Source organism: Actinomycetota bacterium, from assembly GCA_041658565.1.
GTDB lineage: Bacteria > Actinomycetota > AC-67 > AC-67 > AC-67 > JBAZZY01.
Map to the genome: position 1 here is coordinate 1 of JBAZZY010000018.1, position 51132 is coordinate 51132.

A 51132-nucleotide genomic window follows, 5' to 3' on the forward strand; every position below is an offset into this window, starting at 1 on the left:
GATGAACCTGCTCATCCGGAAGCAAGAACCGACCGAGGATTTCTTCCATCACGAGGATGTGTTGGAAGACGTACTCGTACCGCGTTGCACGGGGATGGCCTGGGGTCTTCACCGTGAGGTATCCGGCTTTGCGGTATGTGTGCCCGCCCTTCCAATTTCCGTTGAGTGCACCACGACGTGACGTGCAGCGATTGCATGCTCGGGACTTCACCATCTTGATGTTTCCGCAAGGGCAGCGGTCCTTCGATCGGCACGCGGGGCATCGGAGATGCCTGCTCGAAGGGGCGAAGGATCGCTGACATTGCCGGCGCGTACGCATGGTCGCATCAAAGCATGAGGGCATGACACTCACTACGGACAGTATTTGCCTCCACGACGGAATGCGCTCTTATCGCCGCACGCGAAGCCCTGGGGCAGTCCCAAATGGCTCGACGAAAGAACTCGCGGACCCGGGCGCCCATGAGCAGGCGATTGAAGTTCGAGCCTCCGAAGCATCGGAAGGCCTATCCCACGCACTGCCCCGTCTGCGGCGGGCTGATCGAGCCCCAGGACGTTGATCTAACCGAGCCTGCGCCGGACGGGAGCATTCGAATCATCAGGGGGGTGCCGGCCGGGGTCTGCTCCTCTTGCCACGAAATGTTCCTGCGGCCGGAAGTGAGCAGAAGACTCGAAGAAATCCTCGATGTCGCTCCGACCCAAAGTGTCGAAGTTCCCCTCTGGGACTGGCCTGAGGTCCATGAGCGAATCGGCTTCAAGGCGATCCGGTCGCCGGGATAGAAGCGCCGGGATAGAAGCGAATAGCGCTTCGATGCCGGCCCGGGTCGCGGGTGTTCATCGGCGCTGCGCCGGGAACGGGTGGAGTTTCACGCGGTCGACACCCGGGTCGGTGTGCGGGCCGGGTAGCTTCTCGTACCTCGATTTGTCGGCCATCGTGGAACTCGCGATCCGCGAACCGGAGTCTGCGGCTCTTCGACGGTACCTGCGTGGCCGACGCCCCCTCGTTTCAAGCGCATTGGCGCACGGAAGTCGCGCGCGCCCTCCTGCCGTTCGGTCGAGAGGCCATCGAGCGTGGTCGCGATGTCCTCGCTCGAATCGATCTTGTGCGGTTGAACGACCGCGTGCTGGTCGCTGCAGGCAAGCTCCTCCCCGCCGATCTCCGGTCGTTCGACGCCATCCATGTGGCTACCGCGCAGGAACTGGGAAGCGACTTGGCGCGAGTCGTGACTTACGACGACAGGATGGCGGCTGCGGCCCGGGCGCTGGGGTTCATCGTGTCTGCGCCGGACTGACTCAGCCACGCGGGTTCCCGGGTTCGGCAGGCGGCTCGACCCCCTCGGCGCGACAGCGCCTTGGTCGCCACCCTCAACGCGTTCTGCTAGATCGAAGCGAGGATGGTGCGATTCGTCGCGGAACCCGCGCCGCAGTATCTGAAGGGAATAGTGACAAAACGGAACCCTAGGGTTGACACCCTAGGGTCGTGGTGTGATCCTTTGCGTGAGCTAGGCATGTTCGTCGGCGGCGTCCAAGGAGTGAGAAGCCGAAAGACGCAGCGTGACGACGGTCTCGGCTCAATAGACCCTGACGCCTATGGGTGAAGCTGGGCAATTCGGAACATCCCGAATTGCTCGGCTTGATTTTGTCCGGTACCCGGAGTATCAATTCGGTCGAGTTTGTGAAATGTTTCACAGACTCGACTGAAGTGGGCGGAATACCGGACTTCGCTCTCTCGCCCGAGCGAGTTCCGGGGCGGACGCACAGCATGTGCGCCCGCGCGGCGGGGAAGTTCCCCGGCCTACCGGACGGGCGAGTAGGGGGTAGTTGAATGAAGCAAGTGAAGCGCACAGCGTTGATCGCTCTGGCCGCTCTGGTCGGAGCTATTGCGCTCGTGCCGACGTTCGCCGGAGCCACGGGGGAGCCGGCAACCGCACGCGAGCGCATGCGCGCGGAAGGCACGGAGCCTGGCGTCTTTGAGGGCGAAATCACGCATTCCATGAAGGTCAAGGATGCTAATGGCAACGTGATTGGGACGCGGGACATGGTTCAGGCGGATGCTCCTCCGGGGGCGGACTGCCAGGCGGCATGCCACTCTGGGAACATCGAGATCTGGAGAACCACGAACGCCAATTCCCCCGGATTCACCAACGCATTTGGGGTCACCCCGGTGTACACGGGCAGTATCTATCCCTTTAAGGCTCTCAGTGCTCTCGAGCCCGGTCTCCTTGGACCCAACAAGCACAAGGAGATCTTCGACACCAAGGGCTGCTTCGGGTGCCACAGCAAGCAGGCTGCGGTGGACCGCGGTCTCGAGGAGATCACGGGCTGCAAGGACTGTCACGAGTTCGCATTGACGGCCCCGGGTAACCTCCACACGACGCATGCGACGTTGATGAACGCTGAGATCCCGCTTGGGGACGCTGCGCAGGCTCCCGGCACGACGGCGTGTGTCTACTGCCACGGCGACCTCGAGGGATCTGCCGGCAACGCATCGTGCTGGAACTGCCACGAGTCAGGTCACTACAACAAGGCTGTCTACTGGGCGCCCACAGCGCTTCCTGCTCCGTAACTAGAGCCGACGAGAGAAGACATCCAAGACGAAGCGCCCTTCGGGGCGCTTCGTTCTTTTTGGGCGAGCCTGATCGATTCGTCGGCTGGGGGCCGCTGACGCCGGACATATCTCCCATTCGCGCTGACGGATTGCCTAGGCGAGGTGGCTTTTGCTAAGAGTGGGGTGTTTTCTGGTATTCGCCGGAGCGACTTCGTGAAGGAGATCACGAGGTCCGAAACGAACCAGTAACCAGGCAATGCAGCGCCGACGCGTGGAGCACCAGATGGTGAAGAGGAAGATGAGGACCAGGTTTGCGGCTCTGGCTGCCGTCGTTGCCGGTCTCGCCGGCCTCACCGTTCCCGTTTCCGGCAGCGCGGCCGACACGCCGACCTACGTTGGCTCCGGTTTCTGCGCGATGTGCCACCAGGACATCTACTACACGCAGAGCGCGACTCCTCACGCGCGGATGCTCACGTCGGCTCGGCTGGCCAAGCTCCGCGGACTGCCTCTTCCCGAGGGCTACACCTGGGATGACATCTACCTGGTCCTCGGGGGCCGCAATCGGATCCGGTACGTCGGACAGGACGGCAACTTCGTAACCAAGACCGGGCCTAACCGAGACCAACTTGCGAACAACGAGTACCTGGTGTCGAGCAAGACCTGGGTCACCGGGATGACGGACGAGGTCGTCCCTTACGACTGCGGCTCCTGTCACACCTCGGGATACTCGGAAACCGGGAACCAGGGGGGCAAGCCCGGAATCGTCGGATCGTGGGTCGAGAACGGGGTCGTGTGTGAGACGTGCCATGGGCCCGGGAGCGCCCACGCGACCACGAAGGACCCATCCAAGATCGTCAAGGACACGTCGGCGGCGGCCTGTGGAAGGTGTCACAGCGTGGCTCCGCTGGACCAGATCCCTGCTGAGGGCGGATTCGTTCGGACGGGTGCTCAACTCAATGAGATTTCGAAAAGCCCGCACGCCTGGGCAGAGTGCGTCCAGTGCCACAGCCCCCACGACAAGACTCCGGCCCCCGTTTGCGGGGACTGCCATGGGAAGGTCGCGGAGTCGTTCGAGGGGAGCCTGTTGGCCTCGACGGGCATGAACTGCGTCGGGTGTCACATGCCGAAGGTCGCCAAGAGCGCGCGCCAGTTCAACGCGAACTTCGCCGACTCGCGCGCGCACATCTTCCGCATCAACACCGATCCTGCCGCTCCGCAGCTCACGGTGGACGGCAAGTACGTCGAGCCATACTTGGGGTTGGCTTGGGCGTGCCTCGGGTGCCACGAAGACAAGAACGCATCGTGGGCCGCAGGTGTTGCTGTCGGCATCCACGGTGACTCGGACGCGGACGGACTGACCGGCGGTGATGAAGCCGTTCTGGGGACCGATCCGCAGGACCCCGATACAGACGGGGACTTGGCTTCCGACGGCGCTGAGTGGCAGGGAGGTAGTGACCCGCTCAATCCCTTCAGCGTGCCCACTCCGGCCGGCGTCGTCGTTGTGCCGACAAATCCGCCGTTCCACGAAGTCCCGGTGCTCGACGACCAGAAGCCGATCCAGTAGCTGCGGTTTCGCGTCGGTCGAAGCAGTCGCAGGCGAACTCGGGAATTGACTCGCCTCCACCCGCCGTGTATCAGTCACGGTAGGATTGTGAATGAATTCACGAATTCGACTTGGGTGGGCGGAATCGCTCTTAAGCGGCAGTTAGGAAGCAAGAACATTGGTGCGTTTTGTGTCAATGTCTGTCGGAGCGGAACTTGTCGCACTAGGGTCTTCTGACAATTGGATGACATCGCACTGGGCGAAGGAGCTCCGAAGTTGCACGTCTCGATGAGCGACGCCCCGGTACGACGTCGGAGATGAGGGTCCGACCGATGTCCGTCACGAAGGGGAGAACTCGCCGCAATCTGGCGGGCGCTGCGTTGCTGTGTTTCGTCGGCGCGAGCGCCTACCTGGCGGGCGCCGCGGGAACGTCGGGGAGCGATGGTGGCACCGGTGGCGGCGCACCGATCCAAGGTGAACACCCGGGACCTTCGTTCTTCGGGTGTCCGGAGTGTCACAGTGATCTTGATCGCGTCTTCGACCAGAACCGGGCAGACGGTCTGCGCTTCCGTCATGAAGTTCACTTCAGCAAGGGCGAGGCGGATTGCGGTATGTGCCATCCAGCGCAAACGCATGCTCCGGAGGCGATCCGCAAGCCGACCATGGTGCGGTGTTTCATGTGCCATGGTTCCTCGAAGCGGGCGAAGGCCCCGGGGTCGTGTGGCACATGTCATCCGACCGGATTCAATCTGTCTCCCGACTCGCATCTCGCATCTCGCTGGGCGGGTCGGGGGCACGGACGTGCCGGAGTCGAGCGGACGACATGCCTTGTCTGTCACGAGGCGCGGTCGTGTGATCGGTGCCACGGTGTGTCGATGCCCCATCCGGCAGGGTGGGCGAAGTTCCCGCACGTCGATTCCTTCTTCGACCGCGGCGCTGAGTTGTGCGCTCGCTGCCATCCACGGCGCGCGGCCTCTCCCGATTTCTGCGACAGATGTCACCACCCGGCCGCGTCACCCAAGGCGGCATGGATCGCGTCGCATCCCGTTGTCGTTAGGTCCAAGGGTGCTGCCGATTGCTTCGGGTGTCACGATCCGGAAACGTGTGCGGGGTGCCACGCGCGCGGAGAGGACCGCAACACTTTCGATGGCGATCGCGCGGCCGCCATTCGGCGCCAGAAGGGTGGATCCGCCTGATGCGGATCCGGAGTCTGTTGCGGGTAGGCGGTCATCGCCGTCGTCGCGTATTGATGCTGGCCTCAGGGTTGTTCGTCGTCGGCCTCTTCGCGTTGTCCGGCTGGACTCGGCTGGTCGGGGGGTCCTCGTTCTGCACGAAGTGCCACGAAATGGAGCCGGCTGCGCTAACGGCGGGGAGATCCACTCACGCCGATGTGCCCTGCATCGCGTGCCATGAGGGATCGGGGCTCTTGGGTGCGTTGGCCTACGCACCGAGTCTCGCGCGCGAGTCTCTCCACAAGCTCGTCGGGTTCGGCGCGGGAGGAGTACTGAAAGCTAAGCCGTGTTCCGGATGCCACCGGTCGACGACGTCGTCCGGTGTGCTCGCGGCGAAGGGTGGGCATCCCGGCTCGAAATCGGACTGCAAGTCCTGTCACGGTCAGGTGGCGCATCTTGTCGCTGCTCCTGCGACCGCGTCGACTCCGACCGCGAAGCCGCATCCGACCGGCTGGGTCGGGCGCCACGGGGCTGCGGCGACGCAGCGGGGCGTAGGCAAGTGCGCCACATGCCATCCGCCGGTGCTTTGCAAGAGCTGTCACGGCACTGAAATCCCGCACAAGTCCGACTGGCTCAAGAAGCACGTTCGCGATGAGCGTACGGGTCGAGCGTGTTTTACGTGCCACGTGTCCCAGGACTGCGAGTCCTGTCATGCCCGACACGGCATTCATCCAGAGCAGGGCCTGTACCGGTGAGGGTCTGAGGTGAATAAGCGACGAGGATTGATGGGGTTGATGCTCGGCATTGGGGCGCTGCTGGTCGCCGAGGGCGTGCTCGTGACTGCGGTTCTCGTGTCGCCGAGCGCGCGCGTCACCGTTTCCGCGAAGCTCGCCGGCGTGACGGAGGTGCTGGCCGGCTCGGACGATGCTCCCGGACTTACGAGCCGGGTTTCCGGAGGCGCGAGCAACTTCTACCGGACGTGGGCTCAGCCTCTGTGGTCGGCTCCTGCGCTGCCCAAGGCGGGGTCGGGATTTAGCAAGTGCGTTTCCTGTCACAAGGATTACGCTTCGCCGGAGCGCGCGCCGATGGTGCGCATGGACCATCCGCGTCACGCACAGGCCGGTGTCGACTGCGCGACGTGCCACACGTCAGTGGACCATCCTGATCCGGGGATTCCGGAGGAGAAGGTCTGTGCCGGCTGTCACGACGAAACGAAGTCGATCAAGAGCTGCGGCTTCTGCCATGCACCGGGCTCACTCCCGCATTTCTACTTGTTGGGCATCCCGCGCGACGGCGCCGTGGACTGCGCTACGTGCCACCGCCCGGGAGAGATTGCGAAGGGCTCGGGGCGCTCGCGATTGAACGCGCCGGCGTTTACCGGCAAGAACCGGGCACTGTGTTCCAAGTGTCACGAGAAGGCGGTTTGCGAGAAGTGCCACAGCGAGAAGCACCCTGCAAACTGGCTTGCGAATCACGGCGACGGCGATTCGGCGCCGTGCCTAAGATGTCACCGCTACGAGTGGTGCACGGAGCGTTGCCACAATCGCCCCGCCTTCCCGCGAAGCATTAGTTCGGCGAGGTTCTCTGGAGGATCTCAATGAAGCCGATTCGGGTTGCGGTCCTCCTCGTCGCAGTCGCCGGTGTGGTGTTGGCGCTTGGGTACGCCGGCCATGAGCGCAACGGGCGAGACTCGGATCGGGTCATTGCTCGCGTCGACGGCGTCGAGATCCGCCAATCTCAGGCGACCTCCCGATTCGAGGGGATTCGCCAGACGCACGGCGCGACTTTGGAGCTAAATGCGGAGTGGCGGGCAAAGGTCCTTCGCACGCTGATAGAGGACGTGGTCACCGAACGGGCGGCGGCAGAGATGGGGATCGCGCCCGAATCCAAGGATATTCTCAAACATCTTGACGAGTTCAAGGGGAGGTTCTCTTCCGGTGCCGAGTACGAGCGCTGGCTGAAGGATGCCGGTCTGGACGAGCAGGAACTGCTGCGGCGAATGCGCTTGCAGACGCTCACCGCTCTGGTCTATGAAGAGGTGACGGACGACGTGCGGGTCACCGACGACGCGATCGAGAAGTACTACTCGTCTCATCTGGATGACTTCCCCGGGGAGGACGGTTCGAGGCCCTTGCTGGAGGTTAGGTCTAGCATTGAGGAGATCTTGCTTAAGCAGGCCAAGGACGACGAGTTTGAGGCGTGGCTTGATTTGCGCAGGGGCGCGGCGAGGGTGACGATTCTCGATCTCGCATGGAAGGAAGAGTCGTGATAGCGACTCCCGAGGCCGCCCTGAGGCGTCAACTGGTCGCTGTGACTGCGCTGACTGTGATCGTGGTGCTCCTCGGCGCCGCCGTCCTCGCGGTGCGATTGCGTCCCGCGCCCGAGTCTTCGACGGCGGTCGGCGCGGCCATTCGGCGCTGGGAGCGCTTGGTCGACGCGAATCCGGCAGACGAGCAAGCTCGAGTTGGCCTTGGACTGGCGCTGTTTAGAGTCGGAAACAAAGACGAGGCCCGGCGCGCGTTCGAGGCGGCACTGAAGATCAACCCGAAGAGTTGGATAGCCTTGTACCAGTTGGGTTTGATGGTGACCTCCAGTGACGAGGATCAGGCCGTGCGCCTGTTCGCCGAAGCCGCAAAGGAGGCGCCGCGCGGCAGCCGCGCGGGCGCGTTCCTTGCGTTGGGTGACGTGCTGTTTCGTCGGAGCGACTTCAAAGGCGCGCGCAAGGCCTACGAAGGAGCCGTGTCCGACCTCCCCTTCCTCGCGGACGCCCACGCGGGATTGGCGCGCACGCTTGAGGCGCTTGGGGATTCCGTCGGGGCCCTCGCCGAGTACAAGCGGGCCGCCAAGGTCAACCCAGTCGATGAGGAACTGCGCCGAGCCATCGATCGGCTCAGGGCGGACTCTCAGTCAGCACAATAGAACCTGAAGGAGCGCACATGGAACCTACGGACTATCCGGCGCCGGTCGAGGCCTCCGAGGATGCGCTCGGAGGTATGAGCGCGCCCTCTGAGCCGATTGATCGCACGACGCGTAGGTTCCTCAAGGTAATGCTCGGCGTGCTCACGGCTGCGGCCGTCGGGCTTGTGATTCTTCTCTCGATCATGCTGCGACCCGATTCCGGCCCGAGCGTTGTTTCGCCAAGACTTGTCGGCAAGAGCCCGCTGGATGTGGTTAAGGTTATCTTCACCACAGGCAAGGACGGGCCGCTCAAGACGCCGTTGGGTGTCGCGTTTGATGCGGACGGCGGGATCTGGATTGCCGATACCGGCAACTCTCGCGTTGCGGTCTTCACGGCTTCCGGCAAATTCGTTGCGTTGGTCGGAGATCAAGATGGTCCCGGGAAGCTGTACGCGCCGTACGGTCTTACTGTTGACTCGGCGAACGACCGAGCGTATGTGGCCGACTACACGGCCGGGGCCGTTCGCGTTTACACAACGTCCGGGCGCTACGTCGAGAGCATTCCTTCGTCAGAGCAGAGTCTCGACGTCTTTGGGCCGAACGGATTTACTCCATTCGAAGTCAAAGTAGTCGGTAACAAGATCGTAGTTGCCAGCAACGACGGGCTGTACTTCTTCTCGCGCAGAGGAGTGGTGACCGCGCGGTGGGGCGGAGCCTCGCGCGGATCGGCACCCGGTTCATTCAACTTCCCGGACGCGTTCGATTACGACCCGGCGCTCAAGCGGTACTACGTGGCGGACACGTTGAACCGGCGAGTCAAGGCGCTGGACGCGGACGGCAAGGTTCTGTGGACCTCCGGTCGGCCGGATGCGGCGGGGAAGATCGTCGGGTTCTGGCAGTTGCCGCGGGGGATCACGGTTGGGGCGGAGGGGAATCTGTTTGTTGTGGATACCTTCCGCTTCGACGAAACCGGGGTGGGCGCGGGATTCTTCGTGGTGTTGTCGAAGGACGGGAAGCTGTTGTCGGAGTTCGGCCGGGTCGGAACCGAGGATGACGCGTTTAGTTTTCCCGAGAAGATCGCGGTTGGAAGTGCAGGCGTGATGGCGGTCGCGGACCGGGAAAACCACCGCGTTGTTCTGTTTACGGTCAAGACGCTGCCTGTTCCTACCGAAAGGGAAAGAAGCTCCTACGATTCGCCGAGGGATTAGCGGCGTTTGTGCAGGTGCTTTGCCGAAAGTTAAGAACCGTGGTGCTTGCGGTTCCCGGCTTATGGTTAGAAGATGATTGTGATTGACTTCACAATGTTGATCGTTTCGGTGGGGTTCAAGGTGAGGCAGTGAGGTGCGAGCAATGCAGAATCACAGCAAAGTAGCTTCGACGATAGGCCTTCGGACGGTGATGCTGATCGCCGTGGTTGGGGCGATCCTCGCGCCTGCCGCATCGGCTTGGGCGGCCACCGGCGACGGCCCGACGCCCCCGGCAATCGGGGACCCGGCACAAGGCACCGGTTCGGTTTCTCCGCACGGCGGCTACGGATCCAGCAGCAACTTCTGCCTGCAGTGCCACAGCGTGCACAATGCGGGTGGCGATGGTTACGCGCTTCTTTGGAAGTCGAGTGTTCAGGACACCTGCAATACCTGTCACGCAGTTTTCGGGACTTCCCCAACGGGAACCAAGACCGGACTGCTCGGCACTGGAACCATGGGCACAGCCTCTACAAGGTCCGCGTATACGGTGACTGGGGCCTCGAAGAAGTCCGAGCACACGGGGACCTCGGTCGACGGCAACACGATCACGGAAGCAAGCTGGACCTACAGCGGCTACCCGGGCACGACGAACTCCTCGACGGCGATGGATGGCGGCCTGAACTGCGCCTCCTGTCACACGCCGCACGCGGATCGTGGTCTGGCAGTCAACACCAAGAAGCTCCGCAGCACGGACTCCACCCATGTGGGGACCACAGCGGCGGTCCGCGATTGGGCGGAGGGTACCGGGTTCTGGTTCATGCCTCTGACCGGCAGCTCTCCGCTGTATCGCTACTTGCACCATGACACCGAGGATGCCGCGGGAGTGTGGCAGGTCTGCACCGCGACGAGCCCTGCGCCTTTGACCGGCCTCGACACTGGGTGCGTGTACGCTCAGGCCAAGGACACCAAGAACCAAGTCGTTTCACTGTATGGGTACAAGCTCCTGTCGATGTACCCGAACCACACCTACTCCACTCCGGTGAGCTACAAGACGGACTACCGTGACCGCGACCAGCCCAACTGGTGTGGGGCGTGCCACACGTCCCGCGTGGACACCGCTTTTGGCGGGACGACCCACAACCACCCGACTGGGTGCCGCTATTGCCACGGAAACCCGGCGAACGCCACTTCGAGTGACTTCCCGCACACGTCCACGAATGAGTCGTTCCTTGTGAACTACCCGGACCTACTGTGCACGAGTTCTTGCCACTCGAGCAGCAAGTCGCTTCCGTAGCGATCAACGACGGAACGGGAGGGCCCTTGGAGGTCCTTCCGTTCTGTCGCGTCCCGGGTCGTTTTGTGAATGCATACGCTACGATCGGCAGGTGTGTTGACCAGATCTAGATTCCGGCCGCGAAGATCGGGCCGTTTGGGCGCGGGCGCGCGCGCGTTGAAGTTCGCTGCCGTTGCTGTGGCGATCTTGGGATTTGTTGGAGCGCAAGGCGTCGACGTAATCACGGGCAGACCGTTCTCGCCGTTCTCGCCGGCCACGCTGGCCGTCGGCGCCCCAGGAGGGCCGGATCCGCACGGCACTTACTCGGCCGACAGCGTTCTGTGCGACAGTTGCCACAAGGTTCACAAGGCGGCGGGCGGCACGTTGTTCCAACAGGCGACAGAACGCGAGACGTGTTACGCGTGTCATGACGCTACCGGCGGCGCGGCAAACGTCAAGGCGGAGTTCGGGGAGACCGTCATCGGCTCATCCACGAAGACGTCGTTCCATCCTCTTCCGGACGGCCGCGGCGGAGTCCAGCTTGTTTGCGGAGACTGCCACACGCCGCATCGGGCGCGCGCGGAGTACCCCGGGCTCCTCCGGGTCTCCATCGGCGGAGTGCAGGAGTATTCGAGTGCTGCGACTCCGATGGGCAACCAGTATTGCTACGCGTGCCACGGGGACGCATCCTCATACGCCGCTCCCTTCGGCGACCATTCCGGCTTCGATGCGAGCATCCACAACACCAGCGCGGGTGTTCCCGGTCCGGCCTCCGGGAGCGGGATCAAGTGCCTCGCGTGTCACGCATCGCACGGTTCGGACTACCGCAGGTTGACATCCGCGGACGGAGAGCAGCTTTGCTTCACTTGCCACACGCAGGCTTCACCCAAGACATCCGGCGGCAGCAATCCGTTCAACGCGTTTGCGACGGCGAACGACTACGCCACATCGGATGGGGACGGGGTCAGGATCTTCGCGCACCCGGTGGCCGCGTCTGCGCAGGCTGCCGGGTCTCGCGTCGTTGAATGCGATTCATGTCACAACTCGCATTTCCTCGATGACGTGTCTGACTACGCCGCCGGGAAGAGCAAGATCAATGATCCCACCAACGTCTCGTTGCGACGCCTGTCGTCGTGGGATTCCGCGTCCTACGGAATGAACCGGTCGGCGTCCCCGGGTACCGCGCAGGACATCTCGAAGTTCTGCACGCAGTGCCACGAGGCCCCGGCGACCACGCAGCCGATCACCCAAGGTGCGAACGTGCCGTTCACGGTGAAGATGGTGAACGATTCCTCAACCGACGCTGGGGGTCTTGCGCACGATAAGTTCTCCGCCACCCAGTACTTCACAGGCGGTACTTCGCTTCACGGCAACTCGGGCGGACTCGCATGCACAGCGTGCCACGACTTCCACGGCTCCTCGAACGCGTACATGCTCAGGGAGAGCGTCGTGAGCGTTGGAACTCAAGGGGTTGCCGGCGGGAACGTCACCAGCGTGACCGGGTTCCAGGCGCCGTTCACCTACGACTCCCAGTGGACGGGGAAGTTCAAGGCGTTTTGTTCGGGTTGCCACGTAACCGAGCACGAGGATAGGGGCGCGACCTGCATCACGTGTCACTACCACGGGAGTTCTGAACTTTAAGTCCGCCGCCGCGGCGCGCGCGCCGCGGGAGTGGCCGCGCGATGTTGATGCCACGCGAGGGTGCAAAGGCCATTCCGTTTGACCGAGCGCCGGTCGGGGCATATTCTCACTATATTGACAGGGTAAACCTGGCTTTGGTTCCAAGCGCTGACCGGGAGGCTCGGGAATGGCCGTACATCGCAGGGGTTCGCAGCCGGGATCGCCCCCGGCGGGCGGGTTCGACGACGCAGCTGAAGTGGAGAAGTTCTCGACCCAGGTACGGGCTTATCGCGAGCAGCGTATGGATCCCGAGCAATTCCGCCGCGCCCGGCTTTGGAACGGCATCTACGGTCAGCGAGGGCTGATCGACGTCCAGATGGTTCGGGCCAAGATCCCGCAGGGCGTGCTGCGGGCAGAGCACTTGGACGCGCTGGCGGACATCGCCGAGCGCTACTCGCGTGGGTACGGGCACGTGACGACGCGACAGAACATCCAGTTCCACGATGTTGCGTTGGAGAATCTGCCAGTCGTCGTGCGCATGATCTCGTCGGTCGGGTTGACGACCAGGGAGGCTTGTGGGGACACCGTCCGCAACGTCGTGTCGTGCCCTCTCGCGGGAGTGTGCCCGAATGAAGCCTTTGACGTCACGCGTACGGGTGAGGAGATCACAAGGCATTTCCTGCGTAGCCCTCTCGGGCAAGACCTGCCACGGAAGTTCAAGGTGGCGCTGTCGGGCTGCGGCGTGGATTGCGGACAGGCGGCCATCAACGACGTCGGGTTGCTCGCGGCCGCGCGCCCGGGAGCAGATGGAGACGTCGAACTGGGTTACCGGGTCGTCGTCGGTGGAGGTCTTGGGGCCGACCCTCACGGCGCGCTGATTCTCGAGGACTTCGTTGCGCTGGATGACGTGCTCGTGACTGTCGAATCCGTGCTGCGGGTGTACGAGCGGTTCTTCGACCAGTTCGGCGACCGGTCCAAGCGAACTCACGCGCGCATGAAGTTCCTCGTGCAGCGGATGGGGATCGACGCGTTTCGCGCCGCCGTGCGGGAAGAACGGGAGCGCTTGGGCTGCGCAGCGGGGACGGACCGAGGCCGCGTCGCGACCCAGGAGGCTGAATGCGCGCGCCAGGAGGCGGAGCGCGCGCGCCAGGCGGCGGCACTTCCGTCCGGCGTTTCGGCGGGATCGCCGTCGGAGTCGCTTGAATCGCCTAAGGACCCAGGGTTCGCGCGGTGGCGCTCGCTCAACGTTCTTGCACAGAAGCAGCCGGATCGATTCGCCGCGTGGGTCAATCTCCCGCTCGGCGATATCACGGCGAGTCAGTTGCGCGCGCTCGCTGTGTTCGCGCGCGACACCGGTGCAGAACTCCGAACCACGATTCGACAGAACCTCGTGGCACGAGATCTGGATGAGTTCGCCGTCGCGACGCTATGGCAGACTCTGGCGGCCGCGGGTTTGGCCGAGGCGCACCATCACGCTGCAGGAGATGTTGTGTCGTGCCCCGGCGCCGACACCTGCTCCCTTGCTTTCACGGCCTCGCGCGGCCTCGCGACTGCGATTCGCGACGCATTGCGCGCGGCAGGTCTTGCCGAGGTGCAGGGTGTGCACATCAACATCAGCGGGTGCCAGAACTCGTGCAGCCAACATCTGACCGGTGATATCGGGCTCATGGGGTTTGCCCGGCGCGACGACGAAGGCAATGAGGCTCCCGCGTATCGTGTCTTGGTCGGCGCGCGCGTGCAGGACGGCTCGGCGACTTTCGGTCACTACGCGGTGAAGGTTGCCGCGCGCCGCGGACCGGAGGCGGTCGTTCGACTGGTCTCGCGCTTCGCGTCTGAGCGAATCGAGGGCGAGTCTTTCGCGGACTGGGTTCGCCGGATCGGGACCGAGGACGTCGAAAGCAGTCTCGCGGATCTGGATCCGCTCCCTCCCAAGCGAGAGGCGCCGGAGTTCTATCAGGATTGGGGAGCCGAGGCTCCGTTCCAGGTCACGCTTGGACGGGGGGAGTGCGCCTCCTAGAAGTCGGGCGCGCGCCCACTCAACGTGAGGCTGGGTTCCGGCTGAGGATGAGCAGGACTTCAGCGTGGGCGTTGTCGCAGTAGACGCTTCGAGCGCGGAACTGGCCGAATCGACCGTCGCCTTGAGTGAACGGAGCTTCGGCTTCCGCAGCCTCTCGATCGCCGGCACCGAGTTGCCACCCCTTCGGCGGCCATTCCAACAGGACAAAACGGACGAAGTCGTCGAGAGAGACGGCGACGGTGAGCATTGCCCGATGGATCGAATCTGATGGGCGGATGATCTCGTTGACGTAGGTTCCCGGGGGGAGCGGAAGATCGTCCGGCAGCCAGTCGGGGGCAGGAACGGCCCGAGGCAGGCGCGCGCAGATCGGGGTGTCCTGCGAGGGGGTGCCGCCCTGATCGATCAGGATGCCGACGGTGCCGCTTGCCGCGAGCGCGGCTACGGCGACCAGAACGCGGGTTCGTCGATGCACTGGGCCGGATAGTGCCGGGTCGGCGGCTCGGATGCAACAGAGTTATGGACAAAGCTCCTGATTCGTGTGACCGGATCGGGCAGGGACTCGTACAATCATGGGCGAACTACAAGGGAGCCGTTACCACGGCCGGTTTGTCTCATCGGTGCCCAACCTGGAGGCTGTTCGTGATGCAGAACCATCATGCAACCTCAGGCCGGGCGGCACGTGCCGGAGCGCTCATTGCTGCTCTGTTGGCCGTCGTCGCTCCGCTTGTTGCTCCCGTATCCAGCCATGCCGAGTTTGAGTTCGTGTCGGGAGGGAAGCTGTCCGGAAGCGGGGGCGCAACAGAACCGGGGATCGATATTGCGCCGGACGGCCGGACGATCTTCGTCAACGGCATCAACGGGATCCCGTCGCATAGCTTGTTGTGGCGATCCGACGACGGCGGTTCGTCGTTCAAGAAGCTCACTTTCCCGCTTCCCTACAGCCGGTTCCCCGGGGGCGGGGACGCCGACGTCGTGGTCGGAGAGGACGGGCACGTTTACTTCCTCGACCTGTGGGCCGGATCCAACAGCATCGCGTATTCGCCCGACCTCGGTGAGAACTGGACCCAAGGGACACCGTTCACAACGTTGCCGCTGTCGGATCGCCAGTGGATCTCGCTTGGCGAGCGAAACCCGGAGACAGGGCTGGACACGGTCTACGTCGCATACCACTTCATTCAACCTCCGCAGTCGCTGATGCTTTCGCGTTCGGACGATTCCGGCCTGACCTGGACGTGGCACGTCGGTGTCCCCGGCTTGGTCGGGACCGGCGCGCTGCCCGGCCAGATTGTCTCGGACGGGAAGTGGGTGGCATTCAACTACGTCAACGGTCGCAACATGTACATCGCGATGTCGGCGGATGCCGGCGTGACCTGGACGAAGAAACAGGTGAGTTGGATTCCGACGGTGTACGAGGGAAGCCTGACCGCGGTCGCTCAGGATCCGATGAACAAGGATGACCTGTATATCGCTTGGATCGACGATCAGGACTTCTCGGTTCGCGTCGGTCGCTCCTACAACCGGGGCCAGGACTGGGAGTGGGGAGAGAAGGTCTCCGGTCCCGAAGACAGCGAGGACGGGATGAGTAACATCTTCCCGTGGATCGCCGCGCGCGACGGGAAGGTCTCGGTAGCGTGGTACGGGGCCGACGAGCCTGGGGACCCGAACAACGTCTCGCCCGCGACCGAATGGCGGGTTCGATACGCAGAGAGCACCGACCGCGGTGCTACGTTCGGTGCACCCGTTGACGCCACCGGCGTGGTGAAGCGGGGATTCATTTGCACGCAGGGCCTGAGTTGCAATGCCGGGCGCGAGTTGGGTGACTTCCTGCAGATCGCGCTCGACGGAGACAGCAACGCGATGATCTCGTACGTCGACGTGGTGGATCGCAAGCTCGCCAAGGTCGTTCGTCAGCGGCCCCTTTAGCGGTAGCGAGAACTCCCAAGAAGCCGACCCGTTTGCGGGTCGGCTTCTTGGCTACCACGGGAGTTCAATGCCGCGCTCGCGCGCGCGCTCACGCCAGTCGTCGGGGAGGTTCTTGCTGAAGTGCTCCATCGCGACCGTGACGAAGAGTCCGGAGCCTTCCGCCACGATGGTTCCATTCGCGTCGCGCATTTCGATCGACGTGAAGATCTTGCGCCCATCGCGATGGTCGAACCACCCGCGGAGCGAGTATTCGGTGTGGACGAGAACGGGCCTTCGGTAGTTGACCTCGAGCTTGGCCGTAACGCCGGGTTCCTCGATGACGTACAGCAGGAACCCGAGGCAGTCATCCAGCGCCGTTGCTACGGCGCCGCCGTGGGCGAACCCCGGGGCTCCGGAGTGGTGATCGCTGAACGTCACCCGGCCGCGGATCTCGTCTCCGTCTTGCCAAGCTTGCAGTCCCAGGCCGCTCGGGTTCTCGGTTCCGCAGCCAAAGCAGCCCGGGGCGTGGCTTGGCAACGGTGTGCGACTCTCACTCATTCAGGCTCCTCGTGTTGTTCGGCGTCCCGCGAAAAGGGAACCGCGTCCCGCGCCGCCGCGCAAGTCGGCCCGAAGTGTGGCGCGCGGGAAGCGGTCTGCCTACGATACGCAGCGTATGGGATACCGGCATTTCAAGAGTGAACCGAGCGCGTTCAGTGCCGACGACCTCGCGCGAGTCGGCATCGAGCACTGGGACCGTGCGCAGTCGGTGTCTGAAGTGCAGTCGGAGATCAATCTGCGCCCGGCGGGGGAGGCATGACCGCGGCCGTCGCCGTCGAGGTCGCCGACCTCGTCAAGGACTTCCGCCAGCGTGGTGGTGGGACGCTCCGCGCCGTCGACGGAATCTCGTTTGCGGTTGAGCATGGCGAGATCTTTGGCTTCCTCGGGCCGAACGGAGCAGGCAAGACGACGACGCTGGAGATCATGGAGGGGCTGCAGATCCCGACGTCCGGTTCCGCCGATGTCCTCGGACTGGACTCGACGAAGCACTCCTCTGAGATGAAGCGGCGTATCGGAATCCAACTGCAGGCCGGCGCGTACTTCAATTACTTGACACTCCGCGAGATTCTGGATCTATTCGGATCGTTCTACCCGCACAACCTTGCGCCGGACGATCTGCTGGCGCGCGTGGGTCTGGCCGACAAGGCCGGGTCGCTCATCAAGCAACTCTCGGGAGGCCAGCAGCAGCGGTTCTCGATTGTGGCGAGCATCGTCAACGACCCCGAGGTCGTGTTCCTGGACGAAGCCACGACGGGACTTGATCCTCACGCGCGCCGCGAAGTATGGGACTTGATTCGAGGGATTCGTGCATCGGGGAAGACCGTCGTGATCACGACACACTACATGGAAGAGGCTCAGACTCTGTGCGACCGCGTGGCCATCATCGACTACGGCCGGATCGTCGAACTCGACACCCCCGAGGGGCTGGTCAGGGGTTTGGACGCGTCTTACCGGATCGTGTTCGAGTCCCGCGATGGTGTGGATGTCGGCGCTCTTTCGGGGCTTCCCGGCATCGTGACGGCCGGACCGGCGCGTGACCGGACGGGGGCGTTCGAGCTGTCGGTGCGCCGGCCGGCGGAAGCGTTGCGTGGACTGCTTCGCTGGTCGGAGGACTCCGGGGTTGAACTCGGGGAGCTTCAGGTGCTTCCGGCGACGCTTGAGGACGTGTTCCTTTCGCGCACCGGTCGAGCGCTGCGCCCGGGCAGTCCGGAAGAAGGGGAGGAGTAGGTGCTGCTTCGCCTGGTGCGCGCCGACCTGAAGATCATCGTTCGGAATCGCCAGGCGCTGTTCTGGGCGCTCCTCTTCCCGATCATGTTCACCGTCGTGTTCGGCCTGTTCCGCTTTGATGAAGTCGCCACGGCGAACGTCGCCGTTGTTCCGTCCGGCGGTCCTGCAGCGGCCCCTGTCGTGGCGGGATTGCAGGGAGTCGACGTGGTTAAGGTCTCCCCGGGGATTGGAACCGAGGCGGAGGCCCGCACCGCGCTTACCGACGGCGAGATCGATTTCGCTCTGCTGGTTCCCGACGAGGGCCCGGTTCGGATGTTGTTCGTCGAATCGGCCGCGGACCGCAATCGCATCTTCGTTTCGGTGTTTCGTCAGGTGCTGGACCAAGTGAACATCCGCATTGCAGGCATCTCGCCGCGGTATGAACTCGTGCCGGTCGGTGTAGCAGGCAACACCACCACCTACTACGACTTCGTTTTGCCGGGTCTGGTTGGAATGGCCGTAATGACCTACGGCATCATCGGGATCGCCGGGACGATCGCCCAATACCGGGGCCAGAGGATCCTGCGACGGATCCGAGCTACACCGCTGTCGCCTCGCACGTTTCTGGTTGCGCTCGGGTTGGCTCACCTGATGCTCGCGGTGGTGCAGTCGGGGCTGGTCCTGGCTACGGGGGTGTTCCTATTCGGCGCCAACGTCCGTGGCAGCATTCTTGCGATCATTTTGTTCGCCTTGCTCGGCAACCTGACGTTCATCAACATCGGGTTCATGGTGGCCGCGCGCGCCGAGACGGCCGAAGCTGCGAGCGGACTCGGCAACTTCGTAGCTATGCCGATGATGTTCCTCTCGGGCGTCTTCTTCCCCACGGATTCTCTGCCTTGGATCCTGCCCACCGTCACTTCGCTCTTGCCGCTGTATCCGTTGGTCGACGCTATTCGCCGCATTTCTGTGGACGGAGCGTCGATCATGCAGCTCGGGTCGCAGTTCGGCCAGTTGGCGGTGTGGGCGGTCGGAAGCCTCATCCTGGCTACTCGCATGTTCCGCTTCGAACGCGCCTAGGATTCCGGCGTCCACGAAGGGGGTGAGGCGGTGACCGAGCAGATGCGGCTGCTGAAGTACAGCCACGGATCCGGGTGAGCGTGCAAGCTCGGTCCATCCGAGCTGGCGCAGGTCTTGCGCCGATTGCCGATCTCTCCGCCGAACCCAGACCTTCTGGTCGGGCTCGATCCTGCCGACGACGCCGCCGTCTACCGAATCGACGATTCCACGGCGCTGGTGTTTACCGTGGACTTCTTCACTCCGGTCGTCGACGACCCATACGACTGGGGACGCATCGCGGCCGCGAATGCGATGAGCGATGTGTACGCGATGGGTGGGAGACCTCTTCTGTGCCTGAACGTCGCCGGGTGGCCGCGGGACGACCTGCCTGTTGAGATGCTGTCCCGCGTGCTGGAGGGCGGCGCCGCGACCGCCGCGCGCGCCGGCGCGATCGTGGTCGGCGGTCACACTGTGGACGATCGCGAGCCGAAGTACGGCATGGCCGTTGTCGGGCTGGTCGATCCGGCTCACGTCATCACCAATGCCGCCGCGCGCCCCGGGGATGTGCTCGTGCTTACCAAGCCGCTCGGCCTGGGCGTCATCTCGACTGCGGTCAAGAACGGCGTGGCTCCGGAATCCGTCTCGGAGGCTGCAGTTGAGATCATGGTCGAACTCAACGACGGGCCTCGTGACGCGATGCTGTCGGCCGGCGTGCGGGCCGCGACCGACGTGACCGGTTTTGGTTTGCTCGGCCATCTGCAGCGGATGTGCGCGGCTTCGGGAGTTTCAGCGGAGGTGCGTGCTGCCGCCGTGCCGGTGCTCGATGGCGCCGAGGAACTCGCAGCCGCGGGCCAAATCCCCGGGGGAAGTCGTCGGAATCGTACGTTCGTAGAGGAGTGGGCGACCTTCGCCGGTGACGTAGGGGAGGTGCGTCGGACCCTGCTGGCCGATGCGCAGACCTCGGGTGGGATGCTCATTTGTTGCCCGCCGGATTGCCTCGACGCCCTTCTGGGCGAACTCGACGGGCGCGCGCCGGTTTCCGAGGTGATCGGGGTCATCGCTGCAGGTCCGGTGGGCCGAATCCAAGTCTGCTCCTGAGCGTCGGCCTTCCCGTCTTGCTATCCTGCCCCCGTTTGACCTTTCGGAGGCTGGATTGCACGAATTCCGCATCCCGGTGTCTGTGGCGCGCGCGATTGTCGAACATGCGCAAGCTGAGTACCCGAAGGAATGCTGCGGCTTGCTCGCCGGTCCTGACGGTGAGCCGAGGGAACGGTTCGCTCTGACGAACGTGGACCCGGATCCAGTCATGCGCTACAACGCGGACCCAAAGGAGTTGAAGCGGGCGACGGACGAGATCTTCGATCGGGACTGGGATATCGCGAGCATCTACCACTCCCACACGCACACGCCTGCGTTCCCGTCGCAAACGGATGTGGAGCGCGCGTTCTATCCTGAAGCCGTCTACGTCCTCGTCTCGCTGGCCGATCGTCAACGACCCGACCTTCGCGCCTTCACGATTCTGGACGGAAGGATCGAGGAGTTGCCGGTCGTTCACGTCGATGAGAAGGCGAGTTGAGGAGAACGATGTCGATCGAGGTCAGGGTTCCAACGATCTTGCGAAAGCACACCGGCGGGCAGCGCGCCGTTCACGGTGAAGGCAAGACCGTTCGCGAGGTTCTCGACGACCTTGAACGGTCCTTCCCCGGCGTTCGGGGCGCGGTCCTGACCGAGAGCGGCGATCTGCATCGGTTCATCAACATGTATGTGAACGACGAAGACGTTCGTTTCCTCGGGTCGCTGGAGACGCCGCTGACCGACGGAGACATCGTTTCGATTCTCCCCGCGGTCGCCGGCGGCTAGCCGTGCGCGCAGACGACATCCTCGGAGCCATCGGCGAGACGCCGCTGGTCGGCCTTGCATCCATGTCTCCGGTGCCCGGTGTCCGTCTGCTTGCCAAACTCGAAGGCCATAACCCCACCGGATCCACCAAGGACCGGATCGCGTTGAAGATGGTGCAGCGCGCGGAGGCGGACGGCACTCTCACCCACGACAAGACCATCCTTGAACCGACCTCGGGGAACACCGGCATCTCCCTCGGGATGATTTGCCGGCGCCGCGGCTACCGCTTGCTGTGCGTGATGCCGGACAACGTGAGCGAGGAGCGCATCAAGCTCCTTCGCATGTTCGGCGCCGAGATCGTGTTCTCGCCCGGCGAGAAGGGGTCGAATGGAGCGGTCGCCCTGGCCAAGGAGATGGCTGCCGACCCGCGGTTCTTGATGCTGTACCAGTACGGCAACGAGGCGAACCCGCTCGCGCACTACGAAGGGACTGGTGCTGAGATTGTTCGCGACTGTCCTGAGATCGACGCGTTCGTCGCCGGGCTCGGGACCGGCGGGACTCTTATGGGATGTGGTCGACGAATCAAGGAGCACAATCCTCAGGCGAAGATCATCGCCGCCGAACCTGAGTACGGGGAGCTTGTTTACGGGCTACGCAACCTTGACGAGGGCTTCATTCCGCCGGTCATCGACGTGTCGCTGCTCGACGGCAGGATCAAGGTCGGCACGCGTGACGCGCTGCGCGCCACGCGAGAACTGGTGCAGAAGGAAGGGATCTTCGCAGGCATTTCCAGCGGCGCCGCTTTGCACGTCGCTCAGCGCGTAGCCGGACGTATGGAGTCGGGAACCGTTGTCGTGCTGCTGCCGGACGGCGGATGGAAGTACCTGTCGACGGGCGCCTACGACCTTGAGTACGACGAGGCCGTCGCAAAGCTCGAAGGCATGATCTGGGCCTAGCCGCCCGCGGCTATACTTCGCGCGATGGACGACAGGCCGATCGGCGTTTTCGACTCGGGCGTCGGTGGCCTCACCGTCGTCCGGGCCCTTATCGACCTTCTTCCCACCGAGTCGATCCTGTATTACGGAGACACCGCGCGCGGCCCCTACGGTCCGCGCTCCCGTGACGAGGTCCGCACCTTCACCGCCGAGATCTCGGCGCTGTTGGTCGAGGAGGGTGTGAAGGCCATCGTCGTCGCGTGTAACTCGGCATCCAGTGCGGGACTAGACCACGTGCGCGAGGCTCAGCCGAACTTGCCGATCGTGGAAGTCGTAGAACCAGCAGTGCGGCGCGCGGTGGTCGCGACGCGTAATCGCCGTCTCGGCGTGATCGGCACGGCGCTAACAATCGGCTCGGGCGCGTACGCGCGCACCGTGCGCGCGACGCGAGAGGATGTCGAGATCACCAGTCAGCCGTGTCCGCGTTTCGTGGAGTTCGTTGAGCGCGGAGAGGTGACCGGGCCGGAGGTCATGGAGGTGGCTGAGGAGTACCTCGGCCCGCTGAAGCGGCAGGGTGTGGATACCGTGATCCTGGGCTGCACGCACTACCCGCTCCTGCGCGGCGTGATCCAAGTGGTGATGGGTGACGATGTAGTCTTGATCGAGAGTGACAAGGAGTCGGCAATCGACGTGTTCGCCGAACTGACTCGTCGAGACTTGTTCCGCTCCCGCACGCTTCCGCCTGAGCACCGCTTCTTGTGCAGCGGCGACGCTGCGGAGTTCGAGGCGCTGGGCCGGCGGTTCTTGGGGCCGGAGATCACCAAGGTTGAGGATCACCGGTGGACCTGACCATCCTCGGTGCGAACGGAACGTACCCGACCGCCGGCGGCGCGTGCAGCGGATACTTGTTGTCCCACGAGCGGCACGTCATCTGGATGGACGCCGGGAACGGAACCCTGTCGCGCTTGCAGGAACAGAAGCCTCTGGAGGATGTGGCCGCGATCTTCTTGTCGCACGCGCACCCGGATCATTGCGCCGATCTCTACCCGTTCTTCTACTGGCTGATGTTGCAAGAGGACGCGGTTCCGCTGTCGGTGTTTGCGCCACCCGGGGTCCGCGAGCGTCTCGCAACGTTGATCGGGACGGACTCGCAAACGCGCTTTGCCACCTTGCTGGACTGGCGGGAAATGTGTCCGGGAGGCGTGGAGGAGTCCGGGCCTTTCCGGCTTGAGGCCTTCGACTCCGCGCACTCGACGCAGAACGTGACCCTGCGTGCTTCGGCTGGTGGATCTACCCTTTGCTACTCCGGCGACACCGGACCGAACGAGCACCTGGTGCGCGCCGCGCGCGACACAGATCTATTCCTATGTGAAGCCTCATGGTTGGAGGATGAAGTGGCGAAAGACCGGATCCACCTCACCGCGCGCCAAGCCGGCGCCGCCGCGCGCGACGCGGAAACCGCGCGCCTGGTGTTGACGCACATCTGGCCGCGCAACGACGTGACCCGGACGCGCGCACAGGCGTCTGAGATGTTCAGTGGTCCGGTGGATCTCGCAATCGACCTTGCGACGGTGACGCTGTGAAGCGTGCCGACGGCAGAAGCGAGCGAGATCTTCGCCCGGTGAAACTGACGCGCCGGTTCCAGCCCAACCCGCAGGGATCCTGTTTGATCGAAATCGGGCAGACCCGCGTCGTGTGCGCGGCCACTGTGGAGGACTCCGTCCCCGGGTGGCTTCGCGGAACCGGACGTGGTTGGGTGACCGCTGAATACAGCATGCTTCCGAGTTCCACTCACGACCGATCGACGCGCGAAATCAAGCACGGCCGGCCTTCCGGACGGACGCAGGAGATTCAGCGATTGATCGGACGTTCGCTGCGCGCGGTGACCGACCTGAACGCATTGGGCGAGCGAAGCATCGTCGTGGATTGCGACGTCTTGGTCGCCGACGGTGGAACGCGCACCGCATCTATCACCGGTGCGTACGTCGCTTTGGTGGATGCCGTTCGCACGCTGGGAATCCCCACGTGGCCGATCTCCACGGAGGTCGCTGCAGTCAGCGTTGGATTGTCCGACGGCATCGAGATGCTCGACCTTGACTACTCCGAGGATTCCGAGGCCGACGTGGACTTCAACGTAGTCATGACCGGCTCCGGTGGCTTGGTCGAAGTCCAAGGGACCGCCGAGCGCACGCCTTTCGATCGCACTGCGCTTGACCGCCTACTCGATCTAGCGTCCGCGGGGATCGACGAGTTGATTCGCGCCCAGCGCGCCGCACTCGCCAAGGAGTGAGCCGCGTGGTGCGAGTTGCGCTCGCGACGAAGAACCCCGGGAAGGTGCGCGAGATCGCGGCCATCATCACGGATGCTCCGGTCGAGTTGGTCGGCCCCGACCCTTCGTGGACGCCTCCGCCGGAGGACGACGGGACCTATCTTGGAAACGCGTTGGAAAAGGCTCGTTCACTTGCTGCCGCGATGGGGATCCCTTGCCTTGCCGACGATTCGGGGATTGAGGTGGATGCGCTGGGGGGTCGTCCTGGACCGCGCAGCGCCCGGTTCGCCGGTGAAGATGCCACCGACGCAGCAAACCTGACGAAACTGATCGACGCGCTCGCCGGCCTGTCGGACGAACAGCGCACCGCCCGCTACCGGTGCGTCGCTGTCCTCGTGACCCCCGACGGGGCGCAGTGTGTCGCTGAGGAAACCGTCGAAGGCCGAATCATTCTGGAGCCGCGCGGATCCGGCGGCTTCGGCTACGACCCGGGGTTCGTGGCCATCGGGGAGACTCGCACAATGGCCGAGTTGACCCCGCAAGAGAAAGACGCGATTAGCCACCGCGGAAAAGCATTTCGCGCGTTGGTGCCTGCATTGCGCGCGCTTACGTAGGGCGCTGAGGAACCTGGTGTTTTCACCCCGAACCTGCTACGAATGCAGGCGTGCGGGGGAGACGGGTAGCAATCGCTGCCGGGCTGATCGCAGTGTTGGCCGGGGTGGCGGGCTGGGCGTTCATGACTCGAGAGAACGTGGTTCCTGATGTCCGAGGTCTCGCCTTCTCCGAGGCGCGGGAGGTGCTCGGGGCCGCCGGGTTCGGTGTGCCGATGCGCGATGAGCAGGAATGCGGAAGCCTCGAGGATCGGTATCCTCAGTCGAAGGTCGAGGTGTTCCACCAGAGTCCTTCACCGGGCGCGGTCGCACAGGTCCGGCACGGAGTGGATCTCCAGGGGGGAATTCGGGTCGGTGTGAGTTCGATCCCGTGCGGGCGGACATCGCGTTCTTTCCCCAGATCGAATGCTGGAGCAGGCTTGGGGTTTTTCTTCTTCTGTGTCGTCCCGCTGGTGCTCGTCTTCTATTCGTGGGCCGACATGAAGCACCGGGGGGAGCCGGGTTGGCTCTGGGCCATCTTCATGTTCTTCCTGTTCCCGATCGCATTGCCCGTGTGGCTGATCGTTCGCGGGCAGAAGCCGCGGCGTCCCGAGTTCTCAACCCGGGACTTCTCAGCGTGGGGCGGAAGCGACGGCCTGTAGGCAGGTAAGCGCGAGACGGACGGAATGCGTCCATTCGTACATTGTGGCATTCCTCTGTTGAGCGAACATTCGCTGCATGAGAAAGCCAGTTGCAGTGTTCGCGTGCGCCGTCCTGCTCACAGGCTGTCAGCAGAGCGGCCCGACGCTGTCGACCTCGTCACCGCCGGACGCGTCGCAGTTCGAGGTTGCCGTCGCCTCGTCGCCACAGGTCGACCGGAGCCAGCGGCTATGCGAGGGGGAGTTCGTGTCGAAGTCCGGTGCGGTCAGGTTCACGTGCCCGCAGGGTTGGTGGATCTGGATGGAAGGCTCCGGCCCCGGCAACGCCCTCGCGGTCATTCTGAGCAATCGGCAGGAGGGCGAGGGCGGCGAATCGTTGCCGGAGGGGCAGTTCAAGATCGACGTGCACCGTGGGCCGAACGCGGACTTCGCGGATCTTGACGACGTAGAGCGTGACTGTCTCGCGAACCGCGATGATGTTTCCGCTCGCGTCGTCTACTGCCGTCGCGTTGAGATCGCCGGCGTGACGTGGATTCGATACGAGAAGATCGGTTACTCGGGCGCACTTGAGATGGGGATGACGACGCTCTTCGGGGACACCGTCCTGGGTTTCTGGGCCGGCATTGCCGAGGGAAGCGAAGAGCGGGGCCGGCACGAGGTCGGGCAACTCTTGCAAAGCGTTCGCGTCGCTTGATTGGTGCGAGAGGGGGGAGTTGAACCCCCACGGGTTGCCCCACAGGATCCTAAATCCTGCGCGTCTGCCTATTCCGCCACTCTCGCGCGCGGGGCAGCGTAACACCGGGGAATGAGGGAAGGGAGCGCGTGTGCGCTCCCTTCCATGTGGGCCGCCAGGGACTCGAACCCCGAACCCTCTGATTAAGAGTCAGATGCTCTAGCCTGTTGAGCTAGCGGCCCGAACGGCACAGGGTATCCTTCCGTGCGGCAACGCTCAACCCGACGCAAGAATATGGGGTGGCGTAGGGGACTTGAACCCCCGGCCTTCGGGACCACAACCCGACGCTCTAACCAAGCTGAGCTAACGCCACCACGTATCGGCGAGCGCCCGGAGGGACTCGAACCCCCGACCCACTGCTTAGAAGGCAGTTGCTCTATCCACCTGAGCTACGGGCGCGCGTCGGGCGCAGTGTAGCAGCGGCGCGCGCGGTCTCGTCCGGGCTTTCGCAGCGAGGCGACGATGGTCGCTGCGCTGCCGAGCAGCAATGCTGCGGCAGCGGGCGATGTCGTTGTGCCGGTGATGGGAAGTGTGGGCGCGCGCCGGATGGTCGAGCGGGGCGCGTCCGACGCCGGCGCAGACCTATTCGAGGGTTGCGCGGATCCGACAGCGGGAACCGCGGGGGAGGGCGCGGGGGCAGGTGGGGACGGGGAGGACGTGACCGCGGTGGCGGATGGCGCTGCGGAGGGAATGTGCGAGGGGGAAACCGCGGCCTGCTGCTCACCGCTTCTCAGCAGTGCGCCGGTAACCCCCGTGGCGAGAACGGTCACGATCATGCCGGCGAGCAACGCCTGGGACCTCGACAAGTTCTCCCCCATCCGAGATTACTCTTTCAGGATCCTAGACCTTGTGACAGCCGATGGAGTGCTTCGATGGAGCGGGCGACGGGAATCGAACCCGCACCACGAGCTTGGAAGGCTCGAGCTCTACCATTGAGCTACGCCCGCGTTCGCCGGTTCTGTCCCGGCACGGCCATTCTAGCCACCGGTCGGCACGCGCGCCGATTGCCGTCGGGGCGGCCGGATTTGAACCGGCGGCCTCTTGGTCCCAAACCAAGCGCGCTGCCAAGCTGCGCTACGCCCCGCTGACATACAGCATAGCGTTGCGCGCGGCGGGCAGCGGGGCAGGGCCGCGACTATAATCCGCGGACTCATCATGAAAACCACACTCACTCGTGAAAGCCCGTCAAAGGTGCGCCTCGCCGTAGAGGCTGCGTCCCAAGAAGTTGCTCCGGCCGTCCAACGTGCGGTCCGGGCCCTCGCAAACGAGATCAAGGTTCCAGGCTTCCGCAAGGGCAAGGTCCCCCGGGCAATCCTCGAGACCCGTCTCGGCCGCGATGCGATCCGGGAGGCCGCGCTTCGCGAAGCGATCCCCGAATTGCTGGCGAAAGCCGTGCAAGACGAGACGCTTACGCCGGTCGCTCCGCCGTCCGTGGATGTGACGTCCTATGAACTGGACTCTGATCTCACGTTTGACGCAACGGTAGAAGTTCGCCCCGACATCGAACTTCCGGACTTCACTGAGATCGTCGTCACTCGCGGGTCGGATCGAGCGGACGCCGCCGAGGTGGATGCGCAACTTGAGCGCCTGCGTAACCGGTTTGCCTCGCTGGAGACTGTCGAGCGACCGTCGCATCGAGGCGACTACGTCCTGATCGATCTGAAGGCAACTGATGGCGATCAGGAGATTTCGGAGATGTCGGGCACGGACCAGTTGTACGAGTTGGGGGCCGGATGGCCGGTTGCTCAGTTCGACGATGAGCTAGAGGGCCGCGGTGCGGGCGAGACCGTCGAGTTCGCGGCGGTCCTTTCCGAGGAGATCGGGGGGCCGCAGGCCGGGAAGGAGCTGACGTTCCGGATCCTCGTGAAGGAGGTTCGCCAGAAGGTGCTTCCCGAACTCAACGATGAGTTTGCCAAGACGGCGTCGGAGTTCGAGGCACTTGATGAGTTGCGGGCGGACTTGGTCGAACGGATTCGCAAGGTCAAGGCCCTTCAGTCCGAGGGCGAGGTGCGCAATCGCGTGCTCGAAGAAGCCCTCGCCATGGTGGAAATCGAGCCTCCGGAGAGCCTCGTGCGCGAGGAAATGGCGTTTCGGCTCCGGCGCTTCGAAGAGCAACTCAAGGGCGCCGGGATGACGCTCGACGGCTACATGCAGCAGCAAGGAGTCTCCGAGGAGCAGTTGGAGCAGGATTTGTTGCGCCAGGCAGAGACGAACGTGCGCGCGCAACTGCTGCTGGAGGAGGTCGGCCGTCGCGAGAACTTCACGATCTCGCAGGAGGAACTCGGAGAAGAGGTCCGCTACCACGCGGAAGCGTTGCGCGCGGACCCTTCGGAGTTGGCCAAGCAGTTGGGCTCAAGTGACCGGTTGACGGCACTGGCCGGTGATATCATCCGCCGAAAGGCACTGAATCACCTGGTCGGGCAAGCCGACATCAGAGAGGAAGACAATTCCACGGGTGCCGCAGCGGGCGATGTGCCTCTCTTGGACGCGGAGTAGGAGCGACGAATGCACGATTACCGCAACTACCTGGTTCCCATGGTCGTCGAGCAGACGGCTCGGGGGGAGCGGTCATACGACATTTATTCGCGGCTGCTCAAGGACCGCATCATCATCCTTGGCTCACCGATCGATGAGCAGGTTGCGAACCTGATCGTGGCGCAGTTGCTGCACCTAGAGAACGAGGATTCCAAGAAGGACATCAGCCTGTACGTCAACTCCCCCGGCGGAAGCGTGTATGCCGGGCTCGCGATCTACGACACCATGCAGTACATCAAGCCTGATGTGCAGACGATCTGCATCGGGATGGCGATGTCTATGGGCGCGATCCTGCTCTGTTCCGGAGCGAAGGGGAAGCGCTACTCGCTTCCAAACTCGAAGATCATGATCCACCAGGGATCGGCTGGATTCCAGGGCACACCGACGGACATCGAGATCCACGCGAAAGAGGTTCTGTCGTTGCGGCGCCGCATGGCCGAGATCATCGCGTATCACACCGGGCAGCCGGTCGAGCAGGTCGAGAAGGACATTGATCGCGATCGGTTCATGAACGCGGATGAGGCAAAGTCCTACGGTATAATTGATGAGATCTTCGCGAACCGCGGACAGATGGAAGAGTCGAACGTCGGTGGCGGGATTACGAGTGTTGGCGAGCAGTGAGATCCGGCATCTAGCCGGGGAGCTGGGAGCAAGCAGTGGCCAAGTTCGGTGACGGGGGCGACCTGCTGAAGTGCTCCTTCTGCGGGAAGTCTCAGAAGCAGGTCAAGAAGCTGATCGCCGGTCCAGGTGTTTACATCTGCGACGAATGCATCGACTTGTGCAACGAGATCATCGAGGAAGAGCTTTCCGAAACCACGGAACTCAAGCTCGAAGAGCTTCCGAAGCCGAAGGAGATCTGCGAGTTCCTGAACGATTACGTCATCGGTCAAGACTCCGCGAAGAAGATTCTCTCGGTTGCGGTCTACAATCACTACAAGCGCATTCAGGTCGGGGCGCACAATTCCGGCGACGTCGAGCTGCAGAAGTCCAACATCTTGCTGCTCGGACCGACGGGGTGCGGCAAGACGCTGCTCGCTCAGACGCTTGCGAAGATGTTGAACGTCCCGTTCGCCATTGCCGATGCCACGGCGCTGACTGAAGCCGGCTACGTCGGTGAGGACGTTGAGAACATTCTGCTGAAGTTGATCCAGGCCGCCGACTACGACGTGAAGAAGGCGGAGACCGGGATCATCTACATCGACGAAGTCGACAAGATCGCGCGCAAGAGCGAGAACCCTTCGATCACGCGCGACGTCTCGGGGGAGGGCGTACAGCAGGCCCTGTTGAAGATCCTCGAAGGGACGCAGGCGAGTGTTCCTCCCCAGGGCGGGCGTAAGCATCCGCACCAGGAGTTCATCCAGATCGACACAACGAACGTCTTGTTCATTTGCGGCGGCGCTTTTGCGGGACTCGAGAAGATCATCGAAGGGCGCGTCGGGAAGAAGGGAATCGGCTTCGGGGCCGACGTCCGTTCCGCGGACGAGAAAGAACTCGGTGCGATTCTCGAGCAAGTGATGCCTGAGGACTTACTGCGCTTCGGTTTGATTCCGGAGTTCATCGGACGGTTGCCGGTGGTTACGAGCGTGCATCAGCTCGATCGCGTCGCTCTCGTTCAGATCCTCACCGAGCCGAAGAACGCGCTCGTCAAGCAGTACCAGAAGTTCTTTGAGTTCGACGGGATCGAACTCGAGTTCGATGCCGACGGGCTCGAGGAGATCGCGGACAAGTCCATGGCCCGCGGCACCGGCGCGCGCGGGTTGCGCGCAATCATGGAAGAGGTCCTGCTCCCGGTGATGTACGAGTTGCCGAGCCGCGCCGATGTGGCGAAGTGCTTGATCACCAAGGAGGCCGTGCAGCGTTTGGCGGCTCCGACGCTTTTGCCGAAGACCGAGGAAACTCCGGCGAAGGTTCGTCGGGAGCGAAGCGCGTAAGCACGCGTGCGTATTTCGGCCGCCTCCGGGCGGCCGTTTTCGTTCCTGGGGAGGTTTGCGACGTCCGGCGCCCCGGCTGCGGGATCCGGTTGCTAGAATCGCGGCATCGTGACGTTCTTGGTAGGTGTAGCCGGCGGCCCCGGACGGGCCTAGGCGGTTTCGCCCAGGCACACCGAACGGGGACCCCAAAGGGTCCCTGATTTGTTTTCCGAAGACGGCCGGCAGTGGAGGAATCGGATGAGCGAGCAATTGCAGAAGACCTACGACCCGGCGTCGGTCGAGGCGCGCCGGTACCGCGAGTGGGAAGAGCGCGGGTATTTCGCCCCGAGCGGCGAGGGCGAGCCCTTCTGCATCGTGCTGCCTCCGCCGAACGTCACCGGGGCGTTGCACATGGGGCACGCGCTGGATCACTCGCTGCAGGATGCAATCATCCGGCGAAAGCGGATGCAGGGGTTCAACACCCTGTGGCTGCCGGGAACCGACCACGCGGGGATTGCCACCCAGAACGTGGTCGAGCGCGAGTTGGCAAAGGACGGTATCTCGCGCCACGACCTCGGGCGAGAGGCCTTTGTTGAGAAGGTGTGGGAGTGGAAGCGTCGCTACGGTGATCGGATCACGCTGCAGATGCGGCGCATCGGGGACTCGGTTGATTGGTCCCGCGAGAGATTCACGATGGACGAGGGGCTTTCGCGCGCGGTGCGAGAGGTCTTCGTCCGCTTGTACGACGAAGGACTTATCTACCGGGGAAACCGAATCATCAACTGGTGTCCGCGGTGCCAGACGGCGCTGTCGGATATCGAAGTCGAGCACCGCGATGTGGACGGCGAACTGGTGGAGATCCGCTATCCGCTTGCCGACGGTTCGGGGCACGTCACTATCGCGACGACGCGCGTCGAGACCATGCTTGCAGACACCGGCGTGGCGGTTCATCCCGAGGATGAGCGCTATCGAGACCTGGTCGGCAAGACATTGATTCTGCCTCTCGTCGGGCGGGAGATCCCGATTGTTGCCGACGACGTCGTGGAGCGCGATTTCGGGACCGGCGCCGTAAAGGTGACACCGGCGCATGATCCGACCGACTTTGAGATTGCCGGACGCCAGGGACTCCCCAGCGTCAATGTGATCGCGTTCGACGGGCGCATGAGTGATGGTGCCGGCAGGTTCGCCGGACTCGATCGCTTCGACGCGCGCAAGGCGGTGCTGGAGGCGCTGCGTTCGGAGGGCGTGATCGGCGACGAGGAGCGTCCTTACTCGCACGCGGTCGGGCACTGCTCCCGCTGTCACACCGAGGTCGAGCCGTGGCTGTCGGAGCAGTGGTGGGTGCGCGTGGAGTCGCTCGCGCGCGCCGCGATTGACGCCGTTCGGTCGGGCCGGACTCGTTTCGTCCCGGAGCGGTACGAGCGCAACTACATGGACTGGATGGAGAACCTGCGTGACTGGTGCATTTCTCGCCAGTTGTGGTGGGGGCATCGCATTCCCGTGTGGATCTGCGATGGGGGTCACGAAGCCGCGTACTTGGACGATCCCGCTGCGTGTCGCCAGTGCGGATCCGGCGACCTGCGCCAGGACCAAGATGTGCTCGACACCTGGTTTTCGTCCGCGTTGTGGCCGTTTTCGACGCTGGGTTGGCCGGAGCGAACTCCGGATCTCGCGACGTGGCACCCCACGAGCGTCCTGGTGACCGGCTACGACATCATCACGTTCTGGGTCTCGCGCATGATGATGATGGGCGTGCAGTTCATGCGCGGCGTTCCCTTCGCAGACGTGTTCATTCACGGAATGGTGAGGGACTTCCGCGGCAAGAAGATGTCGAAGTCCTTCGGCAACGTGATCGATCCGCTGGACATGATCGACAAGTACGGTGCCGACGCGTTGCGCCTGACGCTCGTTCGCTCGGCAACTCTCGGCGCGGACGTGCCTCTCGACGAGAAGTGGATTGAAGGCGACCGCAACTTCTGCAACAAGATCTGGAACATCTCGCGATTCGTTTTGATGAACGAGGTGGCACCGGCGCCGTTGCCGCCTCGCGATCGCTGGACTCTGGCCGATCGCTGGATACTGTCGCGTTTGGACGCGGTGACGCGTGAGGTCGACGAGGCGATGGAGTCCTACGACTGGGCGCGCGCAGCGCAGACGCTGCGGCAGTTCACGTGGAGCGAGTTCGCCGACTGGTACGTCGAGTGGTCGAAGGGTCGCCTGTACGACGGAACCGACCAGGAAAAGACCGACCAGCGAGCGATGCTCGCGCACGTTTTGGAGCGTGTGCTGTTATTGCTGCACCCGGTCATGCCGTTCATCACGGAGGAACTTTGGTGCGCGCTGACCGGCGGCGAGACGATCATGCGCGCGGCCTGGCCGGCTGTCGGGGGCGAGCGCGATGAAGAGGCCGAGCACGCGATGTCATTCCTGCAGGACGTGATCGGGGCGTTGCGTCGGTTCCGCGCCGACCACCAGATTGATCCGAAACTGCGCCCAGCCGCGTCCGCGGTGGTGCCGGACGATCGGCGGCGCGCGCTCTTGTCATCCGAGTTGTCTCGAGTGTGTGTGCTCGCGTCGTGGGGAGACCTCATCGTCACGGGTTCTCCGCCCGACGGAGGACAGGAGGCTCGTCTCGTGCTCGATGGGGCCACGATCCACGTGCCGCTGGCGGGCGTTTTGGATCTGGACGAAGAGCGGCGCAGGTTGGAGCGGGACCGGGCGGCGCGTGAGTCCGAAGCGGCACGCATCGAGGCCAAGCTTTCCGACTCGAACTTCACCGAGCGTGCGCCCGAGGACGTCGTGGAGACCCAGCGGGAGCGACTCGCGCGCGAACGTCAGGCGATCGAGCACATCGCTCAGGCCCTTTCGGACCTCGGATGAACTTCGACGAAGCCCTTGCGGCGCTGAACCGCCGGACGAACTACGAGCGGACCGGAAGGCTGGTGGATCCGTCTCTGGAGCGGATGCGCGCGCTCATGGATCTGATGGCCGATCCGCAACGGTCCTTTCCTGCGATTCACATCACCGGAACCAACGGAAAGACCACAGTGGCGCGCGCGGCCACCGAGGTTCTGCGCGCTGCGGGGCTGCACGTTGCGACCTATACCTCTCCGCACGTCGAGTCGGTCTGCGAACGGTTCCAATACGACGGGGAGCCGATTCCCGAGGATGCCTTCGTCGAGGTGTGGTGCGAACTCGCGCCGTACCTCGACCACCTGGATGGCCGGGGGATGGAGCTAACCTGGTTTGAGGCCGCGACGGCGCTTGCGTTCACGTGGTTTGCCGACAAAGGCGTGGATGTGGGCGTGATCGAAGTGGGGATGGGCGGCACCTGGGACGCCACCAATGTGGTGGATGCCCCGGTCGCCGTGATCACGCGGGTCGATCTCGATCACCCCGAACTCGGCGCGACCCCGGTCGAGATCGCGCGGGAAAAGGCGGGAATCATCAAGCCCGGCGCGGTCCTCTTCTCGGCAACGCAAGAGGCGGACGTGGCCGAAGTCATTCGCGCGCGCTGCGCAGACGTCGACGCCGTCATCCGTTCGGAAGGGATTGCGTTCGAAGTTGAACGTTCCGTGCTGGCGCTCGGTGGTCAACAGATCAGCGCTCGCATCGAACGAGACCGCTACACAGATGTCTTCCTGCCCATGTTTGGGGAGCATTTCGCGCACGACGTCGTGCTTGGGGCGGCGGCGGCGCGCGCGTTTATGGGAGAGGCGGCACTGGAGCCCACCATCCTGGCGGAGGCATTCGGCCGTGTGCGGGTGCCCGGCCGGCTGGAGGCCGTGCGGCGTTCGCCCTTGGTCGTGCTCGACGGCGCCCACAACCCCGCCGCCGCCGCCGCTCTCGCGGCCGCGCTTCCGACTGCGTTTCGCTATGAGCAGCTCGTCTTGGTGATCTCTGCGATGGGAGACAAGGATCTGCACGGCATCCTTGAGCCGTTGATCCCGCTGGCGGCGCAAGTGATTGTGACTCGGAACGAGTCCCCTCGCGCCGCGGAGCCGGTCCGACTTGCCGAAGCGGCGCGCGCACTGGGCGCGGATCCGGTGAGCGTCACAAACGTCTCGGACGCGATTTCGGTCGCAATCGAAAGAGTTGAGGACCGCGACTGCGTGCTGGTTACCGGGTCCCTATACACTGTCGGCGAAGCTCGCAGAGCGCTCGCTCGCTGATTTCTCGGAGGAATCCCCTTGATAGAACGCACTCTCGTACTCGTCAAGCCCGACGGTGTTCGCCGCAAGCTCGTCGGTGAGGTCGTAAGCCGTCTCGAGCGCCGGACCCTGGATATCGTGGAGATGCGGATGCTGACGGTGACCGAGGATCTCGCTCGCACGCACTACGCTGAGCACGTCGAGAAGGCCTTCTTTCCAGACCTGCTTGCGTTCATCACTTCCGGACCGGTTGTTGCGATGTGCGTTGAGGGCGACGACGCGATCTCGGTTGTGCGAACGACGATGGGCGCAACCGACCCCAAGAAAGCTGCGCCGGGAACGATTCGCGGCGACCTTGGCTTGCAGACGACTGAGAACCTCGTGCACGGCTCGGATTCCCCCGAGTCGGCCGCGCGCGAACTGAGCCTCTTCTTCCCCGGCGCGTCGTGACGCGGACGGGGACGAGAGTCCCCGTCGTCCGTGAGCAACCCCCGGGTGATCGTCCGCGGGAGCGTCTGACTGCTCTCGGACCAGGTGCCCTCAGCGACGCCGAGGTGCTGGCGCTGGTGCTGGGCAGCGGTGGCCGCGACGGCGTCTTGTCGCTCGCCGCGCGCGTCTTGGCTGCCGTCGGTGGCCCCGCAGGTCTGGCGCGCGCAACCGATCGGACTTTGTCCGGCGTTTCGGGAATTGGGCCGGCAAAGGCCGCCGAAGTCGTAGCCGCGCTCGAGCTGGGCCGCCGGGCCGCGCGCGCGATGGCCGCCGAGCGCCCGCAGATCTTGAGGCCGGCCGACGCCGCGGCGCTGCTGGCGCCGCGTCTGGTGCATTTGGAGCGCGAGGAGTCCGTCGTCCTGCTGATGGATCGGCGTCACCGGGTGCTTCGAGAGGTTTCGGTTGGCGCCGGCGGGATTGCGCATTCCCCGATGGAGCCGCGGGAGGTCTTTGCGGCGGCCCTGCGGGAGCCGGGAGTTGCGGCCGTGCTGGTCGCGCACAACCATCCGTCTGGAGAGGCCACCCCGAGTTCCGACGACCTTGCCGTAACCCGTCGCCTGGCGCGCGGCGCCGAGTTGCTGGGCTTGGAGTTCGTGGATCACTTGATCGTCGCGGCCGGGGGGTGGACCAGCCTCGTCGAGGCGGGTGCGCTGTAGGTGTCCGTTTTGTCCCTGGGGAGATCGTGTCCGACCTGGGCCTTCGTGAGGTTTCGCCTCAAGGGCTCCCGCTGGTAGACTCTGTCCAGACTTGCCGGGGTGCCGCCGCAGTCGCGGCGCGCCTCGCGCGGAAGGCCTTTCCCGAATGCCAAACAACTGGTTCCAATTTATCGGCCGCGACATGGCCGTCGACCTCGGCACAGCGAACACGCTCGTATACGTTCGCGGCCGCGGTATCGTCTTGAACGAACCGTCTGTGGTCGCGATCAACCGCAAGAACGGTTCCATTCTCGCGGTGGGCGCGGAAGCCAAGCGCATGATTGGCCGAACGCCGAGTCATATCGAGGCTATCCGGCCGCTGAAGGATGGGGTCATCGCCGATTTCGACGTGACCGAGAAGATGCTCCGGTACTTCATCCAGAAGGTCCACCGCCGCCGGTGGCTGGCCAAGCCCCGGGTCGTGATCTGCGTGCCGAGTGGAATTACGTCGGTTGAGCAGCGCGCGGTGGAGGAAGCGGCCTACGCCGCCGGGGCGCGCAGCGCCCACATCATCGAAGAGCCGATGGCGGCTGCGATCGGGGCGGGGATGCCGATCCATGAGCCGACGGGGAACATGATCGTCGACATCGGTGGGGGGACAACCGAGGTCGCGGTCATCTCGCTGGGGGGAATGGTGACCAGCGAGTCGGTGCGCGTCGCCGGAGACGAACTGGACGACGCAATCGTGCAATACATCAAGAAGGAGTACTCGCTGATGCTCGGCGAGCGGACGGCGGAAGAGGTGAAGATGGCCGTCGGGTCGGCGTTTCCGATTCCCGACGAGCCCCATGCCGAGATCCGCGGGCGGGACCTGGTTACGGGTCTGCCGAAGACCATCATTGTTAGCGCGGCCGAGATCCGGCGTGCGATCGAAGAGCCGGTAAACCAGATCGTGGACGCGGTGAAGAACACGCTGGACAAGACGCCGCCCGAACTGGCCGCCGACATCATGGATAAGGGGATCGTGTTGACCGGCGGAGGAGCTTTGCTGAAGGGGCTCGACGAGCGGCTCAAGCACGAGACGGGGATGCCGGTACACGTGACCGACCAGCCGCTCAATTGCGTGGCGGTAGGGTCCGGCAAATGCTTGGAGGAGTTCGAAGCGCTTCGACGAGTGCTGATCTCGTCGACGCGCCACTAGGAGGTTCGCGAGTCCGATCGAGCGCGCCGCCCGCGTGGCGGCGGTCGCCGGCAGAGCCGGTGCGCTGATCGAACCGGATGGAGGGATCGCGCGCGCAAGCGGGCGCCCGGGGAGTCGCGCGGTGCGCGGCCTTGGGTCCAGGCAAGCGAGGCGCGGCCTTCGGGAAGGAGGTTGAGGGGCGGCCGCTGAGCGGCCGGTCCGGCCGATGGCAAAGATGTCCGATCGACCGCGCCGTTTGCGTCTTTTGATCGTCGCACTGACCATCGTGTCGGTCGCCGTCATCACTGTGGACTACCGGGCCGGCGACAAGAGCCCGTTCGACGGGGCCGGGCGGATTGCCCTGTCGGTTCTTGCCCCGATCCAGCGCGGGCTGGTGACGGTGTTCCGGCCGTTAGGCGGGTTCCTCGGGGGTTTGACCGATGTGCCGTCGCTGCGCGCGCGTGTCTCGCGTCTTGAAAGGGAGCGGGCCGCAGGGCAGGCCGAGCGCGAGCAACTCGAAGACATCTTGCGCGAGAACGAATCCCTGCGGGGACTGCTTGCGCTCCGGGACCGGTTCGGTTTTCAGACCATGGCGGCACAAGTCATCGGGATCGGCCCGTCGAACTTTGAGCGAAGCGTCTTCATCGATAAGGGATCCCGGGACGGCGTGCGCAAGGACATGCCGGTACTCGCCGGAGAGGGGCTCGCCGGACGCGTGATCGCCGTCAGTCCGTCGACCTCTCGCGTCCTGCTCGTCATCAGTCGCCAGAGCGCTGTTGCCGGTCGCCTTGCATCTACCGGAGAGATCGGCGTGGCCGACGGCAACGGGTGGGGCGGTCTGCGTTTTGAACTGCTCGACCCCAATGCGAAGGTCGACGTCGGAGACAAGATCGTAACTTCGGGCTATGACGGAGGTCTCTACCCGTCGGGACTTCCCATCGGGGCGGTCGTGGATGCGCCGCCGACCGGCTCGAACCTCACTCGACTGGTTTCTGTGCAGCCGTTCGTCGACTTCTCCAGCCTTGACTACGTGTTGCTGGTTACGGGCGAACGTCCTGCGGGAGGGGGAACCAAGTGATCTGGCGGCGCGGGCTGCTGGTCGCCGTCCTGGCCGTGACCGGCTTGGCTCTTGAGACCAGCGTGTTTGGGTGGATGTCCCTCGTCGGGGCGAAGCCTGAGCTGTTGCTGCTGGTGACAGTTGCCCTCGCGATGGGGGAGGGGCCGGAGATCGGAGCCATCGCCGGGTTCTTTATGGGGTTGGCGACGGATTTGGTGTCAGAGCCCCCGCACGGGGTGACGGCGCTGGTCTTTGTGCTGGTTGGGTATGCGGTGGGACGGATTCGGTCGCAGCTACAGTCGGCGGGGGCCATGACGCCGATGTGGGTGGTGCTGACGGCGACTTTCGTCGGCTCTCTTGCACTTGCCGGGATCGGGTTCTTGTTCGGGCAGGAGTTCACGGCGCCGCTGCGTATCGTGCGTCGGGCGGCGCTGGTTTCTGCCTATAACGCGCTTCTGACGCCGTTCGTGTATCCGGTCGTGAAGAGGCTTGCTGCTCGAGTGCGCCCCAAGGGCGTGGTGGTGTGAACTACTCGGAGGACCGCACGCGCTTGCGGCTTGCCGTCATCGGTCTCGTCATCTTGTCCATGTTCGCGGTGCTGCTGGCGCGCCTGTGGTTCCTGCAAGTCCTTGCCGGTCCCACGTTTGCGGCTCAGGCCACGCGCAACCATGTTCGGCTGGTGCGTCAGGCTCCGCCGCGTGGACGGATCCTGGATCGAAACGGCGTCGTTCTGGTCGGGAACCGGACCGCGCTGTCGGTCGGGGTGCGTCGCGAGGACTTCCCAAAGGACGTCGGCGAGGCTGCGGTGATCAAGAAGCGGCTGTCGAAACTGCTCGGCATCTCGGTCGCCGCGATCGAGGTTCGGATGAAAGACCGGCGGAAGTCCCCGTACGAGCCGGTCGTGATCGCCGAGGACGTCGATCCGACGACGATCTTCACGATCCGCGAGCGCCAGGAGGACTACCAGGGCGTCGAGACCATGGAGTTGCCGGTACGCGAGTACCCGAAGGGCTCGATTGCGGCTCACGTCTTGGGCTACGTCGGGGAGGTCAACGACCGAGAGCTGGGGAACCCGAAGTTCGCAACGACATACCGGCTGGGAGACGAGATCGGTCGCACTGGAGTCGAGCGCAGCTATGAGGAGTGGCTCCGGGGAACGCCGGGGCTGCTCAAGCTCGAGGTCGATGCGCGTGGTCAAGTTCTGCGCTCGCTGGGTCGTCGTGACCCTGTCCCCGGAGGCGACCTGCAGTTGTCCGTCGACCTCGAGGTCCAGCGCGTTGCCGAGGAGGCGCTCGTGCAGGGGATCGCGCGCGCGCGCGGACAGGTCTTCCGCGAGGATGGAAAGCACTTCAAGGCTCCGGCGGGTGCCGCCGTCGTGCTCGACGCCAAGAGCGGCGAGGTCATTGCGATGGCGAGCAACCCGACCTACGACCTGCGTCGGTTCGTCGGCGGTGTCGCATCGAGTTACTTCGCGACCCTGAGTGATCCCGAGGGCGATCTTCCCCTTTACAACCGGGCCGCTCAGGCCTCGTATCCACCGGGGTCCACGTTCAAGCCGATCATCGCAACCGCGGCGCTTTCCTCGGGCGCTGCGACTCCCGGTGGGATGTATCCGTGCCTGACCCAGTACCGCTTTGGGGACCGGGTGTTCCGTAACTGGCGCGCGCGCAACACAACGATTTCGCTGGCGCAGGCGCTGATCGAGTCGTGCGACACGGTCTTCTACAACTTCGCCGCCGACTGGTGGCGCGTTGAGTACGCGGCGGAGAAGGCCGGGAGGCGCCCGAAGGAGATCATGCAGGCATGGGCTCGCAAGTTCGGGCTCGGGACCCCCACAGGGATCGATTTGCCGAGCGAGGGGTCCGGGCGAGTTCCCGACCGCGCGTACCGAAAGCGGGCCTGGGAGGCCAACCGCGAGGATTACTGCAAGAAGTACCGTGCCACGAAACTTCCGTTGTGGGAGGACCTCTGCGTGCGCGGGTTCCTTTGGCGGCCGGGTGACTCGATCAACATGTCGATCGGCCAGGGGGACGTGGAAGCCACGCCGTTGCAGATGGCAGTCGTGTACGCCGCGCTCGCCAACGGCGGCAACGTTGTCACGCCGCACTTGGGACTGAAGGTTGTGCGCGACGACGGAACCGTGGTCAAGAAGGTGAAGCCGGTTACTCGCTTGGTCGTGAAGGCGCCGGCGCAGGTGCGGCGATATGTCGAGAGCGCGCTGCGCAACGTTGTCGAGGGTGGGACGGCCAGCTTCCCGTACCGGGGTTGGCCGGTGGCTGAGATCCCGATGGCCGCGAAGACAGGGTCCGCCGAGATCGCAGGAAAGCAGCCTTTCTCCTGGTTCGCTTCGTACGGCCCGGTCGGAGACCCTCGCTACGTGGTCGTCGCGGTGGTCGAACAGGCTGGGTTCGGAAGCCAGGTAGCCGGTCCGGTCGTTCGACGAATCATGGACGAGCTTTTTGATCAGACTCCTTTGCCGATTGTTTTCGGGGAAAGGAGCGATTGATGATGGGGTCGGCTGAACGGATTGGGCGCGCGCGTCGCGCCGGGTTGCGCGCGTCCGGAATTGCGTCGAAGGCTCCGATCCGGCACTTGGACCCGACGCTTGTTCTCACGGCGTTCGCGCTGACCGCGTTCGGCAACCTCATGGTCTATAGCGCTTCGTTCAGACGTTTGGAGAACGACGGCTTGTCCCCGCGTTATCTGTTGAACCGCCAACTGATGTTTTCGTTGCTCGGCGTTGTGGTGATGGTTGTGATGGCGTCGTTCAGTTACCGGCGCCTAAAGACCTGGGGCCCGGCTGCCTATGTCGGCGGGGTGCTCGCGCTCTTCGCCGTGCTTTCTCCCATCGGATCGTCGGCCAAGGGCGCGCAGCGTTGGATCGGCATGGGGTTCTTTCAGATGCAGCCGTCGGAGTTCATGAAGGTTGCGACGCTCGTGGTGCTCGCGCTGTACATGTCGGAACGGCGAGGGAGTCTCGGTCTGCCGGAAGCGGTGCGGGCGATCGCCCTCATTGTCCCGCCGGGCTTGTTGATCTACGTCCAGCCCGACTTGGGAACGCTTCTGGTGATCCTGGCCGTGCTGCTCGCACTGCTCGTCGTCGGGGGAACCAAGGGTCGGGTACTGCTGCTCATCGCAGTCATGGGGATCGCGAGCATCGTCGGGGTCTTGCACGCGGGGGTGTTGAAGGACTACCAGGTGGCCCGTCTCACTGGATTCTTGGACCCGTCTGCGGACACCCAGCGCACCGGTTACAACCTGAATCAGGCTCGAATATCGGTGGGTTCGGGTCAGATCGTTGGGAAGGGCTTGTTCAGCGGAACGCAAACTAATCTGGACTTCGTTCCCGAAGTCCATACGGACTTCATCTTTACCGCAGTTGCCGAAGAGACCGGGTTCATAGGCGCCGTGGTCTTGCTTGGGTTGTTCGCGATCTTCATCTGGAGAGGGCTGCGGATCGCGATGCTGTCGAAAGACCGTTTTGGCGCGCTTCTCGCGACGGGCGTCGTCGCGACGATCGCGTTTCAGATGTTCGTAAACATCGGCATGACGATTGGCGTCTCGCCGATTACCGGGATTCCGCTGCCGTTCGTTTCCTACGGCGGTTCGTCCATGCTCACGACGTACGTGGCGACTGGGATCCTGCTCAACGTGCACATGCGCCGGCTCGTTTAGGCGCGGAGGAAGGCAGAACATGGAATACGAAGTGAACGAAACACCCGAGGGCGCGGCGCAGCCGGCGCCGGAGGTTCCGGCGGCTACGCCGCGTCCGGAGCCTGCCCGTCCTGAGCCCGCCCGTCCGGAGCCCGCCCGTCCGGCGGCGAACGAGCCGACAGCACCTCAGGAGGCGGCAGCACCGCCGGCGCCCAAGGAGCCGGCCCCTCCCGTGCGGCAAGAGGCGCCCGGGCAGCAGGAATCGTCCGCGGCGGCTCCGGCTGCCCCCCGCGCGCCGCGTCCACCGCGTCCACCGCGTCCACCGCGCGCCCCCGCGCGCCCGGCGACGCAGGGCGACGGCCGGGACGACGACGGCGAAAGCTCGGATGATTCAACTGAGGACTTGCCGGCGAGTGGCGGGCCGGCGACTGAGGGGTCTGGGGCCCCGAAGCGTCGCAGGCGCGGGCGGCGGGGTGGAAAGCGTCACCGCAAGAAGCCCGCTGCCGGTACCGGTGCTGCGGAAGGAACCCCCGCAGGGGGTGACTCCAGTGTTGAAGGAGCGACCGCTGCCGAGACGGGCGGGACTGCCGAGGGCGGCGCGATCACTGAGAAGACGCAGCCCGCAGGAACCCGGAGCCCGTCGGCGGCTCCGCGGCCGCCTCGCCCACGGCAGCCGCGCGCGCGTGTTCAGCCGGTCCCGACTGCGGATGCCTCGCAAGAGACCGGCGAGGTGCGACAGTCCTCTGCACCTGAGGTCCAGGCGACCGACACCGCGGCGGAAACAGCGTCGGGGGAGTCGGCCGAAGGTGAGAAGCCGGCGACCGCGGCGCGCCGTCGTCGCCGTCGTGGCCGTGGGGGATCGAAGAAGCCGGTTGTCGAGGGAGCGGAAGCTTCTGAGACAGGGCCTGCGGAGAAGGCCTCCGGGGATGCCGGCGCGCCTAGGGCGCGCACGCCGAAGGGAACTGCGCCGAGGGGAGGCAAGACGCCGGCGAAGACCCCGGCGAGGCCCGCCAAGGCGAAGTCCGACGATGCGTCTGCAGGCAAGCCTGAGAGCAAGTCCAAGACCGACGATGCTAAGGCCGGGGGCTCGACACGTCTGGCCGCGCGTGCCCTGCGCAAGGATCGCCAGCGCGGACAGCGGCGACGGCCGCAGCGGCTGACCGAGGAGGAAGCCCAGCGCCTGCGCGGCGGCGTCAAGACCATGCTGGTGCACGAACACGACCGCACACAGATCGCCGTGCTCGAAGAGGGAGTGCTCATCGAGCACTACGTCGCGCGCAAGGGACTGAAGACGTCTCTCGCGAACAACGTGTTTCTCGGCCGAGTGCAGAACGTTCTGCCGGGCATGGAGGCGGCGTTCGTCGACTTCGGTCGCGGACGCAACGGAGTGCTGTACGCCGGTGAGGTGAACTACTCCGCCGAGGACCTCGAGGGTGAGGCGCCGCGAATCGAGAAGGTGCTAAAGCCGGGGCAAGCACTGATGGTGCAGATCACCAAGGAGCCGATCGGGGCCAAGGGCGCGCGCCTGACCACTCAGATCTCCCTTGCCGGTCGTTACATGGTTCTTGCGCCCGAGCAGCAGATCACCGGGATCTCGCGCCGTCTTGCCGAGGGAGAGCGCGCGCGCCTGCGCCAGTTCTTAAAGGACCTTGCCCCCAAGGATCACGGCGTGATCATCCGGACCGCTGCCGAGGGCGCCACCAAGGAGGCACTCGAGCGGGACTTGAACAACCTGCTCAAGATCTGGGACGGCATTCAGAAGGCTGCAAAGAAGGCCAAGGCGCCGCACCTGCTGTACGCCGAGCCGGAACTGGTCAGCAGAATCCTGCGCGACATCTTCGCCGACGATTTCGAAAAGATCGTGGTCGACTCACGGTCGGTGTACGACGAGATCCGCGCGTACTTGGAGGATACGGCGCCGGACTTGCTGGATCGTCTAGAGCTTCACGACGCCCCGTTGCCGTTGTTCGAGCAATACCGGGTCACCGAGCAGATCCACAAGGCGTTGGAGCGCAAGGTCTGGCTTCCCTCCGGAGGATCGCTGGTCATCGACCGGACCGAGGCGATGACGGTTATCGATGTGAACACCGGGAAGTTCACCGGGAAGGGGTCGAACCTGGAAGAAACGGTCTTTTTGAACAACAAGGAGGCTGCGGAAGAAGTCGCCCGGCAACTGCGCCTGCGCGACATCGGGGGCATCATCGTCATCGACTTCATCGATATGATCGACCCTAAGAACCAGCAGGAACTCCTTCGGACCCTCAAGCGCGCGCTCTCCCGCGACAAGACGCGGAGCCAGGTATTTGAGGTCTCGAACCTCGGGCTCGTCGAGATGACGCGCAAGAAGGTGTCCGAAGGCCTCCTGGAGGCGTTCAGCGAACCGTGCCCCAACTGTGAGGGACGCGGTATCGTCATCACCCACGAGATTGACTGACGGAGGTCACGCAGATGCCATACGCGATCATCAGAGCCGGCGGACACCAAGAGAAGGTGACACCCGGCGAGCAGATCACCGTCGACCGCTTGAAGCAGGAGGTCGGCGAGGAAGTGACCTTCGCCGTACTCGCGTTCGCCAAAGAGGGCGAGACGCTTGTCTCGGACAAGAAGGCGCTGGCGGAAATCAAGGTCGTCGGCAAGGTCGTCGAGCACCTCAAGGGCGACAAGATCGACGTCTTCCAGTACCGGAACAAGACGGGGTACCGGCGCCATACTGGTCACCGCCAGCCACTGACGCTGGTGGAGATCGCCGAGATCCGTGCCGGCGGCGAGGTCTTTGCGGCTGCACCGGCTGCACCGGCTTCACCGGCTGTCGAGCCGGAGGCTCCGGCCAAGGGCTGACCAGTGTGCGCGCGCGGGCCGGTCGCGGCCGCCGCGCGACTCTGATAGCCTGTCGGACGCTATGGCGAGCAAAAAAGGCGGTTCCAGCACCCGGAACGGGCGCGACTCGAACCCGCAGTATCTCGGAGTCAAGAGGTACGCGGGACAGGTCGTGACGGCCGGGTCCATCCTCGTGCGTCAGCGCGGGACGAAGATTCACCCCGGCACCAACGTCGGGAAAGGGCGCGACGACACTCTGTTCGCTCTTACCGCCGGCACGGTCAGCTTCAGGGCGCGCGCCGGCCGCAAGCTCGTCGACATCGTTCCGGCTTCCTAAGGACGCTCTCGCGCCGCCGTCCCCCCTGGAGGGGGCCGCGTGGTTGCTACCATGCTTCCCATGGAAGGAATCTTTGTTGATGAAGCGCGTATCTATGTAGCCGGCGGTGACGGCGGGAACGGCTGCAGTTCCTTCCTTCGTGAGAAGTTCCGTCCCAAGGGGCGCCCGGACGGCGGCAACGGCGGCAACGGCGGCAACGTGCTGATGCGGGTCGATGCGAACGTGGCCACCTTGAGCGATTTGGCTCGCAACCCCCATCAGCGCGCCGAGCGCGCGCGCAACGGTCAGGGGCGCGACAAGCACGGCGGTGCGGGGGCGAATCGCGTCTTGCTGGTTCCCAATGGCACCGTGGTGCGCGACGAAAGCGGAGAGTTGATCGCCGACCTCGTCGGCGTAGGGACCGAGATCGTCGTGGCGCGCGGAGGGCGCGCGGGGCGTGGCAACGCAGCTTTGGTGACGCCGAAGCGCCGCGCGCCGGGCTTCGCGGAGCGCGGAGGGGCCGGCGAGGTTCGGTCGCTGTTGCTCGAGTTGAAGGTCTTGGCCGACGTTGGACTCGTCGGGTTCCCCAACGCGGGGAAGTCTTCGCTCATCTCGCGTCTGTCCGCGGCACGTCCGAAGGTCGCCGCGTATCCGTTCACGACACTGACCCCTAACCTCGGCGTAGCCGAGGCCGCCGGCGCGCGCTTTGTCGTCGCCGACGTACCCGGCCTGATCGAAGGGGCCTCGACGGGCAAGGGGCTGGGCTTGGCATTTCTGAGGCACCTGGAGCGATGCCGGGTGCTGTGCTTTGTTCTGGATGTGTCCGCGCCGGAGGACCCGGCGGAGGCTCTCGCAGCTTTGCGGGCGGAGTTGAACGCCCACGCGCCGGAGTTCGACGAGCGCCCCGGCGTGGTCGTCGCGAACAAGATCGACGTCGACGGCACTACCGAGGCGGTTGCCGCGGCCGAGCGAGCGGCCACAACGGACGGATTCGGGTTCGTCGCGGCCTCGGCGCTGCGTGGAGACGGAACTGAGGATTGCTTGCGCCTGCTCGGCGATGCTGTTGCTCGCGCCAACGAGCAGAGCACGATCGTCTCGCACAGGTTGATCAAGATTCGTCCCGAGGAGCAGGCGGTCGTGGTTGAGCGCGAGGACGAAGGCTGGCGCGTTCGCAGCGAGCGAGCGGCCCGCGTGCTCGAGCGGTTCGACATCACCAATCCGGAGGCGCTTGCGTACGTTCAGGAGCGTCTCATCTCGATCGGCGTCGAGGAGGCGCTCGCGCGCGCCGGTGCCCGTATCGGCGATGAGGTGCGGATCGGGGACTACGTGTTCGACTTCACGCCAGAGGGACAGGCAGGAGCGAAGTGATCCGTGAGGGGCTGAGCGTCCGCCGTCTGGTCGTCAAGGTCGGTTCGTCCAGCCTTGCCGGAGCCGACGGGCGTCTGGACGACGCTCAGGTGCGCGCGCTTGCCGGCGAGTTGGCGGCCGTGCGCCGCAACGGGGTGTCGGTGGTGCTCGTGTCTTCCGGTGCGATCGCTGCCGGACTGGATCCGCTTGGGATGCGGCGCCGCCCGAGTGACATTCCGAGCCTGCAGGCCGCAGCGAGCGTCGGACAGGGGTTGTTGATGCACGCGTATCAGCGCGCGTTCGCGCGCCGGCGCGCGCCGGTCGGGCAGGTGCTGCTTACACAGGACGACTTCATTCGTCGCAAGGGGTATCTGAACGCGCATCACGCGCTGGAGCGACTGCTCGAACTCGGCGTGGTCCCGATCGTCAACGAGAACGACACCGTCGCGGTTGATGAGATCAGGTTTGGAGACAACGACAGGCTGGCGGCGCTCGTCTCAATGATGCTGCGCGCCGATCTGCTCGTGATCTTGTCGGACGTTGACGGCGTCTACTCGGCGGATCCGAAGCAGCGCGGCGCGCGTTTGCTGACTCGGGTGGATGATCTCGCGACGCTCAGCGAACTACGCATGGGCAAGGCGAGTTCGCCTTTGGGCTCCGGTGGCATGGCGAGCAAGGTGGAATCCGTGCGAGTCGCAGGCGCAGCGGGAACCGGCGTTGTGATCGCCAACGCGCGTACACCAAACATCTTGCGGCGGATCTTGGCCGGCGAGGAGATCGGCACGTTCTTCCCTGCACACCGAGGGCGCGGCAGAAGCCGCAAGTTGTGGATCGAGTTCGCTCAGAACACGCGTGGCACGATCATCGTCGACGAAGGAGCCAAGCAGGCTCTGGTTTCGGCCGGAAAGAGTCTGTTACCTGCCGGCGTTCGAGGGCATCGCGGATCCTTCGCGATCGGCGATGCGGTCGAGGTTGCCGGACCCGACGGAGCGGTGTTCGCGAAGGGCATCTCCAACTACGGCGCGGATGAGATTCCCGAGATCCAGGGGTCAAGCATCAGAAACGGCGGACGAGAGATCATTCACCGGGATTCCCTGGTGATCCTGAGCGACGGAGCGAACCGGCGATGAGCGAAGTCCTGGAGATCGGCAAGCGAGCGAAAGCGGCGGCTGCCGGTCTGGCGGCCGCGTCGAGTGCGCGCAAGAGCGAGGCCCTGGAGCGGATTGCGGCGGCATTGATCGAACGCGCCGACCAGATCCTGATCGCGAACACCGACGATGTGACTCGGGCGCAGGAGGAAGGCGTTACCGGTGCGCTGATCGACCGGCTGATGCTGACGCCGGGGCGCATCGAAGCGATGGCGCAGGCGCTGCGCGATCTCATCGGGTTGAAAGACCCTGTGGGTGAAGTCCTGGAGGGCTGGACGCTTCCGAACGGCGTACACATCGACAAGGTGCGCGTGCCGTTGGGTGTCGTCGGCATCATTTACGAGGCTCGGCCGAACGTGACGGTCGACGCGGCGGGTTTGTGCCTGAAGTCGGGCAACGCGTGCATTCTGCGTGGTTCGCGAAGTGCGATCTCGTCGAACATCGTCTTGGCGCGCATCATCGACGAAGCGGCATCGTCGGCGGGGCTACCGCCGGGAAGTGTGCAGTTGATTCCTTCGACCGATCGCGAGAGCGCGAAGGAACTCATGCGCATGCGCGACTTCGTCGACGTGCTGATTCCTCGTGGTGGCGCCGATCTGATTCGCGCGGTCGTGGAGGAATCCACCGTGCCGGTCATCGAGACCGGAGTTGGGAATTGCCATATTTACGTTGATGAGAGCGCGGACTTCGACAAGGCCGTCGGGATTATCGTCAATGCCAAGACCCAGCGTCCGGGTGTGTGCAACGCGGCGGAGTCGATGCTGGTGCACCGGGCGGTTGCGGCGGAGTTTCTGCCGCGCGCGCTGGCCGAGTTACACGCGCGCGGGGTGGAGATCCGCGGCGACGAGACCGTGCGAGGGATCGACTCGGCTGCCGTCGCGGCGACCGAAGACGATTGGCGTGCGGAGTTCCTCGACCTGATTCTTGCGGTGAAAGTCGTGGATTCGCTCGATGAAGCGATTGCTCACGTGAATCGCTACGGCACCCACCACAGTGACGCGATCGTGACGCAGGACTACTCGGCGGCCCGCACCTTCACGTTGCGTGTGGACTCGGCGTGCGTGATGGTCAATGCGTCCACGCGGTTCTCTGACGGAGGAGAGTTCGGGTTCGGTGCCGAGATCGGTATCTCCAACCAGAAGTTGCACGCACGCGGTCCGATGGCGCTCCCCGAGCTCACGAGCTACAAGTATGTGGTTACCGGCGAAGGGCAGGTGCGCGCGTGAGTCTGAAGCAGGAGCGACTGGAAGCCGAAGACGCCGGCTGGCGCGCGCTGTGTGCGCGACTCGACCGGCTCTCGGTGCAGGACTGGGAGCGTCCGGGAGCCGCGGGGGAGTGGACCCCGAAGCACGTCGTCGCTCACATTGCGTGTTGGCAAGCGGAGGCGGTGCAGTTCCTCGAGGTGCTTCGCGAGGGGGGCACTCCGCGCTGGCCCGATGTCGAGGAGTTCAACGCCGAGGCGTATGCGCAATGCAGGGACATGACGTTGAGAGAGGTTCAGGCAATGTCGGGGGCGGCGCGCCACCGGTTTCGTGAGGAGATCGTACTGATGGCCGAGCCTATCCCCGACAAGCACGCGCGCGCGATAGCCAATTGCGGCGAGAACCACTATGCAGAGCATGGCTCGCACCTCGACGCGTTCTTGGAGAGCCTGTGAGCGGCCGGCGCTTCTCGACGGTCGCCGGAGTTTCTGAGCGCCTGTCGTCGGTCGGGTACCTCACCGACGAAGCGATTGCGACTGTGGTATTCCTGGCCGACCGTCTCGGTAAGCCGGTTCTCGTGGAGGGTCCTGCCGGCACGGGGAAGACCGAGCTCGCCAAGGCGGTTGCTGCGGCTCTTGGAGCGAAGCTGATTCGCTTGCAGTGCTACGAAGGCCTTGATGAAGCCAAGGCGCTGTACGAGTGGAACTATAAGAAGCAGTTGCTGCGCATTCAGGCCGAGCAGGGCCGGGAGTTGTCGTGGGAGGACGTCGAGACCGATCTATTCACCGAGGATTTCTTACTGGAGAGGCCGCTGCTGTCGGCGATTCGCCAGGACGAGCCGACGGTCCTGCTGATCGACGAGATCGACAAGGTGGACTTCGAGTTCGAGGGGCTTTTGCTGGAGATCCTCAGTGATTTTCAGGTCTCGATTCCCGAATTGGGCACAATTGCGGCGAAGCAAATCCCGTTTGTGTTCTTGACGTCGAACAACTCGCGCGAGTTGTCCGAGGCGCTCAAGCGGCGGTGCCTGTATCTCTACCTGGATTACCCGACCCTCGAGCGCGAGCGCGACATCGTTCTATCCCGGATCCCCGAGATCCCGGAAATCCTCGCCGATCAGATCGTGCGCATCGTGCGCAGCATTCGCCAACTCGAGCTGAAGAAGGCTCCCTCGATCGCCGAGACCCTCGACTGGGCGAACACATTGCTGCACCTCGGGATCACCTCGCTGGATTCCGACGCGTTGCGCATGACGATGACCGCGCTGCTGAAGTTCCAGACCGACGTCGAACGGGTTTCGGGGCACCTGAAGATCCCGCCGCGACCGAGCGACAACTGATGCTCCCCGCCCTTTTGGACTTCGTGCGCGCGCTGCGGCGTGCGGGCGTTCCGGTGGCGGTTTCCGACGACCTAGACGCGATGCGCGCGCTGGCCTTCATCCCAATGCAGGACCGGACGGCGTTCCGCGCGACTCTGGCGACGACGATGATCAAGAACGAGGCGCATCGTCCCGCGTTCGACACCTTGTTTGATCTGTACTTCGGAACCGGCAGAGGACCGGAGGCGCTCGAGCGGCGCGACTCCGAGGATGAGCCGCCTTCGAGCGAAGAGGACTACCTCGAGGAGTTGTTTCGCGCGATGCTCGCCGGTGACCAGGAGGCGTTGCGAGACCTGGCCCGGCGCGCGGTCGCGCAGTTCGGCCGCGTAGAGACCGATCGCGCGGGATCTCCCTACTTCGAGTACCGGGTCTTCCGCGTCGTGGATCTCAACACTTTGATGGGCCGGATGATGCGCGAGATGGGGCAAGGTCGCGATCCAACGCCGCTTGAGGAGCGCCTGTGGCGGGACGAGGTGGAGGCGCGCGCGCGCCGGTTCCGCGAGGAGGTGCAGTCCGAGGTTCGTCGCCGTCTGGCCGAGCACAAGGGCGCCGAGCGCGTCGCCAAACACGCGGTGCGCCCCCTTCCTGAGGACTTGGAGTTCGTGCGGGCGACGCGCGACGAGATCCTGCAGTTGCGACGCGCGATCGGTCCGCTGGCGCGGCGCCTGGCCACTCGCTTGGCGATGAAGCGTAAGCATGCTCGCCGCGGGCGCCTCGACGTGCGAAAGACGGTGCGCGCATCGCTGTCCACCGGAGGGGTTCCGTTCGAAACGCGGTTCCGTCATCGCAGTCCGCACAAGCCGGAGTTGTTTGTGCTTTGCGATATCTCAGGAAGCGTGTCGGCGTTTGCGCGCTTCACGCTGATGTTCGTGCATGCTTTTCAAGCTCAGTTCTCGCGGGTGCGTTCCTTCGTGTTCGTGGACACGCTCGACGAGGTAACGCACCTGTTCGAGCACGAAGACTTCCTTGCCGCCGTGGACAGAATGAACGCGGAAGCGCAGGTCGTCTGGCTCGACGGCCATTCCGATTACGGGACATCCCTTGAACGGTTTTGGTCGGACGCCGGCTCGGCTCTCGGTCCGCGCGCGAGCGTGCTCATCCTGGGTGACGCGCGCAATAACTACCGTGAGTCGGGGTCGTGGGTGATCAAGGAGATGCGCAAGAAGGCCAAGCGTGTCTACTGGTTGAACCCGGAGCCACGCCAGCACTGGGACACCGGGGATTCGATCGCCGAGGAATACGCTCGACACGCCGACGGCATGGTCGAGGTCCGCAACCTCCGCCAACTCGAGTCCTTCATCCAGCGCGTTT

50 protein-coding genes, 6 tRNA genes and 1 pseudogene are annotated in these 51132 nt (G+C 64.4%); 47 read left to right on the forward strand and 10 right to left on the reverse strand.

Features of this window, described 5'->3' with window-relative positions; translation table 11 throughout:
* A partial coding sequence (locus tag WDA27_09740) for a hypothetical protein (GenBank protein MFA5891214.1) occupies positions 1–214 on the reverse strand: 214 nt, incomplete at its 3' end.
* 672 nt (positions 215–886) lie between these two features.
* Here WDA27_09740 and WDA27_09745 point away from each other — a divergent pair.
* The 12 genes and pseudogenes from WDA27_09745 (at position 887) to WDA27_09800 (ending at position 14255) form a co-directional block, all read left to right on the forward strand.
* Positions 887–1289 (forward strand): annotated as a pseudogene (locus tag WDA27_09745) (type II toxin-antitoxin system VapC family toxin).
* A gap of 533 nt (positions 1290–1822) precedes the next feature.
* A complete protein-coding gene (locus tag WDA27_09750; protein MFA5891215.1) occupies positions 1823–2563 on the forward strand; it encodes a cytochrome c3 family protein in 741 nt (246 codons plus the stop codon).
* Between the two features lie 280 nt (positions 2564–2843).
* A complete protein-coding gene (locus WDA27_09755) occupies positions 2844–4109 on the forward strand; it encodes a cytochrome c3 family protein (protein MFA5891216.1) in 1266 nt (421 codons plus the stop codon).
* Between the two features lie 311 nt (positions 4110–4420).
* The gene (locus WDA27_09760; protein ID MFA5891217.1) at positions 4421–5284 is read left to right on the forward strand and encodes a cytochrome c3 family protein; all 864 of its coding nucleotides are present in this window, start codon (positions 4421–4423) and stop codon (positions 5282–5284) included.
* A complete protein-coding gene (locus WDA27_09765) occupies positions 5284–6015 on the forward strand; it encodes a hypothetical protein (GenBank protein MFA5891218.1) in 732 nt (243 codons plus the stop codon). The genes WDA27_09760 and WDA27_09765 overlap by 1 nt, the downstream gene beginning before the upstream one ends.
* A 9-nt stretch (positions 6016–6024) precedes the next feature.
* Positions 6025–6861, forward strand: coding sequence for a hypothetical protein (locus WDA27_09770; GenBank protein MFA5891219.1), 837 nt, complete (start codon positions 6025–6027; stop codon positions 6859–6861).
* On the forward strand, positions 6858–7529 hold the full coding sequence (locus WDA27_09775) for a SurA N-terminal domain-containing protein (GenBank protein ID MFA5891220.1): 672 nt from the start codon (positions 6858–6860) through the stop codon (positions 7527–7529). The genes WDA27_09770 and WDA27_09775 overlap by 4 nt, the downstream gene beginning before the upstream one ends.
* Positions 7526–8179, forward strand: coding sequence for a tetratricopeptide repeat protein (locus WDA27_09780; protein MFA5891221.1), 654 nt, complete (start codon positions 7526–7528; stop codon positions 8177–8179). Before WDA27_09775 ends, WDA27_09780 begins: the two co-directional genes overlap by 4 nt.
* 17 nt (positions 8180–8196) lie before the next feature.
* Positions 8197–9366 (forward strand): hypothetical protein, encoded by a 1170-nt coding sequence (locus WDA27_09785; protein MFA5891222.1) that lies wholly within the window; start codon positions 8197–8199, stop codon positions 9364–9366.
* A 142-nt stretch (positions 9367–9508) separates the two neighbouring features.
* Positions 9509–10639, forward strand: a complete 1131-nt coding sequence (locus tag WDA27_09790) for a cytochrome c3 family protein (GenBank protein MFA5891223.1) — start codon at positions 9509–9511, stop codon at positions 10637–10639.
* Positions 10640–10774: 135 nt separating this feature from the next.
* The gene (locus WDA27_09795; GenBank protein ID MFA5891224.1) at positions 10775–12259 is read left to right on the forward strand and encodes a cytochrome c3 family protein; all 1485 of its coding nucleotides are present in this window, start codon (positions 10775–10777) and stop codon (positions 12257–12259) included.
* Between the two features lie 166 nt (positions 12260–12425).
* Positions 12426–14255 carry a nitrite/sulfite reductase gene (locus tag WDA27_09800; protein MFA5891225.1) on the forward strand — a complete coding sequence of 610 codons (1830 nt, stop codon included), beginning with the start codon at positions 12426–12428 and terminating at the stop codon, positions 14253–14255.
* Between the two features lie 19 nt (positions 14256–14274).
* Here the strand turns inward: WDA27_09800 and WDA27_09805 are convergent, their stop codons facing one another.
* Complete coding sequence (locus WDA27_09805; GenBank protein MFA5891226.1) at positions 14275–14727, reverse strand: hypothetical protein; 453 nt, start codon at positions 14725–14727, stop codon at positions 14275–14277.
* A gap of 170 nt (positions 14728–14897) precedes the next feature.
* Between WDA27_09805 and WDA27_09810 the strand changes: the two genes are divergently transcribed.
* Positions 14898–16178 carry a sialidase family protein gene (locus WDA27_09810; protein ID MFA5891227.1) on the forward strand — a complete coding sequence of 427 codons (1281 nt, stop codon included), beginning with the start codon at positions 14898–14900 and terminating at the stop codon, positions 16176–16178.
* Positions 16179–16229: 51 nt separating this feature from the next.
* Here WDA27_09810 and WDA27_09815 read toward each other — a convergent pair whose 3' ends face one another.
* On the reverse strand, positions 16230–16715 hold the full coding sequence (locus tag WDA27_09815; protein MFA5891228.1) for a PaaI family thioesterase: 486 nt from the start codon (positions 16713–16715) through the stop codon (positions 16230–16232).
* Between the two features lie 115 nt (positions 16716–16830).
* On the opposite strand from WDA27_09815, the gene WDA27_09820 reads away from it, so the two are divergent.
* The 13 genes from WDA27_09820 to WDA27_09880 all read left to right on the forward strand — a co-directional run bounded on the left by WDA27_09820 (position 16831) and on the right by WDA27_09880 (position 25963).
* On the forward strand, positions 16831–16974 hold the full coding sequence (locus WDA27_09820; protein MFA5891229.1) for a hypothetical protein: 144 nt from the start codon (positions 16831–16833) through the stop codon (positions 16972–16974).
* Entirely contained in the window at positions 16971–17942 is a 972-nt protein-coding gene (locus WDA27_09825) for an ABC transporter ATP-binding protein (protein MFA5891230.1), read from the forward strand. Before WDA27_09820 ends, WDA27_09825 begins: the two co-directional genes overlap by 4 nt.
* Positions 17943–18998, forward strand: a complete 1056-nt coding sequence (locus tag WDA27_09830; protein MFA5891231.1) for an ABC transporter permease — start codon at positions 17943–17945, stop codon at positions 18996–18998.
* A gap of 30 nt (positions 18999–19028) precedes the next feature.
* The gene (selD, locus tag WDA27_09835; GenBank protein MFA5891232.1) at positions 19029–20075 is read left to right on the forward strand and encodes a selenide, water dikinase SelD; all 1047 of its coding nucleotides are present in this window, start codon (positions 19029–19031) and stop codon (positions 20073–20075) included.
* A gap of 55 nt (positions 20076–20130) precedes the next feature.
* Positions 20131–20553, forward strand: coding sequence for a M67 family metallopeptidase (locus WDA27_09840; protein MFA5891233.1), 423 nt, complete (start codon positions 20131–20133; stop codon positions 20551–20553).
* 8 nt (positions 20554–20561) lie between these two features.
* Positions 20562–20837: a MoaD/ThiS family protein gene (locus WDA27_09845; GenBank protein MFA5891234.1), complete on the forward strand. Its 276-nt coding sequence runs from the start codon at positions 20562–20564 to the stop codon at positions 20835–20837.
* A gap of 2 nt (positions 20838–20839) precedes the next feature.
* On the forward strand, positions 20840–21772 hold the full coding sequence (locus WDA27_09850) for a cysteine synthase family protein (GenBank protein ID MFA5891235.1): 933 nt from the start codon (positions 20840–20842) through the stop codon (positions 21770–21772).
* Between the two features lie 24 nt (positions 21773–21796).
* On the forward strand, positions 21797–22600 hold the full coding sequence (murI, locus tag WDA27_09855) for a glutamate racemase (protein MFA5891236.1): 804 nt from the start codon (positions 21797–21799) through the stop codon (positions 22598–22600).
* Positions 22591–23334 carry an MBL fold metallo-hydrolase gene (locus WDA27_09860; GenBank protein ID MFA5891237.1) on the forward strand — a complete coding sequence of 248 codons (744 nt, stop codon included), beginning with the start codon at positions 22591–22593 and terminating at the stop codon, positions 23332–23334. The genes murI and WDA27_09860 overlap by 10 nt, the downstream gene beginning before the upstream one ends.
* The gene (gene rph, locus WDA27_09865) at positions 23331–24041 is read left to right on the forward strand and encodes a ribonuclease PH (GenBank protein MFA5891238.1); all 711 of its coding nucleotides are present in this window, start codon (positions 23331–23333) and stop codon (positions 24039–24041) included. Before WDA27_09860 ends, rph begins: the two co-directional genes overlap by 4 nt.
* A 5-nt stretch (positions 24042–24046) precedes the next feature.
* Positions 24047–24634 carry an RdgB/HAM1 family non-canonical purine NTP pyrophosphatase gene (gene rdgB, locus WDA27_09870; GenBank protein ID MFA5891239.1) on the forward strand — a complete coding sequence of 196 codons (588 nt, stop codon included), beginning with the start codon at positions 24047–24049 and terminating at the stop codon, positions 24632–24634.
* Positions 24635–24684: 50 nt separating this feature from the next.
* Positions 24685–25272 carry a PASTA domain-containing protein gene (locus WDA27_09875; protein MFA5891240.1) on the forward strand — a complete coding sequence of 196 codons (588 nt, stop codon included), beginning with the start codon at positions 24685–24687 and terminating at the stop codon, positions 25270–25272.
* Positions 25273–25348: 76 nt separating this feature from the next.
* Positions 25349–25963 carry a hypothetical protein gene (locus tag WDA27_09880; GenBank protein ID MFA5891241.1) on the forward strand — a complete coding sequence of 205 codons (615 nt, stop codon included), beginning with the start codon at positions 25349–25351 and terminating at the stop codon, positions 25961–25963.
* 1 nt (position 25964) lies between these two features.
* Here the strand turns inward: WDA27_09880 and WDA27_09885 are convergent.
* From WDA27_09885 to WDA27_09915, 7 genes are all read right to left on the reverse strand, one after another.
* Positions 25965–26049: transfer RNA gene (locus WDA27_09885), tRNA-Leu, on the reverse strand.
* Positions 26050–26110: 61 nt separating this feature from the next.
* Positions 26111–26184: transfer RNA gene (locus tag WDA27_09890), tRNA-Lys, on the reverse strand.
* A 53-nt stretch (positions 26185–26237) separates the two neighbouring features.
* A tRNA-His gene (locus WDA27_09895) sits at positions 26238–26315 on the reverse strand.
* Positions 26316–26327: 12 nt separating this feature from the next.
* A tRNA-Arg gene (locus tag WDA27_09900) sits at positions 26328–26401 on the reverse strand.
* On the reverse strand, positions 26392–26820 hold the full coding sequence (locus WDA27_09905; protein ID MFA5891242.1) for a hypothetical protein: 429 nt from the start codon (positions 26818–26820) through the stop codon (positions 26392–26394). Before WDA27_09905 ends, WDA27_09900 begins: the two co-directional genes overlap by 10 nt.
* 55 nt (positions 26821–26875) lie before the next feature.
* Positions 26876–26949: transfer RNA gene (locus WDA27_09910), tRNA-Gly, on the reverse strand.
* A gap of 63 nt (positions 26950–27012) precedes the next feature.
* Positions 27013–27086: transfer RNA gene (locus WDA27_09915), tRNA-Pro, on the reverse strand.
* Between the two features lie 71 nt (positions 27087–27157).
* Between WDA27_09915 and tig the strand changes: the two genes are divergently transcribed.
* The 21 genes from tig to WDA27_10020 all read left to right on the forward strand — a co-directional run.
* Positions 27158–28498, forward strand: coding sequence for a trigger factor (gene tig, locus WDA27_09920; GenBank protein ID MFA5891243.1), 1341 nt, complete (start codon positions 27158–27160; stop codon positions 28496–28498).
* 9 nt (positions 28499–28507) lie between these two features.
* Positions 28508–29158 carry an ATP-dependent Clp endopeptidase proteolytic subunit ClpP gene (gene clpP, locus WDA27_09925; GenBank protein MFA5891244.1) on the forward strand — a complete coding sequence of 217 codons (651 nt, stop codon included), beginning with the start codon at positions 28508–28510 and terminating at the stop codon, positions 29156–29158.
* Positions 29159–29193: 35 nt separating this feature from the next.
* Positions 29194–30468 carry an ATP-dependent Clp protease ATP-binding subunit ClpX gene (gene clpX / locus WDA27_09930; protein MFA5891245.1) on the forward strand — a complete coding sequence of 425 codons (1275 nt, stop codon included), beginning with the start codon at positions 29194–29196 and terminating at the stop codon, positions 30466–30468.
* A 237-nt stretch (positions 30469–30705) separates the two neighbouring features.
* Positions 30706–33327, forward strand: coding sequence for a valine--tRNA ligase (locus WDA27_09935; protein MFA5891246.1), 2622 nt, complete (start codon positions 30706–30708; stop codon positions 33325–33327).
* On the forward strand, positions 33324–34619 hold the full coding sequence (locus WDA27_09940) for a folylpolyglutamate synthase/dihydrofolate synthase family protein (protein MFA5891247.1): 1296 nt from the start codon (positions 33324–33326) through the stop codon (positions 34617–34619). The genes WDA27_09935 and WDA27_09940 overlap by 4 nt, the downstream gene beginning before the upstream one ends.
* 18 nt (positions 34620–34637) lie before the next feature.
* Complete coding sequence (ndk, locus tag WDA27_09945; GenBank protein ID MFA5891248.1) at positions 34638–35048, forward strand: nucleoside-diphosphate kinase; 411 nt, start codon at positions 34638–34640, stop codon at positions 35046–35048.
* A complete protein-coding gene (radC, locus tag WDA27_09950) occupies positions 35045–35743 on the forward strand; it encodes a DNA repair protein RadC (GenBank protein MFA5891249.1) in 699 nt (232 codons plus the stop codon). Before ndk ends, radC begins: the two co-directional genes overlap by 4 nt.
* Before the next feature lie 145 nt (positions 35744–35888).
* Positions 35889–36923, forward strand: a complete 1035-nt coding sequence (locus WDA27_09955) for a rod shape-determining protein (GenBank protein ID MFA5891250.1) — start codon at positions 35889–35891, stop codon at positions 36921–36923.
* 214 nt (positions 36924–37137) lie between these two features.
* Complete coding sequence (mreC, locus tag WDA27_09960) at positions 37138–37980, forward strand: rod shape-determining protein MreC (GenBank protein ID MFA5891251.1); 843 nt, start codon at positions 37138–37140, stop codon at positions 37978–37980.
* Entirely contained in the window at positions 37977–38486 is a 510-nt protein-coding gene (mreD, locus tag WDA27_09965; GenBank protein MFA5891252.1) for a rod shape-determining protein MreD, read from the forward strand. Before mreC ends, mreD begins: the two co-directional genes overlap by 4 nt.
* Positions 38483–40465: a penicillin-binding protein 2 gene (mrdA, locus tag WDA27_09970; GenBank protein ID MFA5891253.1), complete on the forward strand. Its 1983-nt coding sequence runs from the start codon at positions 38483–38485 to the stop codon at positions 40463–40465. The genes mreD and mrdA overlap by 4 nt, the downstream gene beginning before the upstream one ends.
* Positions 40465–41634, forward strand: coding sequence for a rod shape-determining protein RodA (rodA, locus tag WDA27_09975; protein ID MFA5891254.1), 1170 nt, complete (start codon positions 40465–40467; stop codon positions 41632–41634). Before mrdA ends, rodA begins: the two co-directional genes overlap by 1 nt.
* A 709-nt stretch (positions 41635–42343) precedes the next feature.
* Complete coding sequence (locus WDA27_09980; protein ID MFA5891255.1) at positions 42344–44047, forward strand: Rne/Rng family ribonuclease; 1704 nt, start codon at positions 42344–42346, stop codon at positions 44045–44047.
* A 14-nt stretch (positions 44048–44061) separates the two neighbouring features.
* Positions 44062–44451, forward strand: a complete 390-nt coding sequence (rplU, locus tag WDA27_09985; GenBank protein ID MFA5891256.1) for a 50S ribosomal protein L21 — start codon at positions 44062–44064, stop codon at positions 44449–44451.
* A gap of 61 nt (positions 44452–44512) precedes the next feature.
* Positions 44513–44767 (forward strand): 50S ribosomal protein L27, encoded by a 255-nt coding sequence (gene rpmA / locus WDA27_09990; protein ID MFA5891257.1) that lies wholly within the window; start codon positions 44513–44515, stop codon positions 44765–44767.
* 60 nt (positions 44768–44827) lie between these two features.
* Positions 44828–46114 (forward strand): GTPase ObgE, encoded by a 1287-nt coding sequence (gene obgE, locus WDA27_09995; GenBank protein ID MFA5891258.1) that lies wholly within the window; start codon positions 44828–44830, stop codon positions 46112–46114.
* Positions 46111–47223 (forward strand): glutamate 5-kinase, encoded by a 1113-nt coding sequence (gene proB, locus WDA27_10000; GenBank protein ID MFA5891259.1) that lies wholly within the window; start codon positions 46111–46113, stop codon positions 47221–47223. Before obgE ends, proB begins: the two co-directional genes overlap by 4 nt.
* Positions 47220–48467 (forward strand): glutamate-5-semialdehyde dehydrogenase, encoded by a 1248-nt coding sequence (locus WDA27_10005; protein MFA5891260.1) that lies wholly within the window; start codon positions 47220–47222, stop codon positions 48465–48467. Before proB ends, WDA27_10005 begins: the two co-directional genes overlap by 4 nt.
* On the forward strand, positions 48464–48898 hold the full coding sequence (locus WDA27_10010) for a maleylpyruvate isomerase N-terminal domain-containing protein (protein ID MFA5891261.1): 435 nt from the start codon (positions 48464–48466) through the stop codon (positions 48896–48898). The genes WDA27_10005 and WDA27_10010 overlap by 4 nt, the downstream gene beginning before the upstream one ends.
* Positions 48895–49782, forward strand: coding sequence for a MoxR family ATPase (locus WDA27_10015; protein ID MFA5891262.1), 888 nt, complete (start codon positions 48895–48897; stop codon positions 49780–49782). Before WDA27_10010 ends, WDA27_10015 begins: the two co-directional genes overlap by 4 nt.
* On the forward strand, positions 49782–51132 hold a 1351-nt coding region (locus WDA27_10020; protein MFA5891263.1), incomplete at its 3' end, for a VWA domain-containing protein. The genes WDA27_10015 and WDA27_10020, both read left to right, overlap by 1 nt.

Excerpts from the sequence above, each read along its gene's own strand:
- WDA27_09750 (MFA5891215.1), top strand. The coding sequence starts at position 1,823 with ATGAAGCAAGTGAAGCGCACAGCGTTGATCGCTCTGGCCGCTCTGGTC.
- WDA27_09755 (MFA5891216.1), top strand. The coding sequence starts at position 2,844 with ATGAGGACCAGGTTTGCGGCTCTGGCTGCCGTCGTTGCCGGTCTCGCC.
- WDA27_09760 (MFA5891217.1), top strand. The coding sequence starts at position 4,421 with ATGTCCGTCACGAAGGGGAGAACTCGCCGCAATCTGGCGGGCGCTGCG.
- WDA27_09765 (MFA5891218.1), top strand. The coding sequence starts at position 5,284 with ATGCGGATCCGGAGTCTGTTGCGGGTAGGCGGTCATCGCCGTCGTCGC.
- WDA27_09775 (MFA5891220.1), top strand. The coding sequence starts at position 6,858 with ATGAAGCCGATTCGGGTTGCGGTCCTCCTCGTCGCAGTCGCCGGTGTG.
- WDA27_09785 (MFA5891222.1), top strand. The coding sequence starts at position 8,197 with ATGGAACCTACGGACTATCCGGCGCCGGTCGAGGCCTCCGAGGATGCG.
- WDA27_09790 (MFA5891223.1), top strand. The coding sequence starts at position 9,509 with ATGCAGAATCACAGCAAAGTAGCTTCGACGATAGGCCTTCGGACGGTG.
- WDA27_09800 (MFA5891225.1), top strand. The coding sequence starts at position 12,426 with ATGGCCGTACATCGCAGGGGTTCGCAGCCGGGATCGCCCCCGGCGGGC.
- WDA27_09810 (MFA5891227.1), top strand. The coding sequence starts at position 14,898 with ATGCAGAACCATCATGCAACCTCAGGCCGGGCGGCACGTGCCGGAGCG.
- WDA27_09815 (MFA5891228.1), bottom strand. The coding sequence starts at position 16,715 with ATGAGTGAGAGTCGCACACCGTTGCCAAGCCACGCCCCGGGCTGCTTT.
- WDA27_09820 (MFA5891229.1), top strand. The coding sequence starts at position 16,831 with ATGGGATACCGGCATTTCAAGAGTGAACCGAGCGCGTTCAGTGCCGAC.
- WDA27_09825 (MFA5891230.1), top strand. The coding sequence starts at position 16,971 with ATGACCGCGGCCGTCGCCGTCGAGGTCGCCGACCTCGTCAAGGACTTC.
- WDA27_09845 (MFA5891234.1), top strand. The coding sequence starts at position 20,562 with ATGTCGATCGAGGTCAGGGTTCCAACGATCTTGCGAAAGCACACCGGC.
- murI (MFA5891236.1), top strand. The coding sequence starts at position 21,797 with ATGGACGACAGGCCGATCGGCGTTTTCGACTCGGGCGTCGGTGGCCTC.
- WDA27_09880 (MFA5891241.1), top strand. The coding sequence starts at position 25,349 with ATGAGAAAGCCAGTTGCAGTGTTCGCGTGCGCCGTCCTGCTCACAGGC.
- WDA27_09905 (MFA5891242.1), bottom strand. The coding sequence starts at position 26,820 with ATGGGGGAGAACTTGTCGAGGTCCCAGGCGTTGCTCGCCGGCATGATC.
- tig (MFA5891243.1), top strand. The coding sequence starts at position 27,158 with ATGAAAACCACACTCACTCGTGAAAGCCCGTCAAAGGTGCGCCTCGCC.
- clpP (MFA5891244.1), top strand. The coding sequence starts at position 28,508 with ATGCACGATTACCGCAACTACCTGGTTCCCATGGTCGTCGAGCAGACG.
- WDA27_09935 (MFA5891246.1), top strand. The coding sequence starts at position 30,706 with ATGAGCGAGCAATTGCAGAAGACCTACGACCCGGCGTCGGTCGAGGCG.
- WDA27_09940 (MFA5891247.1), top strand. The coding sequence starts at position 33,324 with ATGAACTTCGACGAAGCCCTTGCGGCGCTGAACCGCCGGACGAACTAC.
- WDA27_09955 (MFA5891250.1), top strand. The coding sequence starts at position 35,889 with ATGCCAAACAACTGGTTCCAATTTATCGGCCGCGACATGGCCGTCGAC.
- mreC (MFA5891251.1), top strand. The coding sequence starts at position 37,138 with ATGTCCGATCGACCGCGCCGTTTGCGTCTTTTGATCGTCGCACTGACC.
- rodA (MFA5891254.1), top strand. The coding sequence starts at position 40,465 with ATGATGGGGTCGGCTGAACGGATTGGGCGCGCGCGTCGCGCCGGGTTG.
- rplU (MFA5891256.1), top strand. The coding sequence starts at position 44,062 with ATGCCATACGCGATCATCAGAGCCGGCGGACACCAAGAGAAGGTGACA.
- rpmA (MFA5891257.1), top strand. The coding sequence starts at position 44,513 with ATGGCGAGCAAAAAAGGCGGTTCCAGCACCCGGAACGGGCGCGACTCG.
- obgE (MFA5891258.1), top strand. The coding sequence starts at position 44,828 with ATGGAAGGAATCTTTGTTGATGAAGCGCGTATCTATGTAGCCGGCGGT.
- WDA27_10005 (MFA5891260.1), top strand. The coding sequence starts at position 47,220 with ATGAGCGAAGTCCTGGAGATCGGCAAGCGAGCGAAAGCGGCGGCTGCC.